Origin of the sequence: Pseudomonas sp. NPDC087814, assembly GCF_044742865.1 — a bacterium.
In the GTDB taxonomy this organism is placed as follows: Bacteria; Pseudomonadota; Gammaproteobacteria; order Pseudomonadales; family Pseudomonadaceae; genus Aquipseudomonas.
Window position 1 is genome coordinate 1 of record NZ_JBIUVK010000039.1, and the last position, 54,827, is coordinate 54,827.

Consider the following 54,827-nt stretch of genomic DNA (forward strand, 5'->3'; position numbering starts at 1 on the left):
AATGAAAAGCCCAAAAACCAGAACAACACAAACAGAAAAAATATAACCCAACTCCACACTCTACAGATCTAAAAAACCCATTACGGCACCCTTGCCGAATTGACGTTCGATCTGACCCAGGGCCGCAGCCAAGGCTTTCTTCTTGTTGTCGTCCATTAAAGTCCTCACGTAATCAATAAGGCCTGGCGGCCAACACCTGTATAAGTAGACAGTATTGTTCCACAAAGATCCGTGATCGCCTACCCCTGATTTTCTATTTCTGCTGCAGCTCGTCGCAACAAGCCCTCTAGCGCGGCCTTTACCGTTTGTCGGCGGACCTCGTCGCGGTTGCCGGGGAAGTGTTCGAGCTCGGCGGTAACCTCATCGCCCACGCCCCAGGCCAGCCATACGGTGCCCACCGGCTTGTCCGGCGAACCGCCATCGGGCCCGGCCACGCCGCTGACTGCCACGGCAAAACGCGCCAGGCTTTTCTCCTGGGCGCCCCGCACCATCGCCTCCACCACTTCGCGGCTGACGGCACCGACCTTGGGGAACAGGGCTTCCGGTACATTCAGTTGCCGGGTCTTCTGGCGATTGGAATACGTGACATAGCCCGCCTCGAACCAGGCCGAACTCCCGGGAATCCGCGTGATTGCCTCGGCGATACCGCCGCCGGTGCACGACTCGGCCGTTGTGACGTGGGCATTGAGAACCTGCAAGCGTCGGCCAAGTTCAGCGGCGAGTTGAGTAATTTCCTTCACGGTCATCTCCTGGAGTGGACGGGCATTCGCCTACCCTACAGGAGCCCATGGGCCATGCAAGTTACAAGAGACTAACGCGCGACGGCCCGGACATACGCCTGGCAGGCGCGCAAGGCGATCATTGCGTTATCGCCGTCGTCGGTGATGCCGATAATTCGTTGAGCATGCGCCGGGTCAAGTCGGGCTCGCGGGGCGCCATGAACCAGGCTGCCGGAGGGGGCGGTGGCTGGCATTGCACAGCCGCTGACTGAATCGCTGGCGTCGAGAAGGACTGACAACCGCACATCAGCAGTGGCCAGGCGATCCCGCAGGTGAGCCTGAGCGCGTTGTGCATCGGAAAGCTCCCGGGTGTGTTGTTGGTCGCTGGCGCTGAGTTGTTGCTCCAGTGCCAGCCGTTTGTCCTGTTCGGCCTGTTGTTGCTGGCTGAGTGCTGCGGCATGCAGAGCCTGCAGGTGCTCGAGTTGTGCGCCATATCGCCAAGCCTGTACCTGCCAGGCAACACCCGCCGAAACTGCGAACAACAGGCAAAACCCAAGCAGGCGATACGACGTCAGGAAGCCCATGACACCGCCTTCGCCCGCGCCCACAGTTGCATACGGTTCTCCAGACCGTTGAGGCCACCATTGATGCGCCGGGTGATCGTGGTGAACTGGTCCTGGTCAGCCAGCTCGTTCAAGCCATTGCGCTGCCAGAACCACGCGGCAGATTCGCACGCCCATTGCGGCGTCTCCAGCAACTCCGGTTGGTGCAACAAACGCTCATCGCCGAACAGTGCCTGACTGCACGCCAGGTAGTTGCGCCGGCCGGTGATCTGGATCAGGCCGCGGCCGCGATACTTCTGGCCATCGCCGTCGGCTTCTGGGGAGTTGCCCAGGCGGGCGGCCAAGGTACCGGTGTCGTATTTGCTCAGGTATTGATCGCTGCCCAATTCACGTACGTAGCGCAGTTCGCCGGATTCGTGGCCGATTTGGGCGAGGAAGGCGGCGATGCGTTTGGGTGTGGTGATTTGGCGGTTGGACATGGCTGTGTTCAGCGCAGATACGAAAACGCCCGCTTGGGCGCGGGCGTTGGGCATGATTTGCACAAGATCATTCTGGGTTATCGGCATGAAAAAACCTCCGAACTCACGAGCACCACACTATTGTACAAGGCCAACCATCCAGTCCGGTTTAACCGGCCGAAATTCGGAGGCTGGAAACTTCGAGTTCTGCGGCCAATCACGCAGCAGTTGGAAATAAGCCAGCAGTTGCGCAAATTGTCCTTCTGTCAGCGTGGTATCTCGCTTCAGGTCGGACTCATCCCGATGGCGCTCGCGAAGCCACTTGATACTGTCGATTTCCGAATCCCGCCAGAGTCGTTCGGATTCACACTCGTCCGTGTTCCTCAGTTTTTCATCGAGATGCCAGGACGAGCCATCCCAAACGTGATCTGACCCGGGGCGTTTCAGCGAGGTAAGTTCCAACGGCAACTCACCTAACTGCTGCCATTGGATCTCCTCGCCGGTATCCGTTCGATACACAAGACCGCGCAGGTCCGGAACCAGGTTCCAGATAGCTTGAGCATCTTTAACGTGAACCGCAGCAAAGCCGGGCTCGGTTACAGGCGGGGCTTCACTGAAAGCCATGGAGGGGATAAGCCAGGCCCCCTCGACAAGTGGATCGGGGTCAGCAAAAGCCGTTCCGATGTATTCGCCCGTCACCGGGTGTGCCTGATAAATAACAGGGGCAGAAGCAGTCATGATTGACCTCAGTACTTGATGCACATAAGACGGGAAGTGTTGCGCGGACGCGTTTCGTTGGCGGTGCGTGGAACACCATTGACGCCGTTGGTTACGGGGTCACCGGTGCTGCCAATGTTGAACGATGCGTTGGAACCACCGCCCACGCCGTTCCAGTTGCCTGGGCTCCCGTTCAGGGTGGTGCCAGGACGAGGGCCGTGCCAATGGCCTTGCATCGCATCCAGTTGCAACGACCCCAGCCCGCGTTGCGGGTCCACGCCGCGTCCATCGTCAAAGCCACGGATGAACTCACCACGGCTGTCCGGCAGGTTAAACGTAGTGCTTCCGTCACCAGCGCCAAACGTCGTCCCTATCACGTCAAACAGCTTTGAATAGGCTGTACGAGAAACCGCAGCACCGTTCTCTTTCAAAAACCCAGCCGGTGCCGAGGCACCGCAATACTGAATCGTCGTCCCGACCGGAACCCCCATCGACGCTGGGTCGAGATTTCCAGAGTGCCAGAGCCTTCGTGTTGGGCTCCAGACCTTAGCCTGAGAGCAGCCTCGGATGTAGACATCCGGTTCTGTGTTCCCCTGCTGAAAACCAATCTGCCCCGCGTAATTTCCGTCGCCGTAAGGGATATTCACCAATCCGACGTAGTTGGCGAAACTGGTATTCCCGGCACTGTAATAGTAAAACCCGCCGGGTAGCCCAACGGTATCAATCGCGGCAGCAGGTGCAACATTGCCACCCAGTCCGTATTGACCAATGCTCAGCGCATCTGTCACACCATAGCCCGCAAGGGTCGTAGCCTTATCCGCTTTGGTTGAAGGGTTGAAGTTGATCTCAGACCAAATTTTCTTCGAACTCCAGAGCAACTCACCGTCCGCGTTCATCGCGAGTGCTCGAGCAATTATCTTGCCCCAATGGAACATGATTCGTGGTGCATAGTTGAAATCTCGTGTGGAATCAGAAACTTCTTGCGCTTCACGAATTTCCAGTGCGCCCCCCTGCCCATTGCCGATCTCACCCAATATGCTGGAAGAAAGACTTGGGCGCTGCTGGGACGTACGGCCTACCACCAGAGCATCCGTAATCCCATACCCCGCCAACGTCGTCGGCTTATTCCTCAACTTCAACCAATCACTCAACACACTCAACGCTTGCGCCAGCTGATCGGTCTTCGTCTCATCCGGCGCAATCCCCGCCGCCGCCAGCACATTCAAAATCTCCTGCGTAACCCCATTCCCCCAAGTTGCCGGAATCAAACTCCCCGGCGTCCCGGTCACCGGGTTTTCATCCACAAACTTGCCATTCACCAGCCCAACGCTGGGCACACTCTTTGGATAATCCACGCTTCTATCCTCTAGTCATAATTGATGTGCACCTGCGTATGAGCAGGTGCGCTGCGATGAATCAGGCACTCCAGGGCATTGCCTGGGTTGACGCCAAACCGCTCTCCCCAATAACTCGCCCCAAACCGCCGCCCCAGGTGCTGGCGGCCGCCGGTGTTGAGCGTCCACATGAAGTGCGCCTGCCAGGTGCCAAAATGCGCCGCGCCAAACCGTGAGCGGCCCATGCGCGGGGCGCGATGTTCAGTGACACTGGCGTCGGGATAACCCTGGCTGCGGGCGATTTCGATGTAGTACGCGGCGCGCTGGCTGCCCACCGCCAACAGACGTCGACGCACCGCCAGGCGACGGTCGTCGTACAGCGGGCTCAAGCCCAGGCAAGGGTCCGGCAGTTGCATCACCCTTTCCCACTCCGGCACCAGTTCGCTGACGGTCACGGGGTCCATTTCGTTTTGCAGGTCGCAGGCGCGGGCGTCGATGCGCGTAAGTTCTTCGGCGATGCCTTTGAGCACCGTCTGCAACTGCGGCATGGTCTCCAGGTCCCAGGCCGGCCCGCTGGGCAACAGGGCGATCAGTTGCTCCTCGTACTGGCCAGCCGTCCTTATCCCAGCCATGTGATACCTCCAAACACCAGTAACTGGTTTGTCGCCGCCGTAACGTCCGCCAGCGGGCTTGTCAGTTTGTGATCGGTCTCACCGGTGGCGGTGCTGATGGCTTCGGCGATGTGGGTCAGCAACAAGCTGTCGCCCAGCCCCGCCTCGCGATTGTGCAAGTCTCGCAGTTGGGCCTCGACGGCCGCACGCACGGCGCTGGTGTCGGGGGTCAAGCGCAGTTGATAAGCCACTGGTTTCATCACCGGCGCCAACACATACACATCAGCGGTCACTGGCCGCAGCGGTTCGATATGGGCTTGAACCTGCACCAGCTGCGCGGCATTGGGGATCGGCTGCGGGTCGTCGTCACGCATCACGAACACCCCCACCGTCCCCGGCCCCAGGTAATTGCCGCGACACCATGCGCGGGTAATGCCGGGCACTTCGAGGGACCAGGTCTCGTAATCCTGTGCCGAACCGCCCTGGGGAATAACGCGATAGGAACGAATCACCCGCGCCCGCAGCGACTCCAGGGTTTCTCGTGCCACACCGCCGGTCAACCCCGGCGCCAGCACGGTAAAGGTCGAACCAATACCTTGCAGCGGCTGGACCGCGATCAGGCTCAGCCCGGCATCAGCGTTGCCCAGCGTGCCGGCATCAATCGCCTGCACCGTGGCGGTGTTGAGGCCTGCATGGGTGGTACCGGCAGCGGTGACTTTGAAGCTGCGACCATCACTGGCTTGCAGCACCGTGTCCACATCCAGCACCGCGCCCGCCGCTGCGGTAAAACTCACGGTGCCACTGGCGGCTACCGCCCCCTTGCGTGCCTGGTTCAAACGCAGCGCAGCGATGCGTTCCAGGGTGGATTCATCGGCGGTATCCGGCAGGATCTGCTCAGCGATCCAATCGAGATAACCGTACAGGCCGAACGCAGCGCCACTCAGTGTGCGCGCCAGGACCTGGGCATCGGACTGGCGCAGCGAATCGCTGGCCAGGTCGCTTTGGGTGCGTTTGATCAGCACCGGCAGCGAAGGGGTTTCAAACGGCATAGATCACCTGCCAACTGTTATCAGGGTTGATGTCCAGGCGCTCGCCATCGGCCAGGGTCAGCTGCGTGCGCAGGTTGAGCCGCTGGGCGTCGAGGCGCTCACTGAGGACTTCGATGGCGCTGCAATGCCCGTCGTCGATCAGCCACTGCAAGGCTTCGCGGGCATAGAATTCGGCGTCCAGTTGCGTCTGGCGGGTCAGCTTGACCCGGCGCAGCAACCACAACCTTGAGCCGATACGGTCGTCGGCCACGCAGGGAAAACTGTCGCCCCACCAGCCGAAGCGCTCGTCATCGTCAACAGGGTCATCCGGCGCGGCACGGCGCCAGGTGAACAGGCTGATCAGCACCGAGCGGGTCAGGGCCTTTTTCAGGTTGTCGGAGACAAACATCACTGGCCTCCCGCCGGCGCACCGGTCTGACCGCTGCCGGGCTGGACGCCCACATGCACGTGCCGGATCTGGCTGATGCCGCCGGCAATCTGGTCGCCCTGGGAGATGATCTTGCCGCTCTGCGTCAGGGTCGGCGTATCAATGTTCACCGCCTGGCTGGCGCGGATATTCAAGGTGCCGGTTTCAATGTCGATTACCCGCCCGCGCTTGAAATGAACTTTGTCGCCTTCGTCGGTATAGATCGCCACTTCACCCGGCGCCAGGGACTGCAAGCGATAGCGACGGTCTGCCACCACCAGCACGATGGCATGGGAGCGGTCACCGCCCAGGAAGGTGGCGATGCCTTCAGCACCCGCCAGAGGGTTGCTGGTAAAACCGTAGGGTTCGAAGTGCTCCATGTCGTCGTTCACTTCGCCTGCCGTCAGGCGCATTTGCAGCGATTGCAGCTTGGTGGCCGAGTGGGCGAGCACGACAGTGCCGCGCGCCAGCAGGCGAGTCAGTAAGCTCATGGAAATTCCTTGGTGGTTAAGCGGATGGCAACGGATTGGCATCAAAGGTGGACGGCGGCGCCACCTGTAGCGTGGTGATCGAACCTTGGTCGGAGAGCGACCAGGTGACCTTGGAGATCAGCATGTCCTGGTCAAAGCCCAGCACCGGATCGATCACCCGCACCAACAGGTTGTGGCGCCACAAATCGCCGTTGGACTGCCGCCAGCCTTGCACGGTGTAGGTGGTGGTCAGGGCTTTTCCGGTACGGGTGGCGCGTTCCCAGTCGGCGCGTTGCTGGGCCAGCTCGGGGGTCAACTGCGTCGGTTCGCTGATCAGCGTGACGCGTTTTCGCGTGGCTTTTTCATCCCGGGAAATCCCTGAAACCTCACTGACCGCCGCTGCGTTTTTTTGATCATCGCCCTTGTGCTGGCCGATGACGCGGTACTCGGAAAATACCGAGTCGAAGTCCATCGGTGCGTTAGCCGAAAGGATGTTCTGGCCCAGCTCCAGGCTGTCATTCGCACGCCCTGCACTACCGGGCGATGCCAATACCAGGCGCCCATCCGCATCGTCGGTGGAGAACACCCGATACAACGTCAGCAAGCGGTCGATGGATTGAAATACCGTCTCCCCGGGCACGATGCTGTGGGTCTGCAGGCGCGCGGTTTCGGCAATCTCGCTGTGCACCTCCACGCCATAGGTGGCCGTCAGCGCCCGGACGATGCTCAGCACACTTTGCCCGCGCCACTGGCCGGGCTGGTTTATCGCTGCGCAGTCCACCAGGTCCTGGGTCACTGAACCGCCCTGAATACTCAGGCTGATCTGTCGGCCGTCGTAACTGATGGGCGCCTTGAACACAAAGCCGGTGAGCACCAGGTCGCAACCGATGCGTACCTGGCAACGGGCGCCGGGCTTGATCGGCGCCGCCAGGGTTTGCCCGGGCCATTGCCAGGTGATGTTGAGGGTGAAGGTGCGAAATTGACGCTCCAGGTCGGCGCTGATTTCCACGCTTTTCCAGCCGCCATAATCCAGGCCGTCCACGGTCAGGGTGACGGCATTGTCCAACTCGTTCATGGGTTACTCCCTGACCACTTGCAGGTCCGCCGGTGGCAGGAAGCCCGGGTGGGCCACCCGATTGCGCTGCACCACCTCGCCCACTCGCGTCGCGTCACCGAACCGCTGATAGGCCAACAGCAAGGCGGGCATGCTGCGCATCGGCGTCAGATTGACCAGCCGGACACCGGACGAAGCCACTGCCGTCAGATGCGCGAACATCTGTTGGCGCAGGTCGTTCAGCGCAACATAGTGCCCGGCGTCGGCCTTCAATGCGGCTTGCCACATGGCTTCGTTCAGAAGGTCACGCAGCACCAGCACATCGTCGGCCACCGGCACTTCGCGGCGCTGCACCGGCTGTGCCGCCTGTTGCGCCAGGGATGGCGTGGTACTGAGGGTCACCGCTTTTGTCGCCACCGGTACGTCCGCCAGCCAATGGGCGATCTTCACCCACAACGCATCCTGTACCAGGTTGGCAGTGGCTTGCACCGCCGCCACGCTGTCCTTGCCGGTGGTCAGCTTCGGCACGTCGATAGTGCGAGCCGCTTCCACCTGCTGCGAGAGGTTGGCCAGCATGCCGCGATAGCCGTTGCGGGCAAATGCCTTCAACTCTTTCAAATCGCCGAGCAAGCCCTTGAACTCGGCGCTCAATTCCTTGGGCACTTCCTTGATGGCTTTGACCAAGGCATTCAGGTCGCCATACAACTGAATCAGTGGGGCAAATTGCTGCTCAATTACCTGGTAAACCTCTGCCAGGCCATTGCGCAACGCCTGGATGCCCACCCGCGCCTGCTTCAGCAGTGCGACGGCCTGCTCAAAGCGCAGCACCGCCGAACCCAGCAAACTGTCGGCCGACACCAGCAACAGCTGGCGGGTATTGACCGCCGTAGTGGGAAACTTCAAAGGTTCGTCGGGATAGAACTTCAGGGCAAAGGTCACCAGCCCGCCGTCCTGGCGGGTTTGGGTCATCTCGCATTCGCCGACCTTGACCTGCAACCGTCCAAGCCACGGGTGCACCAGCTCGCCGGCACCCTCCTCCAGGGCCTTGAGCAACTTGTCGCGTTGCTCCAGGCAACCCTCGCCCACTACAAATGCCGTCAGCTCATGCACCCTGGACTGTTGGCCCAGCCCTTCAAAAAAAGGCAGGTCGCGCTGAGGGTATTCGTGCAACTGGCCCTTCTTGCCGACCGGGACTTTCGCCTGGTCAACCCAAAACCCGACGCCACGAAACGACGCCGGCAACAAACGATCACGCCAGCTCATTGGAGCCTCCAAGGGACAGGGAACGGTAGCCGACACGTGGGGTGACGCTCAGGCCGGGCTGGTTGGTTCTGGGCTGGTCCACCCGCAGGCCCGCCGGTGCATTGTCGAAGCTCACCCGCAAATCGCCGTTGAGCTGCGTGCGGTTGTTGGCAGCGGTTTGTTGCAGCAGCGAACTGGAGCTGGACGCCAGCGGTGATACCAAGCCAGGCCCCTTGCGGAACCAGGACGGATCGCGCGCGCTTTCGGCATTACGTTCCTGTTGCTCGGTGGTCAACTCCAGCACACTGCCGGTCGCCTGGTTGATCACCTCACCCAGCCCACCGTTGAACAGCTTGCGAATCGGTGCGGTGATCACCGCAAGCTTCTCCGATAGCGCCGTGAACCAACTCAGCACCGGTGCCCACATGGCTTCAAGTTGCTCCATCGGATGCCAGTCGTCGAACAGGCCACTCAACACTACAAAGGCGTCCTGGGCCTGCAACTTGATATCGCCCCAGATCGAGGCGAATGCACCGCTGACGCTACCCCAGACGGCAGAAACCTTGTCCAGGGGCGACCAATCGAAGTAACTGCTGACGATGGTAAAAGCCGCCAGCGCGGTGAGTTTGAAGTCACTCCAGATCGCCGCAAACATCTCACTGATCACACCCCAGTTGGCAATGATTTGCCCTTGGGGTGACCAACTGAACAGACTTTTCATGAACTCGACCACCGGCACACTCAGTGCCTTGAGCAAGTCCCAGAGGGCCGCAAAAAAGCCGCTCAACGGCGTCCAGTTGTTGACGATCAAACCCATTGGCGACCAGGAAAACAGTGTGGTGAAAAAGCCGACCAAGGGCTGCGCCATTACCTTCAGCGACGTCCACAACCCGGCAAAAAAGCCTGTGATCGGCCCCCACAAGCGCATCACCTGTTCCAGCGGACGAAACGCAAAGACCGTCTGGAAAAACTCGCCCAAGGTTCCAATCGCCGCCATCACCCGTTCGCCGAGCCCGACAAAAAATGCCGAAATCGGCTTCCAGTTGGCAACGATCAAGCCTGCCGCCACGGCAATGCCTACAGCCACCAACACTATCGGGTTGGCGCTGAGCACCAGTTGCATCAGCCCCAGCGCCTGGGACACGCCGGTGACAGCCGCTTGAATGGCGGTAAACGCCACCGCACCCGCTGCGAGGCCCTGCACCAGCTGCGGATTCTCGGAAAGCAGTTGGGCCGCCGAGGTCAGCAACGGCTCCAGCCCGACCACCACCGCCGTGACGGCTGGCAACAGCGCCGTACCGAAAGCCACCGATACCTTGTCCAACGAGGCGTTGAAATCCTTCAGGCCCTGCGCTGCGGTTTCGGTAACGCCCTGCCCCACGGCGGCATTCACTTCGCCGACCTCAGCCTTGAACGCCAAAGCCGATTTAATGCCGCTGACAAACGGTGCTGCCAGCCCACCACCCTTCACCAAACCGGCGATATCCAGCTTGCCGAGACCGGTCTGTTCCAGGTTCTGCCTGAAGCGCCCGACCATGGCCTGCAGCGCAGCAAGCTTGGGCGACAGCTGGTCGATGCCGGTCAGGCGCACGGCGGTACTTTCTACTTTCTGAGCTTCTGCCATCACTGCACCTGCTGCATCGCATTGATCCGTTGCGCATGCTCCAGGGATTCCCGGAGCGTATCCAAAGGCCTGGCCAGCATCTGTTCGGGATCAACCTTCCAGAACCAGGCCAGGTCATAGGCCACCGCAATCAGCTCGGCGACGGAGCCTGCGCCGCACTCATGAAAAAACCAGCGACGGCCCAGCTCAGCGCGTTGAAGTCCATCAGGTCGAGCTGGTTGACCGACGACGGCGGGATACCCGCGCACACGGCGATGTACTTGGCGGCGACGTCAAGGTCCAGACTCACGTCTTCGCCCTTGTCGATTTTGTACGGCAGCGCCTTGATTGCCCGCACCTCCTGCACCGTCGGGCGGCGCAGGGTGAGTTCGGTCAATGACTCGCCGTGGGCCTCGATGGCCGCTTGCAGCTTCACCGTATCGGTCATTGCCAGGTCCCCTTGATGCCTTCGAATTTCAGCTCGATCACGGCATCGTCGCCCTTGGCCACCGGCTCTTCCACCAGGTAGGCACCGGCCAGCACGTAGACCTTGCCGTTGTTGAATTCGCAGGTGACGGTCATGTCGGTGCCGGCGATCAGTTGCTTCATTGGAAAGTCCGGCGTGTGCAGCGCGGTAACTTTGAAAGATGGGGTGATGTCGGTTTCCTTATAGAAACCCGGCACCACGGTTTCCCGCTTGACGGCCATCAACGGTGCTTCGCAGCCGCCGTTGATGGTCAGTTGAGCGCCGTCCACTTTGACGTAGCAGGTGCCCGCAATCAGTTGACCCATGATGTTTCTCCCAAAAATAAGCCCGCACTCGGCGGGCTGGAATCAGTTGCGAAAAGCGCGGGGCCTACACCGCCGCGTCGTACTGCAAACGGAACTGGTTGAGCAGCGCGAACACCCGCAGCCCGTTGACGTAATCCGGCGGGAACAGCACGTTGACCCGGCTCGGGTCCTGGCTGTCGCGCTCGACGATCAGGTGCTCGGCGAACAGCTCGGCGTTCTCCACATGACCTTCCAGTTCGAGCTTGGCGTACTGGGCAATCAGCTCACCGCGGATAGTGCTCGGGGTCACGATCGGCTGGCCGGCGCCAAAGCGCGTGCCGTCAGCAGCGAGTTTGTGGCGCCCGTACTTGCTGGTGATCACGCTCTGCAGGCGGCGCACGATAAAGGCCGACTGGTGCAGGGTTTCGCTGTCCAGATAGGAATTGTCCGCCTGGCCGAACGCGTTCTTCTGGTAAGTGGTGATCGCCCGCTGAATGCGCACGTAACCGCCTTCGTAGTAAGCGGTGGCGATGCCGTAGTTGAGCAGCGATTGGCGCTCGGTCAGAGTGAAGCGCTCGCTCGCGTCGGCCGGATCGAGGCCCGGCAAGCTACCGCTTTGGGTCGGACGACTGGCATCGGCAGAGATGAACACCGCCGTGCGTGCAGCCAATGCTGCGGCCTGGACCCAGAACGGTTGCGGCACGCCCGGCTCCATGGCCTGGATGGTCACGTGCTGGTCATTTCGCCCTTGCCCGGCCGCCACCAGGGTGCCGATAGTGCCGCGCTTGGCGGTGTAGACGTGGCCGAACAGTTGCTTGGCCCACGACCAACGACCGCTGTTGTCATCCATCACCGCTTGCCAGGCGTTGAGGCTGGTGGTGTCGGCCCAGGGCATGCAGATGAACTCGAACGGCTCGTCGCCCAGCGCAGCCAATGCCGCGAGCTGGTCCGGCACACCGGCGCCCGCCGCCATTTTGCCGAGCACGGCGGTCAGGCCGTCGGGGGTTTGTTCGCCGTTGCTCTGGCCCAGGCGGTTGAGCTGCAGGCTGATGTCGTTGCCACTCTCACCGGTCCACTTGGCGGTCAGGGTGACGGTGCCATCGGCGGCTACCGCACTGACCGGCAGGTCGGCACTGGCGTTGATTTTCAGCGCCAGGGCGGTGGCAGCCACGGCAGCCGTCGCACCATTGATCACGGTCGCTTGAACCCGGGTGCCGCCGACGTACAGGCTGAGAATGCCACCTTGGGTCGCGGCGCCGGTCAGCTTGAGCTCGGCCTTGGCCGCGCTGCCTTCGGTGCTGTGCAGCGGCAGGCACCAGATCTCGCCCACCGGGTCACTCTTGCGGAACGTCTCGTACATCGACGCCAGCATCGAACCCTGGCCACCGATACGCTTGGCCATGGCCGCGCTCGATACCAGCACCAGGCTGCCGATTTCCGGGCTGGTGACGTTGTCGTTGACCTGGGCCACGATCAGCCGGCGCAGGGCCGACGACGCACTATTGGCCGCCGAATTGTCCATCTCGGCGTAGAACAGCGGCACACGAATGTCCGCCGGAATATGACTGAATCCGATCGCCATTACTTGGCTCCCTGTGTTTTTGCCGCCTTGACGGCTTTGGTTGTGATGTCGCCATCGGCCAGACGTCGACGCCACCAGGCGTTGTCCGGGACTTCGCGGCCTTCGGCGGGCAACAGATCGCCCGCCTCCGGGTCAGGTACGGCACGGCCGGAAACCGGCAGTACGGTGATGCGTTTGCTCATGGTTTTACCTCGGCAGAAAACGTCATTTCCAGGCGCCCGTCGGGGCCTGGGCGTTGCAGGTTGGGGTCGGCTGGGTCAATGGCATCGACCCGCACCGTCACCCCGTTGAAGGACGGCAAAGCGTCCAGTTCAAGCTCGAGCCAGGTTTCCGCCGGCTGCGTGCTGAGGTTGCGTCCCAACTGGCTCTCGAGAAAAAACCGCAGCCGGTACAACCCGCGAACCTTGCTGAGCAACAGCCATTCGCCAGCGTCGTACTGGATGGGCTCGTAGAACCCCTCGGGCCTGTAGCCCACCAGCGCCCGCCAGACCTCGGCGCGCAAGGCATGCAGCTGGTCCATCGCCTGGGCTTGCTGGCCCTCCGGCAAATCCAGCACCAGCACCACGCCAAAATGTTCGCGCAGGGGTTGGCGACTGCTGTTTTGCGCAGCGTTAGGGCTGGCCTTGTCATTGATCGGCGTCACGACCGCCTGGGGTGAGTCGAGCACTGGCAGGTTTTGCAGCGCGTCGAGGTCGAGGCCGGCGCGGATGTGTTGGTTGAACGATGGACAGTGATCCCGAAGATGACTGACCAGAGGGGTTATCTTCATGGCATCTCACCAGGCAATAAAAAACCCGCCGAAGCGGGTGGGTAGAAGGAACCGATCGAGCACGTCATTGCGGTGACGACAATCCGTTCGCCTTGATCGTGCATCGGTAGCTTTCCTTGCGTTTGCCGACGGCCGTCAGCGTGTCGATGGACCAGCGCCCCTGCATGAAGCCGGGCCAGGTTTCATCCAGCACCAGCAGCCCTTCGGCCTGGAACGCCGGGTTGCCGGGGCATATCACATTGATCTGCAGGCCTTCACGGCTAACCCGGCGCATCTCGCCTTCGGCCGCCGTCCTGGCTTCGTCTTCGCTCTGGTAGCGCTGGGCAAGGACTTTGAACGGCGCACCGCCCACCTCCACCTCACGTTTCTTGCAGGTAGCGACATCCCACCAGGACGCCTTGGCCCCTTCGAACTTGGCCCGGCTGGTCTCGGTAAAACTGGCGCTGATAAACGCGCGGTCGCCCGGACGGTTATCACGGGTGACCGACAGCCGCACTTCTTGCAGCGGCTTGCCCGACAGCGAGGTGATCTGGCCTTTACGGCCCAGCACATACAGCTCGTCGACAGGCTTGGCCACCGCATCAAAACGCTTGGCAAGCCGGGTCAGGAAGCTCATGTCGCTTTCGTTGGTCTGGTCGATGTGAGCGATCTTTTCAGCGTCCAGATCCGGCGCGACCCTGGGTGAGAATCCATAACGTATGGTCAGTTGGCGGAACAGTGCGCCCAGGGTGGTCGGCCCATGGCTGGCTGTGCGGCGCTGTTTGAATTCGTCCTGGTCGAACGGCGCCGCCGTGGCCACCAGCACCAGGCGCAGGGGGAACAGGTACGGGGTGCGCTGGGTAATCTTGAAGAGCCCCTTGTCCTCCAGGCCGGTCTCCAGGTAACCGACCCGCAGGCCGATCCTCCCACCCAGGCTGGGCAATCCCTCAAGCCCTTCGATGTCGAGGGTCAGCTTGAGCTGGTCGGAGACGAAGCCTGCGGCATCGGTGTGTTCCCACTCCAGTAATCGCTCGTTGAGCAGCGCGGCATTGGTCCCGTAAATTTCCACCGCCGGTGTGAATCCAAGTGCCATGGTTCCTCCTTAATCCCAAACCGAAACCGGTTTTTTTGCGGCGGGCCGCGCGTCCAGCTCCGGTACGATTACACCGATGCCGGCCGGCAATACCGCCCCGTGTTCCGCGAGGTCCGGGTTGAGATGCCACAGTGCTTCCTCGGCAGCGTCGTCGCTGCGACCCAGTTCGCGGTAGAGCAGCAGGTTGACGGAGTCACCGGCAATACTTCGGACTCTACGCATTGACGAATTCCTCCAGTATCAACGTCCAATTGATCAGCATGGCGGTGCCGTCGTCGATCACGTTGGCTTGTTTCTCGTCCACCGATTTGATCGTCCACAGCCCCCAGTTACGGCCAATCCCGTCCACCAACGGCAGCGGTGTACGCAAGGCCTGCAAGTCGCGCAGTTCGTCGAGCCTGGCCATGCCAATGCCACGCGCCGCCTTGCCGGCAAAGGTCAATGTTTCGAGGGCCTGGCCGGTCTGGCTGGACTTGGGTTTGCCGGCAATGATGTCCAGCGCGACCCAGCCACCGCTACTGTTACGGTCGAGGGTCGCGTAGGCAAACCCGCGCGACAGCCCGAAAATAAAGCTGCCCAACACCATTTGTTGTCGCATTAAACCGCTCCATCGGTGAGTGCCGCGTCGCGTCGCGTCGCCAGCAGGTTGTCCATCGACAGCGGCGTGAACTGCGCCTCGATCTGTTGCACGACGAGCGCCGCCAGCGCCTGGTAACTGGTCTGCTCGGGTGCGGTAATGTTGATCTGCGGGGCGAAGTTGATTTGCCGGTTGTCTGTTTGAGCGTTGGGAAGGCTTTGGCTGACCTGTTCGGGTGGCGGGAGACGGTCGTCGCTGCTCATGACTTTCTCGCCCAGGCTCGCCCCGACGTCGCTGCCGACGAACGTGCCGACGACGCCGCCCACCACCTTACCGATTGCACCGCCGGCAAAGCCGCCGATCACACCGCCCAACACTGTGCCGGCGCCCGGAATAATCGAACCCAGCGCCGCCCCGGCGAGCGTGCCAACGGCTCGCCCAATGGCCAGCCCTGCAACCTCGCCGGCCACACCACCCGCGACGCCACCGCCTATCGACCCCACACTGGCGCCAACGGACTCTTTCAGGGTGCCATTGCTCGCGCCCTTGATGAGATTGATACCCGCGTCTGCCACCACCAACGCCAACGAACCGCGCTTCGCGATTCGGCTGGCTCTGTTGGTTTTCGTGGGCGCATCAGGGCCTGAGTTTTTGCCTGGCGTGCGCTCGCCCTGGCGTGTGTCGCTACCTTGTGACTTCCCTTTGCTGCCGGACGGGTCGGACTTGTTGCCACCGGCATCGCGGGGCGCGTCACCCTCGCCCAGGACTTTCCCGGCGACCTTGTCGAAGACTTTGTCCACGACAGTGCCGCCGAGCTTCTTCGCCAGCGGCACCATCACCACCGCGGCCAATGTGAGGGCGGCCGTGGCTTTGGGCAGCGATTCAGCCAGCCAGCCCAAGCCATTGACCACTGAGGTCAGCACAGTCAGTGCGCCGATTTTCAGGGGTGCAATCGCCGTATCGGAAGCTGTCTCCAGGCGGGTCGTACTGGCCTGGAAGGCTTGTTCATGAGCTTGCGTGGAGTCTGCCCGCCCGGTCGCCGAACGCATGACCGAGCCCTGGTCTCCCAGGACCGAAGTCGCGTAAGTCGACTTGTCGGCCACCGCCGTAAAGGCCTGCTTCAGCGTGTCGATCACCGGCACCAGGCTCAGAATCGAGCGGTTACCGTCGAACAACTGCGTGGCCAGTGCCGCCTGCCTTTCCTGGGGCTGCGCCTTGAGCGCCTCGAGGACCGTCAGCACTGTTTGCGGTGCGTCCTGCTTCATGCCTGCCGCAAGCACCTTCGGGTCAAGCTTGAGCTCTGCCCAGGCAGCACGCTGCCCCTCGGACGCACCGTCACCCTTGGCCAGCGCGGCGCCGACTTTTTCCACCGCAAGCCCGGCAGACGCCCGGTTGTTACCAACCGTCAGCAACGCCGCCGAAAACGCCGCTACCTGCTCGGGGCTCATGCCCGACGTTCTCGCCGCAGTGCTCTGGCGCACAATCGAACCAATATCCACCGCATCGGCCTTGAGCGAAGCGTGGGAACCCAGCACGTTGGTGGCGTCAGCCAGATCCAGCGCCTGCGGGCGATCCAGCTTCATCGACCCACGCCAGCCGCCCATCATCTCGCCGGCCGTCTTGATATCGGTCTGAAAGGCCGCGGCGATGAGCGCGCTATCGCGGGCGAACTGCAGCAAATCAGCCTGGCGAGTTTCAAGGTCCTTGCCTACGCCGGACCGGGCCCCCACCTGCTCCACCCTTGCCAGGTCGACAGCATCTGCGCCACTTGCGGCAACCATCGGGTCGGACGCCATGGCCAGGTTGGCTTCGCGCAGTTGTGTGCGCTCATGCCCGGCAAACCCCACCACTTCATGCAGGTCGGTCATCGCCGTTTCCAGCGCCTGCGAGGGTTTGACGGTATCGGATGAGGCACCGCCCGTGCTATTACCCTTGCCGGTTTTCAGAGCACCCATCACATCGAGCAATGAGCCGTTGAACCTCTCCAGCGTGTCGATGAGCCGGGTCTGCCCCGTGACCAGTTGCGTCAGTTGCGCACCGACATTCGCCAGTTCCTGGCCCGGCACGGCCTTGGGTACGGTATCAAGCAAGGACGGGCCGGCAAGCATCGGCGCAATCGGCTGGATGCTGGCGCCTGCCCCGGCCGTTTCAAGCGAGCCGTAAATCGCCTCGCCGTCCCTGGCGATGAGCGACCTCAATCCAAATTTACTGTCTGCCATCCGCTCTACTCCTGTTTGACGCCAAGGCGAGTGATCGCGATGTCGTAGCGGCGCAATGCTTTTCCGGCGTCCCAGTCCAGGATTTCCGCTTCATTTACCGAGTAAATGAGCGGCACGATGTCGAGAATTACTTCGATGTCGCGCTCCGAAAGAAGTCCGCCGGTTTGTTTAAAAAATCGTCGATGCGCCCCTGCAGTTCGGTCCAGTCGGGCACGCTGAGGTCGGCGAGATCCGGGATCATCAGGCCGGTGCAGTGGGCAGTGATGAACTCGGCGCGCTCTTTGTTGGTGGCGAGTTTTTTCATCGCCTTGGTGGCACGCAGGGCGGGCATTTCCAGGATCAGGCTGGTGAGACGGCGGCCGCCGGTGTCAAGCGGCAACAGCAGCGAGACGTGCTCACTGGTCGCTGATTCGCGGGGCTGCTCGTCGGCGTCGAGGAAGTACGAGGCAGGCCGGGTCGACATGTCGTGCACGTACTGGGCGATGCTCACATAGTCCGGACGCTTGAGTTGGTCGAGTTCTTTTTCCGACAGGCCGGTGGCGAGTTTGGCCAGTTCGAAGAACTGATCGTCCTCGTCATCACCGGCCCGGGCCAGCGCGTCTTTTTGCGCGGCGTAGAACAACGGCTTGAGTTGAATCTGCTCGATCAGCGCGCCGGTATCAGCGGTGATCGGCGACAGCAGGATGTGCAGCGGAGGCATCCAGGCCATGAATCAATTCCTTGGTGAAGTATGGGAGCGGGAAAACCCGCTCCCGGGGGCTTAAGGCATCAGTACCGCGCGGCGGGCATCGCCGAGGATGTCGACGCCGTTAAGCACGAATTTCTGGGTACGCACGTCGATGTCGATCACCGGGATGCCGTTTTCCAGGCGGTTGTAGGTGCGGCAGGAGAACTCCAGGGTGATGGCGGGTTTATCGCCCATCTTCAGGGTTGTCTCGGTCAGGGTTTTCAGCTTGCCGCCGATGGTGTGGTAGGTGAAGTAAGTCTTGCCGTCCTGGTCCTGGCCGGCTTCACGCACGTTCAGCAAAATGTCATCGCCCAGGCGCACCCCCAGGGCAAGCATGATTTCCGGACCCGCGCCTTGCAGCTCCAATGTGGCGTTGAGCACTTTGGCGCTCTTGGCCATTTCTTCGGCGATGAAACGTCCGCCGGTCATCTGTTCCATGTCGAAGTCGATCTTCGGCGGTGCGAACGAGGTGACCGTCGCCGACAACGGCAGGCCTTGAAGGGTGGCCGCCATGGCCTGTCTGATTCGGTTGGTAAACATTAGAGAACGTCCTCCAGGAACTGCTCGATGATTTCATCGCGGGCGTTGAGTTGATAAATCATGTGTTCGTTCGGCGCGTAGCGGCCGTAGTCGATGACGATGAACCAGGTGCCGTTCTTGTACTTCTCGACACTGTTCAATTCCGGGTGCAGGTACACGCTGCCGCCGGGAATGGTCTCGTCGGCCACCAGGGTTTGCAGCCAGTCGTTGATGCGCTTGACCTCCTGGTCCATGAACGACTTGGTGAGGTTCTTGGCCATGGCTTTCTGCCCGGCCTTGACCAGCTTGCGGCTGATCGCATCTTCCAGGCCTACGTAGCTGATGAACTTGCCGGTGATGGAGCGGTTACCCAGCAGCGAGAAACCGCCGAGGATGGTGCGGGCGTAGTAGCTCACGCCGTAGCGGTTGAGCAGGTCGCCTTCGGTGGAGGTGTCGAGGATGTTGTACTCAACCACGCGGGACACGTCTTCGGCGAAAGTCACCTGGTTGCCCGGGCTTTCCCACTGCTTGACCTTGGCCAGCGCGGCGATGGCCAGGGACGACGGCGCCAGGAACACGTTTTTCTTCGCGGCCTTGGAGTACACCGACGGCATGTTGTGCACCAGCAGGCAACGGTCGAAACCGAGATCGGCACCGCCCAGTTCGCCGCTGTAGGTCACCTGGTCGGCGACGGTTGCGTCCTTGCCGTCCAGCACCACACGGGCCTTGATGCGCTTGCCGAAGGAGGCGAATTCGCCGGCCACGGCCTTGGTGCCGGTGAAGCCCGGGGCGCCGATGATGGTCAGGTCTTCGGGGACGCTGGCCAGGGCGGCGAGGCCCAGTTTGCGGCCGGTGACCGGCTCTTCACCGCCGATTACGTTATTGATGGTGTCGGCCGGGGTGGTGCCCTCGTCGACGATCACTACGTAGACCGGCACCTTGACCACTTTGAGGATCTGGTACACGGCGTGGAACAGCGTGCCGGTTTCAGCGCCGGTGGGGTCCAGCAGCGCCTGGGTGGTGAAGCTGTTGATGCGGAACGGGGCGTTTTTCGGAATCGACGCATGGGCGTTGGGGGCGGTGCCCACCAGGCCGATGACGTTATCGCCCAGGCCACCCATGGCCTCGGGGGATTCAGTGGCATTCACGGTGATGCCGTTATGTTCGAAGTTCAAAACCTCAGCCATGATCAGTCAGCCTTCTTCGGGGTGGAGTTGAGGACGCTGGTGAGTTCCAGGCGGCCAGCGGTGCGCAGGGCGGATGCTTCGACGTCCAGCAGTTCCAGTTCCTCGCCGGCGGTAGACCAGTGGCCGTTGCCGGTGGGGAATGGAATGAGGACGGTGTAGGTTTGGCGATTGGCCATAGGTGGATCTCCGGGCGAAAAAAAACCGCGAAGGCGGTTTTGTGTGACTGTCACGAGAATGGAACATGGGACCGTTAGGCGATCTGCTAACGCTCTTTTTAAGGAAGTGCTAGTTGTGGTAATTCAGAAACGAGATCTTGCGGACTGAACACCTCGCGCGTCTCCTGCTCGACGGCATCAAACTGCTCATAGCAGTAAGCCCAGCACAGCGACCGCCAGGAACGGAAGGCCTGGCCCTGAGCCTGAAAGCGCGGTACTGCCGGCTCATCGGCATAGCTAATCGCATTCTTGATATCGTCATATCCTGCGGACCTGGCCGTCTGATCCAGAAACGCCTGAACTACCGCAACACACTCAAGCTTGCGCTGTTCCCACGTCAATTCGGGCGGTTCCAAAATAATGGGGCGATTACCATCGGCCCCGATCACTTTGCCAGAGGCTTGAGCTGCGAAAAGTGCTTGGTACTCTTCAAGACTGACTTCCCGCAGCTCTCCTGCGAGCGGCAGGCAGCAGTCCGGATTTGCCACTTCAATCAAGGGTGGTTCTGCCGTGACATCTGCAATGCCAACGGTAGGCCGTTGCGCTTCAGGGGCGCTGGGATCAACTTCCCAAGCGGGATCCGGAATGTTGACCATAGGCCTTTCCCACGTCGGATCGGGGATCCGAAGTGTCCGCTCGCCATGGGCTCGGGTATCGTAAAAACCTAATGTTTGGGCATGAAAGAAAATCGTCATAGTCAGTAGCCTGTGGCCTCCCAGTAAATATCATCAGGTGAGTTGAACGGGCCGGAAATAACCGAAAACTGCGTATTGCTGACGATCAAGGTATTAGTGCCCGTTGCGGCATCGGAGTAAAAGAGACTCGTCCGGCTTGCAACAAGCGATGCACACCGATTGGGGAACGCGATAGGAAAACTGCGATGGGTGACGGTATCCGAAGCGCCCAAGGTAATACCCCACTGCTTGATCATTCCCGTCTGGGCACACTTCCACCAACCATTGGGCCCAAGTGAGGCCGTATTTTTAAGCACGGCTCCCGGCACGTCGGCTGTTGCCGGCGGCAGGTTTGTCAGGCCGGCGGCGTTGCCGCTGTAGATGCCTGAGATCGACAAATGCCCCCCTTCGGTAAGGGTCATGGCGTTATTCGTTCCGCCCACATGAGTGACGACCTGTGCCGGCGAGGTGCTGGTTCCGCCGGAATAGGCCTCCATTGCCGCGAGGTGTCGCTCATTCCAGCACGTTGCCCGCCACACCATGTATGCCAAGTAGTTTGCCGGCGCATTGATCTGCACAGCTGGCGAGCGGCCTCGCCATGCTACAAATCCGCCGCCCATGTCAGGTAGTTCAAAGCTGGCGGTGCCTGACATCAAGCCACCCGTGGTGGGTAACTTGGAGTTGTCGGAAATCGCGATGTTGGCCGTGCCATCGAATGGCACACCATTGATTTGGCGTGGTGTTGCCAGCCGGGAGGTTGTTCCGGAGTTTCCGGACACATCAATATTGTAGGAACCTTGCAGTCGTGCAGCGGGTACCGCCCCCTTCGTCAGGGCGCTCGCGTTAAGGTTAATGAGTTGGCCACCCTCGCCGATGTAGGCGCCCTTGATGGTCAAGTTACCTTGGCCTTCAAATAGGAAAGCGCTCGGCACAGCTCCCATATGAAGTGCTACTACCGGGAGCGAGGTCGACGTTCCACCAGAGTAGACATCCATGGACGCCAGATGACGTTCCCCCCACATCGTCCCCTTCCAAATAGAGTAACCATACGAGTTGATCGGACAATTGATCTGGATGGCGGGGATACGCTTTTGCCAATCGACAAAGGCCCCTCCCATGCCAGAAAACTCTGCGCTGATTGCGCCAGTCATAGTTCCGCCTTTTACGGGCAACTTCGACTCATCCGTCAGTTTCCCGAACATCGACGCAACTTCATCTTTCGTATAGGCATCCCTGATGCCCATCTCAGCCAACGTTCCAGGGTTCGTGCCGCCTATGGTTCGACCATATTTGTCGACAGTCAGAACTTTGTAGGTGCCCGCCTGAACACCACTTCTTCCCGCCAGCATCTCGAATACCAGCGGGGTGGAGCCCAACGCGATAACCCCTTTGCTGACCAACTGCCACAAAGAGCCTCCATAGGCAGTGCCCTCTTCGACAATTACGCTAAGTCCAGGAGTGACTCTTTGACTGGAGCTGGCATCCATCGAGCGCGACCAGGCACTATTGGCAGCAATATAAATACCGTTGTCCTTCGCCAACGTCTGACCTGCGACCAGTACGCGTTGGCCAGCAATCACTGCAACCCCATCGATTTGCTGCGCGCCACTCAGGACGATATTTGCCGTAGCCGCCACACGAACCGACTGCTTGCTATCAAGCTTGGCCAGCTCGTCGCCGAGATAATCAACAACCCATGCCCGAGTTGCCTTGACGACAGTGTCATCAATCAGCAATGTCACCAGAGACGCATTACTCGTTTCGAAAATCGAGCGGATGTAAAACTCTTTGCCCGACCCAGATGTCGCCAGTACGGGTTTGAACGACTCCGGATACTTGACGATGGCGTACAACACGCCGCTATCGGTCCAGATACCCGCCTCGCGCACATACCACCCACCGACATCTGACGGAATCGTCACCTCTGCCAGGAGCCAGCTGGGATTTTTCTCGTCTTGGAAAAGGGCATTCAATGGCCCCCGCCATACCTCACGCTTCAATGCTTTGGCGGTCGCATCCGGGTTATAGACAGCGCCGTTGCCATCACCAACCGAAATTTGTGCAAGCTTGATCGGAAGCCCAGCAGCCTTGCAGGCAGTTTCGTAGGCAATTCCATCATTGGTAAGAAGAGTATAAAAGTCGGCCATTTAGGACCTCTGTGGATAAATAGTGAGCGTCTCGACGCTATAAAGCCCCGCGGCAGAGAATGCATTGCCGGCGGCTTTCAGACCGTCGATAACAATCGGATGGATAATGGTAAGTTCGCCGCATACCGTCGCGGCAGCGATGGAATGGGTACCAGATGCGCTCAATCCCACAGAGACCGACAGGATGTCGCGTTCGCTTTTTGCAGCGACTAATCGCTGGTCCAGTCGAGCGTCCATTTCTTCGCTGTAGGCCAGGCTTGTGAACGCTCTCACCGAAAAACTGTAAGGCGCACCGATTGGCGTTTGCTCGTACCACGAGCGAACCTGCGGGACCAACTGCAGCCCTGTAGCGGCGTTTTCCAGCGCTTTACGTGTACCGGACTGGCGAGCGGTCGGCCAAGCGAGCTTCACCGTGCCCCTCTTTTCAGCCTCAGGAGCACTGGAACTCCATTCAGTAACACCACGATCTGCAGCCAAGTACGGTAAGAATTCCACTGGCGTCTGCAGCGGATTCATCAAGGCGGGAAAGGGTGGCGTCACCCGATCGAGCAATTGCCCGAAACCCAGGTCCAGCGCCTTCTCCAACGGCGAACTGTTGGCGGGCAGCAAACTGCCTTTGGGCTCACTCATAGCGTGCGCACCTCCACCTCGACACCCGTGCAATACGGAGCCTGGAACGCGGTGGTGACGATCGGCTCCAGCGGTTCAAGGATTTGCAGTTGTGCAGCTCCCGCCGAGTGGATGGCGTAGTCGATCCAGCTCGGGTCCACCCGCCCTTCCAGGCGATGACAGGACTCTGCGTAGTCTTGCAGCAGTTTCCGCGCGGCGACTTGAGTGAGCCCGGAATCCGGGCCCGCGTTGATCTTGGCCACCACGCGGATTTTGTAGCGCAGGATCTGAGCCGCCTGCACCGTGACGAGATCCGTTTCCGGTCGCACGTCAGGCCGGGCGAAATGCCGACGTACACCGTCAAGCAGATCAGCAGAAGGTGTGCCATCCCCGTCTCGGGACAGGACCGTGACCATCACTTCGCCGGGCGCGGTTCGACGGCCATTACCATCCTTGACCCGTGCCGCGTAGCCGTCCGGGTCGAAGGTATAAGTGACCGTCACCACACCCGGCGTAGCACTTTGCACTTTCACCGATGGACGCTCACCGAGGGTGAAAACCTCCCGGCGATACTGCATCCGCGAGCCCGCCGCCGGAGCGTGAGGCGCGAGGTAATAACGCAACCGGGCGTCATCGTCGCTCTCCAATGTTGGCGGTACCGGCGGGAAAGCCGCCGGGTCACCAGGGTCGAGCACCTGGCGCTCCAGGCCCATGTCCGCCAGGCGCGCATCGAGGTTGCTGCCGGTGGCCCACCACGCCAGCATCTGCTTGATGCGGGCGTTGTATTTGCGCTCGTGGGTTTGCAGGCGAACGCAAAAAGCTTCCAGCGCCAACGTCAGCAACTCGCTCTCGTTCTCCAGGCTGACCTTCAGCTTGGCGGCATTTTCTGGTGCACGAGTGGCGACGTAATCGACGACAAACGCCTTGAACTCCGCCAGCAACGGTTCGAACTCATCGACGGCAATGATCGCTGGCTCAGCCAGCTGGTTCTGGCCGGGTATCAGCATGCTCATGTCACCACCTCGAAGGATTGCTTGCGGTTTTTCCAGGTGCCGGCGAAGCGCAGCAACAGGCCGGCGCCCTGGCGGTTGGCGACGATGACTTGCGGCTCGAAGTCGGCGATGCCGTTCTGCGGGTTGTAGAACGCCTGGGCGGCATGGCTCTGGGCGAGAATCAGCAGGTCATCGCCGAGGTTTTGCCCGAGCAGCTGCGGGATCATCGAGCCGTACAGCGGGCGCTTCTGGCGAGTGCCCAAGGGCGTGGTCAGCGCTCGGGTAGCGCGCTGCACAAATTGCAGCCAGTCATCGACCGCCGCCCCGGTGTTTCTATCGATTCCGATCATGGGATGTCCTTGTCAGGGGCTGATGACTCGACCCTGGTGGTCCACCACCGGGCCGCTGAAGTGCGCGCCGCCTGCATCCAGCAACAGGCTGGTGCCGCCGACTTGCAGCGTGATGCCCTGGGCGCTCATCGTGAGGCTGGCGGCGCCGACCTTGATGTCGACCTGTTCGCGGGAACCTTTGAACGTGGTGGGGCCATTAACCCAGTTGAAGGTATGGCTGGCGTCGTCGTAGTCGCTCTGGGTACCGTCCTGATGGCGGCGCCGGGTCAGTGTCGAAGCGCTGGAGACCGGTGGAAAGCGGTCGCTGTTCAAGCCGAACAAGGCCACCGATTGCGCCCCGCCCTCCCCGGCGCCGTAGTTGAGCAGCAAACATTGCTCGCCTACTGACGGGATGCGGGTTTCCGTCTGTGCCCCGGCGCTGGGGTTGAAAAAGCGGATCGCCGGGGTGAGCAGTTCGCCGTGGCTGACCTTGCAGGTATTGCTGGCGGCGTCGACCTCCTGGCACACGCCGATTCGGCAGAAACTTTCGGCGCGTCGATACAGGTCTTCGAGCTGGCTTTCCATTTCCGCCAGGCGCTCCACGATCGGCCCCAGTTGCATGCGTAACAGCGCGTCGAACATGGGCTACTCCGCCAGCGGCTTGTATTGGTCGGGGTCGTCGATGTTCGAAACTTCCCAGGTGCAGGCAAAAAGCGGCTTGCCTGTGGGATCGTTGAGCAACGGCGGCCCGATATAGAGGGTTTGGGTGAAGGTGACGGTCCAGGTGTCGTAGTCCGTCTCCGCGCTGGTGCGTATTGAAGGCGCAGCGACAATGCTGGTCGGCAGGTCGCACTGCGCCTGCGGCAGGTTCCAGCGGTTATCCAGCACCAGGTCCATCAGTTGGCTGGCCAGGTCGCAGGCATCAAAGGGCAAGGCACCCGGGGCCACCATGGCCTTGAGTGAAATCCCCAGAGCATGGGCCTTGCGCCCCTCGCGGGAGCGAAGGCCCGGCCCATTGCCTTCGACCGTGATCAACACGCCGGTGTTGTTCGCGCCGCCCTGAAAGTCCTGATGAGTGCCGACCTTAAGTTCCGGAAACGCCCTGCGCAGTGCCTCGCTGATGGCCTGGGGCAATTGGGAGGGTTTTTCGATAAGTGTCATTTAAGTAGCGTCCTTGCAACGGTTACTGCGGGTCCCGGCCAGGGCCTTCGTTGACGCCGATGCGCTTGGCCGCCCAGCGTTCATAAAGGCCGATGGCCACGTCGGCGCCGGCCATGGCGGTCAGGCACCCAATGGCGCCGGCCGTCCAGATCGACATGCCGGCGGCGTAGCACAGCATCAGGGCTGATACCCCGCACACCATGCAGGCCCCCGAACGCAGGGCCAGGCGCCGCATAAGCGACCAACCACGGGCGCCTTCCTTGTCGGCGCGCCACATTTCTCCGGAAACCCCGCCAATCACCGCCAATACGATGACCAGCCAGATAGGCATTTCCGCCAACGCTTGCTGCTCGTTTGTCATGTCACGCCTCCTGGAATGAGTGATACCGGCAGGTCGCCGGTTGTAGGTGTTTGTTTCAATTTGAATGGGTTCTCTAGGTAGGCATTCCAAAAAGCCCGGTTGCCCGGGCTTTTCAGTAATGATGTCCTCGAACTTTCGGCGCTACTGGCGCGGTACGGTTCTTTCCTCAATGTTTTTCCGACCACGATCCCTGTCTGCCGGATAACTGCTTCTGGTGCTTTACGCTGCACACCCGGGCCAGTTGCCAACCCTCTGAACCGTTAAGGCCGGTTCATCGCTGCCTGTTCTTGAAGCGGTTTGAAACTAAAGAGCGTCGGCATCCTTGCCGGTATTGCCTGGCATCCTTGCCATCGCTTCGATGGCGTCCTTGCCGGTGTTGCGTAACGTCCTTGTCTTCCTTGGCAGCATCCTTGCCGCCTCCACCAGGCCTTCTTGGCTGGCTTGAGATGAAGAATATGCATGTATGCATATACAGTCAATGCACAAATGCATTTATTTTTGCGCAAAAAATGCACAGATGCATTTGTAGCCCCGCAGGCAAAGGGTTTGGTGGTTTTACGCAGACGAAAAAAAACCCGCTCACTGGCGGGCTTTGTCTTACACAGAAGGGTTAGCGGGCGTACATGCCCCACCAGAAAACGTGACCAAGGATGCTGATCTGTTCATCCTGGATTTCCTGGAAGCTGTAGTCCTCGTCCGGATGTTCATCGCGGTTGAAGCTACGCAGGCGAATCCCGGAAGGCAGGCGATAGAGCTGTTTCACCCGTAGCTGGCCGTTGTGATTGATGGCGTAAAGATCGCCATCGACGATGTCACCAATCCCGCATTTGCCCGCATTGACACCTACGGTGGCGCCGTCGCGCAGCACCGGCAACATACTGTTGCCGCGCACCGTCACGCACTTGGCCTGGTCGAACTGCACACCGTTATGCCGCAGGCTGCGCTTGCCGAATCGCAGGCTGGCCTTCTCGCTTTCCTCGATGACGAATCTTCCTGATCCAGCAGCCAATTCAACCTCGCGCAGAAAGGGGATCGACACCTCGTCATCATTAACGGGTGTTTCGTCGTCCCACAGGCTTATGTCCTTGAGTTCCGAATGCATCGGGTCACGCTCGTCCGACCGCACCGGCACCAGCCCTGCGCGCCCGCGCAGCTGATCGGTGCTGACCTGAAAGTAATCGGCGATGCGCGAGATGTGCTTGTCCGACGGATCCACGATCTTGCCGCTGAGGATCCGGGACAGTGTGGATTGAGGCACGCCGGTACGCCGGTGAAGCTCCGTGGGGGAGATCCGGTCGCGGTCCAGCAGCTCTCTTAAGACGATAGAAACGTTGCGTTTTTGCATAACGCGGATAGTGCAGGCAGTTTTGATGCTTGGCAAATGCTTATTTGCATATTTAATGCATGGAGCAACGAATTTGACCTGACCGCTTGTGCACTGCGAAGCCCCGACCGCGCGTGTTAACCTTGCGCCCATTGCAAAAAATGCTGGGCCAAGCGCCCCCTTTGCCCCATCACTTTCAACGAATTTGCCAACTATCCAATGAGTAAAAACACTTCCGATCTGTCCTCCCACACCCCGATGATGCAGCAGTACTGGCGCCTGAAAAACCAGCACCCTGATCAGTTGATGTTCTACCGCATGGGCGATTTCTACGAGATCTTCTATGAAGACGCGAAGAAGGCGGCCAAGTTGCTGGACATCACCCTGACCGCGCGCGGGCAGTCGGCCGGGCAGTCAATTCCGATGTGCGGGATTCCATATCATTCGTTGGAAGGTTACCTGGTCAAGCTGGTGAAGCTGGGCGAGTCGGTGGTGATCTGTGAGCAGATCGGCGACCCGGCCACCAGCAAGGGCCCGGTGGAACGCCAGGTGGTGCGCATCATCACGCCGGGTACGGTGAGTGATGAGGCGCTGCTGGATGAGCGTCGCGACAACCTGATCGCGGCAGTACTGGGGGACGAACGCCTGTTCGGCCTGGCAGTCCTGGATATCACCAGTGGCAACTTCACGGTGCTGGAGATCAAGGGCTGGGAGAATCTGCTGGCGGAGCTTGAGCGCGTCAATCCGGTGGAGTTGATGATCCCGGACGACTGGCCAAAGGACCTGCCGGCGGAACGTCGCCGTGGGACCAAGCGTCGTGCGCCGTGGGATTTCGAGCGTGATTCGGCGCTGAAAAGCCTGTGCCAGCAATTCTCCGTGCAAGACCTCAAGGGCTTCGGTTGCGAAACCCTGACCCTGGCCATCGGCGCCGCCGGTTGCCTGCTCAGCTATGCCAAGGAAACCCAGCGCACTGCCCTGCCGCATTTGCGCAGCCTGCGTCATGAACGCCTGGACGACACCGTGGTGCTGGATGGCGCCAGCCGTCGCAACCTGGAACTGGACACCAACCTGGCCGGCGGGCGCGACAACACCCTGCAATCGGTGGTCGACCGTTGCCAGACCGCCATGGGCAGCCGCTTGCTCACCCGCTGGTTGAACCGCCCGCTGCGGGATTTGACCGTGCTGCAAGCCCGCCAGACCTCTATTACCTGCCTGCTCGACCGCTACCGCTTTGAAAAGCTGCAACCGCAGCTCAAGGAAATCGGCGATATCGAGCGGATTCTGGCGCGGATCGGCCTGCGTAATGCGCGGCCCCGCGACCTGGCACGCCTGCGCGATGCCCTCGGCGCCCTGCCGCAACTGCAAGCGGCGATGACCGAACTGGAAGCACCGCACCTGCAGCAGCTGGCAGTCACCACCGGCACCTACCCGGAGCTGGCGGCGCTGCTGGAAAAAGCCATCATCGACAACCCGCCCGCGATCATCCGTGACGGTGGCGTGTTGAAGACCGGTTACGACACCGAGCTGGATGAGCTGCAATCCCTGAGCGAGAACGCCGGGCAGTTCCTGATTGACCTGGAAGCCCGTGAAAAAGCCCGCACCGGCCTGGCCAACCTGAAAGTCGGCTACAACCGCGTGCACGGCTACTTTATCGAGTTGCCAAGCAAGCAGGCCGAGCAGGCGCCGATCGATTACCAGCGCCGCCAGACCCTCAAGGGTGCCGAGCGCTTTATCACTCCGGAGCTTAAAGAATTCGAAGACAAGGCGCTGTCGGCCAAAAGCCGCGCCCTGGCCCGGGAGAAAATGCTCTACGAAGCCTTGCTCGAAAGCCTGATCGACAAGCTTGCGCCGTTGCAGGACACCGCCGCCGCCCTGGCCGAGCTGGATGTACTGAGCAACCTGGCCGAGCGTGCCCTGAACCTTGACCTGAACTGCCCGCGCTTTGTCAGCGAGCCGTGCATGCGCATCGTGCAAGGTCGCCACCCGGTGGTTGAGCAGGTGTTGACCACGCCGTTCGTCGCCAACGACCTGTCGCTGGACGACGACACCCGCATGCTGGTGATCACCGGTCCGAACATGGGCGGTAAATCCACCTACATGCGTCAGACCGCGTTGATCGTGCTGCTGGCGCATATCGGCAGCTTCGTGCCGGCGGCAAGCTGCGAATTGTCACTGGTGGACCGCATCTTCACCCGGATCGGTTCCAGCGATGACCTGGCCGGCGGCCGTTCGACCTTTATGGTGGAAATGAGCGAAACCGCCAACATCCTGCACAACGCCACCGAACGCAGCCTGGTGCTGATGGACGAAGTGGGCCGCGGCACCAGCACCTTCGACGGGCTGTCCCTGGCGTGGGCGGCGGCCGAGCGTTTGGCGCACCTGCGGGCATATACGCTGTTCGCGACGCACTACTTCGAACTGACCGTGCTGCCGGAAAACGAGCCGTTGGTAGCCAACGTGCACCTCAATGCCACCGAGCACAACGAGCGCATCGTGTTCCTGCACCACGTGCTGCCCGGCCCGGCAAGCCAGAGTTACGGCCTGGCCGTGGCGCAACTGGCGGGGGTGCCGGCCGAGGTGATTACCCGTGCTCGCGAGCACCTGAGCCGCCTGGAAGAAACAGCGCTGCCCCATGAGATTCCCGTGGCCAGCCCGGCCAAGGCCAGCAACAAACCCAGCGCGCCGCACCAGAGCGACATGTTCGCCAGCCTGCCTCATCCGGTACTGGATGAGTTGGCTAAGCTTGACCTGGATGACGTGACGCCGCGAAAAGCGCTCGAAATGTTATATGCACTGAAGACTCGGATATAACGCAGACGCTTGCAAGCTGGTAGACTCTCGCGCGGTTTGGGATGCTGCGGGCTTTTAGCCTGGCCTGCAGACTATCGCTCCCGAACCTCGCGAGCCCTGCCACAAAGGGTTTCGCTGCCGCCGCCTGAGGAGAAAATTAGAAATGACCTTCGTCGTCACCGACAACTGCATCAAGTGCAAGTACACCGACTGCGTAGAAGTGTGTCCGGTGGACTGCTTCTACGAAGGCCCGAATTTCCTGGTCATCCACCCGGACGAGTGCATTGACTGCGCCCTGTGTGAACCAGAATGCCCGGCCGTCGCTATTTTCTCCGAGGACGAAGTCCCGGCAGAGATGCAGGAATTTATTCAGTTGAACGTTGAGCTGGCGGAAATCTGGCCGAATATCACTGAGCGCAAAGACCCGATGCCGGATGCGGCAGAGTGGGATGGCAAAAAAGGCAAGATTGCCGACCTCGAACGCTGATAGCGTCGATGCCCTCCAAAAGGCCCCTTGCGGGCCTTTTTGCATTTCTGCGGGGCGGGTTTCACTTTTCTACAGGCAAAAAAAAGGGGCGGTATGACCCGCCCACATTTTTTCCCTAGTCCCTGTGTTCCTTTTCATCGTCCTGATGAATCGCATCCTGCGAGGTTCCCTGAATCATCGTTCCTTGATGACTGTGTCAATCCGTGGACACAGGGCTGATCTTAGAGAGTTCACGGGGAAGTTCAACGGGATCCAACCCGCCGGGTTTTCGATTCACGCGCTCAAACGCGAATAAATAATCGTTATATTTCAATAAGATAGAAATATAGGCAATCAATTCAAGACGCCCCCGCCGATGAAAAAACCCAAACGCTTACGAAAAAGTAAGTGAATGCTTACACCAGCAATTACGTAAAAGAGTAAAAAACGCCTCGTTGGTGTTCATCAGGCAAGAAAAAGCCCCGACAAGGTCGAGGCTTTTTTCCCATCCGGTGGATCAGTCGTCGCTGACAGTAATCGTCGGCATTGCCTGGGCCTCGGCTTCCTGCAGGACGATTCGCGCGCCTACGTGGCGCGCCAGCTCCTGGTAGACCATGGCAATCTGGCCATCGGGCTCGGCAACCACCGTCGGCTTGCCGCCATCAGCCTGCTCTCGAATCCCCATGGACAGCGGCAACGACGCCAGCAGTTCAACGCCGTACTGGGTCGCGAGCTTCTCGCCGCCGCCTTCACCGAACAGATGCTCGGCGTGGCCGCAGTTGGAGCAGATGTGCACCGCCATGTTTTCCACGACGCCCAGCACCGGGATGTTGACCTTGCGGAACATCTCCACACCCTTGCGGGCATCCAGCAGCGCGAGGTCCTGCGGTGTGGTGACGATCACCGCGCCGGCCACCGGCACTTTCTGCGCCAGGGTCAGCTGGATATCGCCGGTGCCGGGCGGCATATCGATCACCAGGTAGTCCAGGTTGCCCCAGTCGGTCTGGGTGACCAGTTGCAGCAACGCACCGGATACCATCGGGCCGCGCCAGACCATCGGTGTGTTGTCGTCGGTCAGGAACGCCATGGACATGACTTCCACGCCATGGGACTCGATCGGCACGAACCATTTCTGGTCCTTGATCTTCGGCCGGGTGCCTTCCGGGATGCCAAACATCACGCCCTGGCTCGGGCCATAGATGTCGGCGTCGAGAATCCCGACCCGCGCGCCTTCCCGGGCCAGGGCCAGGGCCAGGTTGGCGGCGGTGGTGGATTTGCCCACGCCGCCCTTGCCGGAAGCCACGGCCACCACGTTCTTGACGTTGGCCAGGCCCGGAACCTGCGCCTGGGCCTTGTGCGGGGCGATCACGCACTGGATGTCGACCCTGGCCGAGCTGACGCCGTCCAGGCCTTCGATGGCCATTTGCAGCATCTGCGCCCAGCCGCTCTTGAACAGGCCTGCAGCGTAGCCCAGCTCAAGCTGGACCGAAACCTTGTCACCCTGCACGTCGATGGCGCGTACGCACCCGGCGCTGACCGGGTCCTGGTTCAGGTAGGGGTCGGTGTACTGGCGAAGAACGGCTTCCACCGCTGCGCGATTGACGGCGCTCATGGGCTACTCCCGAAAAAAGACTGACTAAAACAGGCGGCTATCCTAACCGTTCCAGCGCCCCAGCGGCACGCTTTCGGCCTGCGGGAAAATCCGGAAACAGCCGCACGGGGTGAAATAAATTTCCCGGCGCTTTATAGTGGCCGACCTCCGTTTCATCAAGTAGCCGAGCCCCATGTCCGAGCCACGCAAGATCCTCGTCACCAGCGCCCTGCCCTATGCCAATGGTTCTATCCACCTTGGCCATATGCTTGAGTACATCCAGACCGATATGTGGGTGCGCTTCCAGAAGCATCGCGGCAATCAATGCATTTATGTCTGCGCGGACGACGCCCACGGTTCGGCCATCATGTTGCGCGCCGAGAAGGAAGGGATCACCCCGGAACAACTGATCGCCAATGTCCAGGCTGAACACAGCGCCGACTTTGCCGAGTTCCTGGTGGATTTCGATAACTTCCACTCGACCCACTCCGACGAAAACCGCGAGCTGTCGAGCCAGATCTACCTGCGCCTCAAGGACGCCGGGCACATTGCCACGCGTTCGATCACCCAGTATTTCGACCCGGAAAAGAAAATGTTCCTGGCCGACCGCTTCATCAAGGGCACCTGCCCGAAATGCGGCACTGAGGACCAGTACGGCGACAACTGCGAGAAATGCGGCGCCACTTACGCGCCCACCGACCTGAAGGATCCGAAGTCGGCCATCTCCGGCGCCACCCCGGTACTCAAGGATTCCCAGCACTTCTTCTTCAAGCTCCCGGATTTCCAGCAGATGCTGCAAACCTGGACCCGCAGCGGCACCCTGCAGGACGCCGTGGCGAACAAGATAGCCGAATGGCTGGACGCCGGCCTGCAACAGTGGGACATCTCCCGCGATGCGCCGTACTTCGGCTTTGAGATACCGGGCGAGCCAGGCAAGTACTTCTACGTGTGGCTGGACGCGCCGATCGGCTACATGGCCAGCTTCAAGAACCTGTGCGACCGCACGCCGGAGCTGGACTTCGACGCGTTCTGGAACAAGGACTCCACGGCCGAGCTGTACCACTTCATCGGCAAGGACATCGTCAACTTCCACGCGCTGTTCTGGCCTGCAATGCTTGAAGGTTCGGGCTATCGCAAGCCAACCGGCATTGCCGTGCACGGTTACCTGACGGTCAACGGCCAGAAGATGTCCAAGTCCCGTGGCACCTTTATCAAGGCGCGCACCTACCTGGACCACCTGTCGCCGGAATACCTGCGCTACTACTACGCCTCCAAGCTGGGCCGTGGTGTCGACGACCTGGACCTGAACCTGGAAGACTTCGTACAGAAGGTCAACTCGGACCTGGTGGGTAAGGTTGTCAACATCGCCAGCCGTTGCGCCGGGTTTATCCACAAGGGCAACGCCGGGGTGCTGGTGGCTGAAAATGCCGCACCTGAGTTGACCGATGCATTCCTGGCCGCCGCGCCGAGCATCGCCGATGCCTATGAAGCTCGCGACTTTGCCCGGGCCATGCGCGAAATCATGGGCCTGGCCGACCGCGCCAACGCCTGGATCGCCGACAAGGCGCCGTGGTCGCTGAACAAGCAGGAAGGCAAGCAGGCTGAAGTCCAGGCGATCTGCGCCACGGGCGTCAACCTGTTCCGTCAGTTGGTGATCTTCCTCAAGCCGGTGTTGCCATTGCTGGCAGCCGACGCCGAGGCGTTCCTCAATGTGCCGCCGCTGACCTGGAATGACCACGCGACACTGCTCGGCAACCATCAGTTGAATGAATTCAAGCCGCTGATGACCCGTATCGACCCGGTAAAAGTGCAGGCCATGACCGACGCATCGAAAGAAGACCTCGAGGCCAGCAAGACCGATACCGGCGACGCTGCACCTGCGGGCAATGGCGAACTGGCGAAAGATCCGTTGTCGCCGGAAATCGACTTCGACGCCTTCGCTGCGGTGGACTTGCGGGTGGCCCTGATCCTCAAGGCCGAAGCCGTGGAAGGCGCCGACAAGCTGCTGCGCCTGACCCTGGACATCGGTGATGAACAACGCAACGTGTTCTCGGGGATCAAGAGCGCCTATCCGGACCCATCCAAGCTCGATGGTCGCCTGACCATGATGATCGCCAACCTCAAGCCGCGGAAAATGAAGTTCGGTATCTCCGAAGGCATGGTGATGGCGGCCGGCCCTGGCGGTGAAGAGATCTACCTGTTGAGCCCGGACAGCGGCGCCAAGCCGGGTCAGCGCATCAAGTAACAATGGCTAACTGCCTCATGGTCTCGGCCATGGGGCGGTTTCAGCTAGTACCCCCTCCTCGCTTGCCGGATAATCGGATTCTGTTTGCTGTCGGCCCGTTGTTGGCTGTGGCTTTTCCGGGTTCCAACGCAATGATCAAACCATGAGCCTGATTCAACGTATCGACGCCCTGCTGCCGCAAACCCAGTGTGGCAAATGTGGGCATCCTGGCTGCAAGCCCTACGCAGAAGGCATTGCCCAAGGCGAGGCGATCAACAAGTGCCCTCCGGGCGGCCAGGAAACCATTGCAGCCCTGGCGCAGCTGTTGAAGCTCCCGGTGCTGGAGTTGGACACATCTCGAGGGGAAGCGCCCGCACAGATCGCGTTTATCCGTGAAGCGGAGTGCATCGGCTGTACCAAATGCATCCAGGCCTGCCCGGTGGACGCTATCGTCGGTGCTGCCAAATTGATGCACACGGTGATTGTCGACGAGTGCACGGGTTGCGACCTGTGTGTAGCACCCTGCCCGGTTGATTGCATCGAAATGCGTCCGGTGAGCACCGTGGTACCGATTGTCGGCGGGCTGGCCTCCAATGATCATGAACGCGAGGCACGCAGCCTCAAGCGCGACCGGGCCCGGCGACGGTTTGAACAGCGCAACGCGCGGCTGCAACGCGAAGAGGAACAGAAACTTGCCGAACGCCAGGCACGCTCCAAGCGCGCCGCCCCGGTAGCTGCGGCCACGGTCAACCCGGTCCAGGCGGCCATTGAGCGGGTTCGTGCACAAAAAGCCGCGGCCATGGACGCCGCCTTGAAGAAGGCCAAGATCAACCTGGCCATGAGCCGCGCCCAATTGCACAAATCCCTGAAAGCTTTCGGCCACCCGCCGACCTTTGAACAGCAGTCGCAGTTGATCATTCTGCAACAGCACTTCGAAACGGCAGAGCAGGCGCTTGCGGCACTGGTGGTGGCTGATGCCCGCACCTGAACCCCTTGAGCACCGGCCCCACGTGATAAAGCGTGTACTGCCGGTGCACGCCGCGTTTATCCTGCTCGGGTTATTGGGCCCGTTTTTCGTAACCACACTGACTGTTTGCAAGGAACCGCTCGCCCCATGAACGCCGCAAAACGCCTGGAAATTTTCCGCCGGCTTCACGAAGACAACCCGGAACCGAAAACCGAACTGGCCTACTCCTCGCCGTTCGAGTTGCTGATCGCCGTGATTCTCTCGGCCCAGTCCACAGACGTCGGCGTCAACAAGGCCACCGCCAAGTTGTATCCGGTGGCGAACACCCCGGAGGCGATCTACGCGCTGGGGGTTGAGGGGTTGTCCGAATACATCAAGACCATCGGCCTGTACAACAGCAAGGCGAAGAATGTCATCGAGACATGCCGGCTGCTGGTGGAACTGCACGGCAGCGAAGTGCCGCAAACGCGCGAAGCCCTGGAAGCCCTTCCGGGTGTTGGCCGAAAAACCGCCAATGTGGTGCTCAATACAGCATTTCGCCAGTTGACCATGGCGGTGGACACGCACATCTTTCGGGTCAGCAACCGAACCGGTATTGCCCGCGGAAAAAATGTGGTGGAGGTGGAAAAACAGCTGATGAAGTTCGTGCCCAAGCCGTATCTGCTGGACTCGCATCACTGGTTGATCCTTCACGGACGCTATGTCTGCCAGGCCCGCAAGCCGCGCTGTGGCAGCTGCCGCATCGAAGACCTGTGCGAATACAAGGAAAAGACTTCCGACGATTGAGCCATCATTGCTTTTATCGATGAGTCGATTGAAAAAATCTTTTTTACCAGGCCCGAGATTATCGTTATAAGGAGCGCCAACGGCAGTCTTAGCCTGGAGTTAACCTTATGAGCACTGGCAAAGAACAACTGGATGTAGAAGACGACGTTGTTGGCGCTGAATCCGACGATGATGCAGCAGAAGCACCGGTAGAGGTGGCCAAGACCAATTTGAGCAAACGCCGCACCATCGACAACCTGCTGGAAGAGCGGCGCTTGCAAAAACAGTTGGCCGATTACGACTTCGATCTCTAATCGATCCAACGATAAACAGAAGCCTCCCTTGCGGAGGCTTTTTTCTGACTGGATGTAAATGTGAGGCCGGCCTACACCAGGCCGTTTCGCTGGGCCAGCTCGATCAAGTCCACCAGCGAGCGGGCGTTGAGCTTGAGCAGCAAGCGGGTCTTGTAGGTGCTTACAGTCTTGTTGCTCAGGAACATGCCATCGGCGATCTCCTTGTTGGTCTTGCCGCGGGCCAACTGCTGCAACACCATCATCTCCCGGCCGGACAGGCGCTCGACCATGTCCGCTTCGCTGGCGTTGCCCATCGTGGAGCGCACCGAGTTCAACGCCTGGTTGGGGAAGTAGCTGTACCCGCACAGCACCGCCTTGACCGCGCTCAACAGCTCGGTGAGATCCTGTTGCTTGCACACGTAGCCGGCAGCACCCGCCTGCATGCACCGCATCGAGAAATGCCCGGGCGCCTGGGACGTCAGCACCAGCACCTTGAAGGGATGTGCCTGTTTGGTTGATGACAGCCGGCATATAACTTCCAGGCCATCGAGTTTGGGAATTCCAATGTCCAGTATGACAATGTCCGGCATATGCTCGCGCGCAAGTTGCAAGGCATCGACACCGTTATCGGTCTCGGCAACGACCTCATAACTATGACGCTCCATTAGCATACGCACAGCAAGACGAATGACGGGATGATCATCCACGATCAGCACTTTATTCATGGGCAAGTCCAATTTCGCTGTTCGAATTATTAAGAGTAAGCACAATAGCCTAGTCGTTTCTCGCTTGGCATAGCGCTCCCCCCCAAGCAACAGCAAGCAGAGACCTAACCCACAAAGACATAGGATTTAACCTACAAAAAAACGCCAGATCGGAGCTATCCAGTTTTGTTGGGGCTTTCAGAACTTTCCGAGCACAAACATATTTTGAGTGAAAATTCCCAGGATTACGCGGGCCCGGGTAAACGCGCCGTACACAAGTTTCAGGAAATGCCCCTTGTGCGCTGTCAGAAGACCTGTGAACCCGGAGGGAAATCGGGTTTTTAAAAGTTCCATTCGACATAATTACTAACGCTCCATAAATCCTACAGGCATGTCAGCATCTGACATATTCGCGGTACATTTCTGAGTGAATTTTCTGTAGTACATAGTTCCTGCCTACAAGAAAAAATCTCACTTTCAACAATGCATCACTTATCGAGCGAAATTAATAAACATTGCCCCCGTAAAAATATAAACACTCCAGATCATCTCCTGGAGTACCTGAACTTTTTCGAAGCGAACAATAAACACAGGCGCGCGCCCGATGATTCCGGATGTATTTTCAACCAAAAAAAATGGCCCCTTGAGGGGCCATTTTTCATTGCAACTTACAACACTCAGAACAACTTGCGACCTTTGTTGGCCGCAATGCGCATGCGCAACGCGTTCAGCTTGATGAAGCCTGCCGCGTCTGCCTGGTTGTAGGCGCCGCCATCTTCTTCAAAAGTGGCGATGTTGGCGTCGAACAACGACTCATCGGACTTGCGACCGGTCACGATCACGTTGCCCTTGTACAGCTTCAGGCGCACAACGCCGTTCACGTGGACCTGGGAAGCGTCGATCATCTGTTGCAGCATCAGACGCTCAGGGCTCCACCAGTAGCCGGTGTAGATCAGGCTGGCGTACTTGGGCATCAACTCGTCTTTGAGGTGAGCCACTTCACGGTCCAGGGTGATGGACTCAATGGCGCGGTGAGCGCGCAGCATGATGGTGCCGCCCGGGGTTTCGTAGCAACCACGGGACTTCATGCCCACGTAACGGTTCTCGACGATGTCGAGGCGGCCGATACCGTGTTCGCCACCGATACGGTTCAAGGTCGCCAGTACGGTGGCCGGGGTCATTTCGACGCCGTCCAGCGCGACGATGTCGCCGTTGCGGTAGGTCAGTTCCAGGTACTGGGCCTTGTCAGGAGCGTTCTCCGGGGAGACGGTCCATTTCCACATGTCTTCTTCGTGCTCGGTCCAGGTGTCTTCCAGCACGCCGCCTTCATAGGAGATGTGCAGCAAGTTGGCGTCCATCGAGTACGGGGACTTCTTCTTGCCGTGACGCTCGATCGGGATCGCGTGCTTTTCAGCGTAGTCCATCAGCTTTTCACGTGACAACAGGTCCCATTCACGCCACGGAGCAATCACTTTTACGCCTGGCTTCAAGGCGTAGGCGCCCAGTTCGAAACGCACCTGGTCGTTGCCCTTGCCGGTGGCGCCATGGGAAATGGCGTCGGCGCCGGTTTCGTTGGCGATTTCGATCAGGCGCTTGGCGATCAGCGGACGTGCGATGGAAGTACCCAGCAGGTACTCGCCTTCGTAGACAGTGTTGGCGCGAAACATCGGGAAAACGAAATCGCGGACGAACTCTTCGCGCAGGTCGTCAATGTAGATCTCTTTCACGCCCATGGCTTGCGCCTTGGCACGTGCAGGTTCGACCTCTTCGCCCTGACCCAGGTCAGCGGTGAAGGTCACCACTTCACAGTTATAAGTATCCTGCAGCCACTTGAGGATCACCGAAGTGTCCAGGCCGCCGGAATACGCGAGAACGACCTTGTTTACGTCGGCCATGCCATCACTCCACGGGGTTGTACGGAAAGGCGTCGATTCTACCGACCAAAACCGTGAAATTACAGAGGCGCGACAGCAAATGAAGATAAAGCGACAGATTATGTCGAGCGGGCGACGAAACGCCGCACCTTATGAGGTGGCGGCGGCGTTGCCTGGCGCCTTGGCCTGGGGCGCCGGTTTCTCGGGGGCTGCCACCCGTTCGAGCTGAATATTCACCCGGCGGTTTTTCGCCCGGTTGGCCGCGTTGGTGTTCGGCGCCAGCGGATAGCTTTCGCCATGAAAGCGCAGGGTAATCTGAGATTCCTGGATGCCATTGGCCTTGAAGTAGTCCATTACCGCCAATGCACGACGCCGCGAAACGTCGCGATTGGTCAGGCGATTGCCGCTGTTGTCGGAGTGGCCATTCAACTCGACGTGGTTAACCGTCGGGTCGGCTTTCATGAATTCGAGAATCACCGAGAGCTTTTTCCTGGCCGCCGCGTCCAGTTCGATGCCGCCACCCGGGAAGCCCACCTCGGTCTGTTTGACCTGCTCGAAATTCATCGGCAGCAGCTTGGTGGTGCAGAGTTGATAGTCGTTGTAGGCCTTGCTGAATTTCGCCGGCAGCAGGCGGATCTCGGAGTAACCGCCGTCGCGGCTATAGTGGCGCACCGTCGGGCTGCGCCCTTCGAGCAGGCCGGTAAACAAACGCCCGGCCTGGGCCTGGGAGCTGTTGAACAGCACATCGCCACTGCCGACACGCACCGCCCCCAGGTTGATATCGCCACGCCCTGGCTGCCACGGCGCAGCCGCCGCCAACAGGGTTGCGGAACCGGCACCCAACGAGCCGTTAAAGGCTTTCAGGCGAAACGTCGCCTGCTCGCCGGCCCGGCGCACGAACTCGCCCGAGCCGAAATCGGTGATCGGCTGGGTCAAGCGGCACTCGAATTTATCGCCCTCCACTTTCCACTCAATATTCTCCAGACGAGTCTGGAACGTGAGGGCCATCGCGGGCAGGCTGGCGAACACACTGAGCAGGGCTAAATAATGCTGGCGCACGGGAGGCTCCACTGGTTTCTACAACACATCAAGGCGTCATACATCGTTAAGGCATACCCAGGGATATCGGTCGCATCCTGCAAAACTTGATAGCGAGTGCCTGCAAGAGTCTTTTCCGGTAGCATTCCCACCAGATTGACCCGCCTGGAATCCCCAATGTCCGACCGCCTGACCCTGCTGCGTCCCGACGACTGGCATATTCATCTTCGCGATGGTGCTGCGTTGCCCCAAACCGTGGCCGATGTAGCGCGCACGTTTGGCCGCGCCATCATCATGCCTAACCTGGTACCTCCGGTGCGTAACGCCGCGGAAGCCGACGCCTATCGCCAGCGCATTCTCGCTGCACGACCGGCCGGCAGCCGCTTCGAACCGTTGATGGTGCTGTACCTGACCGACCGCACCCAGCCCGAAGAAATCCGCCAGGCCAAGGCCAGTGGTTTCGTGCACGCCGCCAAGCTGTACCCGGCCGGCGCGACCACCAACTCCGATTCCGGCGTCACCAGTATCGACAAGATCCTGCCGGCCATCGAAGCCATGGCCGAAGTGGGCATGCCGTTGCTGATCCACGGTGAAGTCACCCGTGGCGATGTCGATGTGTTCGATCGTGAAAAGATCTTCATCGACGAGCACATGCGCCGAGTTGTCGAGCTGTTCCCGACCCTCAAGGTGGTGTTCGAGCACATCACCACCGCCGATGCCGTGCAGTTCGTCACCGAGGCTTCGGCCAACGTCGGCGCGACCATCACCGCGCATCACCTGCTGTACAACCGCAACCACATGCTGGTGGGCGGGATTCGGCCGCACTTCTATTGCCTGCCGATTCTCAAGCGCAACACGCACCAGGTAGCGCTGCTCGATGCCGCCACCAGTGGCAGCGAGAAATTTTTCCTCGGTACCGACTCTGCACCTCACGCCCAACACGCCAAGGAAGCCGCGTGTGGTTGTGCCGGTTGCTATACCGCCTATGCGGCAATCGAGTTGTATGCCGAAGCGTTCGAACAACGCAACGCGCTGGACAAGCTTGAAGGGTTCGCCAGCCTCAACGGCCCACGTTTCTATGGCCTGCCGGCGAATACCGACCGCATTACCCTGGTCCGTGAAGACTGGACCGCCCCCACCAGCCTGCCGTTTGGCGAGCTGACCGTTATCCCGCTGCGCGCCGGTGAAACACTGCGCTGGCGCCTGCTGGAGGAACACCCGTGAGTGAAGACCATTACGACGACGACCAGGAACACGGTGGCGGTGGTGGCGGTTCCCGTCACCCGATGGCCGAGCGTTTCCGTGGCTACCTGCCCGTTGTCATCGACGTAGAAACCGGCGGCTTCAATTGCGCCACTGACGCGTTGCTGGAAATCGCCGCCACGACCATCGGCATGGATGAACAGGGTTTCGTGTTCCCGGAACACACCCACTTCTTCCGCGTCGAGCCGTTCGAAGGCGCCAACATCGAAGCGGCGGCCCTGGAATTCACCGGGATCAAGCTTGATCACCCACTGCGCATGGCCGTCAGTGAAGAAGCGGCGCTGACCGACATCTTCCGTGGCGTACGCAAGGCCCTGAAGGCCAATGGCTGCAAACGCGCGATCCTGGTGGGCCACAACAGCAGCTTCGACCTGGGCTTCCTCAATGCCGCCGTGGCGCGCCTGGACATGAAGCGCAACCCGTTTCACCCGTTCTCCAGCTTCGACACTGCGACCCTGGCCGGTTTGGCCTATGGCCAGACCGTGCTGGCGAAGGCCTGCCAGGCTGCCGGTATCGACTTCGACGGTCGTGAGGCCCACTCGGCCCGCTACGACACCGAGAAGACCGCCGAGCTGTTCTGCGGCATCGTCAACCGTTGGAAACAGATGGGCGGCTGGGAAGACTTCGGCGACTGAAGCCAAATCCCGCGCATAAAAAAACCGGCCCTCTCAGGCCGGTTTTTTTTGCTTCGAACGTGGCTTACAGCTTGCCAGCGTTCTCGGTCAGGTAAGCCGCAACGCCTTCTGGCGAAGCGTTCATGCCTTTGTCGCCTTTTTTCCAGTTGGCAGGGCAAACTTCACCGTGCTCTTCGTGGAATTGCAGAGCGTCGACCAGGCGGATCAGCTCTTCCATGTTACGGCCCAGCGGCAGGTCGTTGATGATCTGCGAGCGCACAACGCCCTTGTCGTCGATCAGGAACGCGCCACGGAAAGCCACGCCGCCTTCGGACTCAACGTCGTAGGCCTTGGCGATGTCGTGCTTCATGTCGGCAGCCATGGTGTATTTGACTTTGCCGATGCCGCCATCATTGATGGCGGTGTTGCGCCAGGCGTTGTGGGTGAAATGGGAGTCGATGGAAACGGCAACCACTTCAACATTACGCGCCTTGAAATCGTCCATGCGGTGATCCAGGGCGATCAGCTCCGATGGGCAGACGAAGGTGAAGTCCAGCGGGTAGAAGAACACCAGGCCGTATTTGCCTTTGATGGCTTCAGACAGTTTGAAGCTGTCTACGATTTCGCCATTGCCGAGGACGGCGGGTACGTCGAAATCCGGGGCTTGTTTGCCGACGAGTACGCTCATTGGGTATCTCCTGATGGTGGTGACTGAAGTAAAAGGATCCGTCCCAGTGTGCCGCAGCTAAACGACAGGCCTGTGACGTGATCACGCTTCGTGAAGACCGACCATCATACCGGAAAAAAGCCGTTCGTCAGTGAAGCCGCGTGCAAACACCAAGGCTTGAGAAACTACTTTGACAATCATTCTCGTTAACATTAAGATCCGTCGCACTTAAGCCTTAAACCGCGATGGTTCTCCCTTATGTATGTCTGCCTCTGCACTGGCGTCACCGACGGACAAATCCGCGAAGCAATCTACGAAGGTTGCTGCAGCTACAAGGAAGTACGTGAAACCACCGGCGTTGCCAGCCAATGCGGCAAATGCGCCTGCCTCGCCAAGCAAGTGGTACGGGAAACCCTGACGCAGCTGCAAACTGCCCAGGCTGCGATCCCCTACTCAGCAGAATTTACACACGCTTAATCAGCGTGTTTTAAAGAACCGGACTTAGTGTCCGGTTTTTTTATGCCCGTAATTCAAACAGTTAGCGCCAAGACGCGGAACACAAACATTCTTATTCCGATTAATTTTCATTTATTATTCAATAACTTAGGTTTGACAGTAGTAAATGCGCAGCTCAAACTCCGCCTTATATACAGCTAATACAGGGCAGGACCCCAATCATGAAAGGCGACATCACAGTCATCCAGCAACTCAACAAAATCCTTGCCAATGAACTGGTCGCGATCAATCAGTACTTCCTGCATGCGCGCATGTATGACGATTGGGGCCTGGAAAAGCTGGGCAAGCGTGAATACAAAGAATCCATCAAGGCCATGAAGGACGCTGACGCGCTGATCAAACGCATCCTGTTCCTTGAAGGCCTGCCGAACGTGCAGGACCTGGGCAAGCTGAACATCGGCGAGCACACCCAGGAAATGATCAACTGCGACCTGAACTTCGAGCGCAAGAGCCACACCGACCTGAAGGCCGCCATTGCCCATTGCGAATCCAAGGGCGACTTCGGCAGCCGTGAACTGCTGGAAGATATCCTTGAAGACCAGGAAGAACACATCGACTGGCTGGAAACCCAAATCGGCTTGATCGACAAAGTGACTATCGAGAATTACCTGCAATCGCAGATGGGTGAATAACCCTTCAATTCCCGGCCACTAAAAAGCCCCGCTCTCTTTCGAGAAGCGGGGCTTTTTATTGCCGCGGCCTAAAACAAATCAGGCTTCGGTCTTCGCAGCTGCTTTGGCCGCTGCGTCTTTGATCAGTGCCTGCAACGAACCATCAGCCGCCATTTCGGTGATGATGTCGCTACCGCCGACCAGCTCACCGGCAACCCACAGCTGCGGGAAGGTTGGCCAGTTGGCGTACTTCGGCAGGTTGGCGCGGATTTCCGGGTTCTGCAGGATATCCACGTAGGCGAACTTCTCGCCACATTGCATGATTGCCTGGGAAGCCTTTGCGGAGAAGCCACACTGGGGAGCGTTAGGGGCGCCCTTCATGTAAAGCAGAATAGTGTTGTTGGCAATCTGCTCTTTGATCGTTTCGATGATATCCATGGAACACCTCGGCTGGAACTTTCCGACTCATGGGTCGGCACGGTGGCGCATTGTAACGCAAACCCCAGCGTGACGCTCGGACTCCCCGACAGACAATCCTTACGCCGCCGCCACCTGCACCGGCACGCCGTTCAACGCTGCGTTGCCCGACAGCTCATCCAGTTGCCGCTCATCCGTCAGGTCATTCGCGCTCGCCCCCGGCTGCCCGCTGGCGATGGTCATCTGCACGCCAGGGCGGCCGTGGCCCCAACCGTGAGGCAGGCTGACCACGCCGGGCATCATGTCGAGACTGGCCAACACTTCCACCTCGATCATGCCGATCCGCGAGCTGACCCGTACCCGCTGCCCGTCAGTCAACTGGCGATGGGCAAGGTCATCCGGATGCATCAGCAGTTGATGGCGAGGCTTGCCCTTCACCAGCCGGTGGTAGTTATGCATCCAGGAGTTGTTGCTGCGCACATGCCGGCGGCCGATCAGCAGCAACTCATTCACCTCGGGCACCGGCTGCGCGGCAAAGCGCGCCAGGTCGGCAAGGATTACCGATGGTGCGGCCTGCAGATGGCCATTGGCGGTTTTCAGGCGGCCTGCGAGGTTGGGTTTCAGCGGCCCGAGGTCCAGGCCATGAGGGTGATCGGCCAGAGCGGCAATGGACAACCTGTCACCATAAGGCCCGGCCCGCAGCCCGAAGTCGATCATCTGCGCAGGCGGCATCGTCGGTTTGAGTGTATTACCCGTCTTCTCGGCAAACGCCCGGGCCAGGCCGACGAAGATTTCCCAGTCATGCAACGCACCCTCGGGTTTCGGCAGGATGGCGCGATTGAAACGGGTGACGTTACGCACCGCGAACATATTGAAGGTGGTGTCGTAGTGATCGTTTTCCAGGGCCGAGGTGGACGGCAGGATCAGGTCGGCGTAACGCGTGGTCTCGTTGATATACAGGTCGATGCTGACCATGAACTCCAGGCCATCCAGCGCCTGTTCCAACTGCCGGCCGTTAGGCGTGGAGAGCACCGGATTGCCCGCCACCGTCACCAGGGCGCGGATTTGCCCTTCACCCTCAGTGAGCATTTCTTCAGCCAGTGCCGATACCGGCAGCTCGCCCCCGTACTCGGGTCGCCCGGAAACCCGGCTTTGCCAGCGATTGAAATGCCCGCCGGAAGTCGAGGCCACCAGGTCGACGGCCGGCGTAGTGCACAAGGCCCCGCCGACTCGATCCAGATTACCGGTCACCAGGTTGATCAACTGCACCAGCCAATGGCACAGCGTGCCAAACGCCTGGGTCGATACGCCCATGCGGCCATAACACACTGCTGTGTCGGCCGCAGCGAAGTCCCGGGCCAACTGGCGGATCTGCTCGGCGGGCACCGCACATTGACGGCTCATGGCCTCGGCGGTGAATCCGGCCACGGCGTGGCGCACGTCATCCAGGCCGTCCACCGGCAGGTGACTGTCACGGGTCAGGTTCTCGGCAAACAGTGTATTGAGCAATCCGAACAACAACGCCGCATCACCGCCCGGGCGCACGAACAGATGCTGGTCGGCCATCGCCGCCGTCTCGCTGCGGCGCGGATCAACCACCACGACTTTGCCGCCGCGAGCCTGGATGGCCTTCAGGCGTTTCTCCACATCCGGCACGGTCATGATGCTGCCGTTGGACGCCAACGGGTTGCCGCCGAGGATCAGCATGAAATCGGTATGGTCGATGTCCGGGATCGGCAGCAACAGGCCGTGGCCGTACATCAGGTGGCTGGTGAGGTGGTGGGGTAACTGGTCCACCGAGGTGGCGGAAAAACGATTGCGGGTCTTCAGCTGGCCAAGGAAGTAGTTGCTGTGGGTCATCAGGCCATAGTTGTGCACGCTCGGATTGCCCTGGTACACCGCCACAGCATTCTGCCCGTGACGCGTCTGAATCGCGGCCAGGCGCTCGGCTACAAGTACAAAGGCGTCTTCCCACGGGATCGGCTGCCATTCGCTGCCCACTCGCAACATGGGCTGGTGCAGGCGGTCCGGGTCATTCTGGATGTCTTGCAGGGCCACGGCCTTGGGGCAGATATGGCCACGGCTGAACGTATCCAGGGGGTCGCCCTTGATCGAGGTGATCGCCAGGCTTGCGTCTTCGCCCTGGGTGGTCTCCAGTGTGAGGCCGCAGATGGCTTCGCACAGATGGCAGGCACGGTGGTGGAGAGTCTTGGTCATGGCCAGTATCTTTTATTGTGGGCTAGGCGCTTCGGACGAAAACTATGGCCCGCCCGGGGCAGCAGCGCCAGCAACGTTCGTCGTGTGAATCCAGGGGCATCAGGCCAGGCCATGAGGAAACATCAGGAAATGTTTCAGAAGCCTTCGGCAGCCCGCTGAAACCGACGCAGCCCGGCCTCAGCCCGCCCTCACGCATTGCAATGTGGCGCAGCGCCAGTGTACAAATGACCCGCTGCTGTCAGGAAACAGGCTTCAAAAGCGCCCTCCCCGCGTCCTTGAACTCCCCTAAAAACTGTAGCCCTATTGGTAAGACGCGACATTTAATTATAAGATCGCGCCTTCCCCTATTTCGTCGCCCCGTGCGGCTTTCGCCGCAGGTCTCGCCCGTTTTCAAAATAAACCAGGCTTTGAGTATCTGCGGTCTGTTGCAAAAAGGTAGTTAATGATGAGCGCAAGGCACTTTCTCTCCCTGATGGATTGCACGCCCGAAGAGCTGGTCAGCGTGCTCCGTCGAGGCATTGAGCTTAAAGACCTGCGTAACCGCGGCGTACTGTTCGAGCCTTTGAAAAACCGCGTGCTCGGGATGATTTTCGAGAAGTCGTCCACCCGCACCCGCGTGTCTTTCGAAGCCGGCATGATTCAGCTCGGCGGCCAGGCTATCTTCCTGTCACCTCGCGATACCCAACTGGGCCGTGGCGAGCCGATCAGCGATTGCGCGATCGTGATGTCGAGCATGCTGGATGCGGTGATGATCCGTACCTTCGCCCACAGCACCCTGACCGAATTTTCCGCCAACTCCCGAGTGCCCGTGATCAACGGCCTGTCCGATGACCTGCACCCCTGCCAGTTGCTGGCCGACATGCAAACCTTCCTCGAACAGCGCGGCTCGATCCAGGGCAAGACCGTGGCCTGGATCGGCGACGGCAACAACATGTGCAACAGCTATATAGAAGCGGCGATCCAGTTCGACTTCAAATTGCGCGTTGCCTGCCCTGAAGGCTACGAGCCGGATGCACGTTTCCTGGCCCAGGCCGGCGACCGCGTGACCATCGTCCGCGACCCGCGTGAGGCGGTCATCGGCGCACACCTGGTGAGCACCGACGTGTGGACCTCCATGGGCCAGGAAGAGGAAACCGCCAAGCGCCTCAAGCTCTTCGCCCCGTTCCAGGTCACCCGCGCCCTGCTCGACCTGGCCGCGCCGGACGTGCTGTTCATGCACTGCCTGCCCGCCCACCGTGGCGAAGAAATCAGTCTCGACCTGCTGGACGATCAACGTTCAGTAGCCTGGGCCCAGGCGGAAAACCGCCTGCACGCACAAAAAGCCCTGCTCGAGTTTCTGGTTGCGCCGGCGTACCGTCCTGCATGAGCCAGCCACTACTGCTGAACCTGCGCAATCTGGCATGCGGCTATCAAGACCAACGGGTGGTGCAGAACCTCAATCTGCACCTCAACGCCGGCGACATCGGTTGCCTGCTGGGCTCCTCGGGCTGCGGCAAGACCACCACCCTGCGAGCGATTGCCGGGTTTGAGCCGGTGCATGAAGGCGAGATCAGCCTGGCAGGCGAAGTCATTTCCAGCGCCGGTTTCACACTGGCCCCGGAGAAACGTCGGATCGGCATGGTGTTCCAGGACTACGCGCTGTTTCCACACCTCAGCGTGGCTGACAACATCGCCTTCGGCATTCGCAAGCACCCGCAAAAAGAGCGTGTGGTCGCTGAATTGCTGGAACTGGTGAACCTGAAAAACCTCGGCAAGCGCTTCCCCCACGAACTCTCGGGCGGCCAGCAGCAACGCGTCGCCCTGGCTCGCGCCCTGGCGCCGGAACCGCAATTGTTGCTGCTGGACGAACCCTTCTCCAACCTCGACGGCGAACTGCGGCGCAAACTCAGCCACGAAGTACGCGATATCCTCAAGGCGCGGGGCACCAGTGCGATTCTGGTGACCCACGACCAGGAAGAAGCCTTCGCAGTGAGTGACCATGTCGGCGTGTTCAAGGAGGGTCGCCTGGAGCAGTGGGATACGCCCTACAACCTCTATCACGAACCGCTGACACCCTTTGTCGCCAGCTTCATTGGCCAGGGTTACTTCATTCGCGGGCAGTTGAACACGCCGGAATCGGTTACCACCGAACTGGGGGAGTTGCGCGGCAATCGTGCCTACACCTGGCCAACCGGCGGCGCGGTGGATGTGTTGCTGCGCCCGGACGACATCGTTTATGCACCGGACAGCGCCTTGAAGGCGCGGATTGTCGGCAAGACGTTCCTCGGCGCGTCGACCCTGTATCGCTTGCAGCTGCCGACAGGCGCTCAGCTGGAGTCGATCTTCCCCAGCCACGCCGATCACCAGGTCGGTGCCGACGTGGGCATTCGCGTGGCAGCCGAGCACCTGGTGTTGTTCCAGGCCTCAGGCAGCACCGCAGCACAAATCCCTCAGGTTGAGTCAGGCGTTCGACGCTACAACACCGCCTCCTGACGTCAACGCATCACGCCCGGCCAATTTCCGCGAACTTGGCCTGGGTGTGTTCGGCCAGCACTGTCGCTGCCAACTCCACCTCAAGCCCCCTTCTCCCCGCACTGATAAAAATTGTCGGAAACGACTGCGCCGTCACATCGATGAAGGTGCGCAGGCGTTTCTTCTGCCCCAGCGGGCTGATGCCGCCTAGTAAGTAACCGGTGGCCCGTTGCGCCGCTGCCGGGTCTGCCATCTCGACCTTTTTTACCCCCGCCGCCTGCGCCAACGCCTTTAAATCCAAACTTCCGACGACCGGCACAACCGCCACCAGCAGCTCGGCTTTTTCACTGCTGGCCAGCAGGGTCTTGAACACCTGCGCCGGGTCCAGGCCCAATTTTTCCGCGGCCTCCAGACCATAGGACGCTGCCTTGGGGTCATGTTCGTAACTGTGAATTCGATGTTCGGCGCGAACTTTTTTCAACAGGTCCAATGCGGGCGTCATGTGGGCTCCAGGCTTGGCAAAAAGGTGAAAAAACAGACAGCCAATTCTAGGCCAACAACAAGCAAAAGGCTCTAGTCCGAAGCCCTCTGCCACGCGCTCACGCGCACCTTCCCTGCCGCTTCCCGCGCCCACGGCACGATCATTCACCACACCAATAATTACAAAATGACCGATCGTTCACTTTCGACCTTTGACAGCCGTCATTCTTGTCTATATTTTTTCGTTTACGAATACTGTAGGAATGCACCTACGGATTCACAGCAGTAAGCCGCGAACAGGATGGGGATCCTCGCCACGGTGAAAATCGCCGATTGCCCGTTGCGGCAAAACGCCAGACAACAACAAAAACAGAGGTTTTCCATGACAACTGCTCTTCAACAGCCTTCACTTTCAAGTCAATGCATGGCCGAATTCCTGGGCACTGCGTTGCTGATCTTCTTCGGTACCGGATGTGTTGCTGCGCTCAAGGTCGCGGGTGCCAGCTTTGGGTTGTGGGAAATCAGTATCATCTGGGGGATCGGCGTCAGCATGGCGATCTACCTGAGCGCCGGTATTTCCGGGGCTCACCTCAATCCGGCGGTCAGTATCGCGCTGTGCATCTTTGCCGATTTCGACAAGCGCAAACTGCCGTTCTACATCATCGCCCAAGTCGCCGGGGCCTTCTGTTCGGCCGCGTTGGTTTACACGCTCTACAGCAACCTGTTTTTCGATTACGAACAAACCCACCACATGATTCGCGGCACCCAGGCCAGCCTGGAATTGGCGTCGGTGTTTTCCACCTACCCGCATCCGCTGCTGGGCACGGCCCAGGCGTTCCTGGTGGAAATGGTCATCACCGCGATCCTGATGGGCGTGATCATGGCCCTGACCGACGACAACAATGGACTGCCCCGCGGCCCGTTGGCGCCGCTGCTGATTGGTTTGCTGATCGCCGTGATTGGCAGTGCCATGGGCCCGCTGACCGGCTTTGCGATGAACCCGGCCCGTGACTTCGGCCCCAAGCTGATGACCTTTTTCGCCGGTTGGGGTGAAATGGCTTTCACTGGCGGGCGCGACATTCCTTACTTCCTGATTCCGATCTTTGCGCCGATTGTCGGCGCCTGCCTCGGTGCTGCCGCCTATCGCGGGCTGATTGCCCGTCACCTGCCCAGCGCCGCACCTGCTACAACTGATGCAACCGAAGCGGCTGGCACCGCCAAAACCCGTACTTCCTGATGCGATAGCCTGGACCGTACTGCCCTTTTGCGGCCCAGGCTGTTTACTGACTTCCCTATTCTCCGTCCAAGGCAATCGACATGACCGACATTCAGAATAAGAACTACATCATTGCCCTCGATCAGGGCACCACCAGTTCCCGGGCGATCATCTTCGATCGTGACGCCAACGTGGTCTGCACCGCCCAGCGTGAATTCACCCAGCATTACCCGCAAGCCGGCTGGGTCGAACATGACCCGATGGAGATTTTCGCCACCCAGAGCGCGGTGATGGTCGAGGCCCTGGCACAAGCCGGCCTGCACCATGACCAGGTCGCGGCCATCGGTATCACCAACCAGCGTGAAACCACCGTGGTCTGGGACAAAATCACCGGCCGCCCGATCTACAACGCGATCGTCTGGCAATGCCGGCGCAGCACCGAGATCTGCCAGCAGCTCAAGCGCGACGGCCACGAACAATACATCAACGACACCACCGGCCTGGTCACCGACCCGTACTTCTCCGGCACCAAGCTCAAGTGGATCCTCGACAACGTCGAAGGCAGTCGCGAACGTGCGCGTAACGGCGAGCTGCTGTTCGGCACCATCGACAGCTGGCTGATCTGGAAATTTACCGGCGGCAAGACCCACGTCACCGACTACACCAACGCCTCGCGCACCATGCTCTTCAACATCCACACGCTGGAGTGGGATGCGAAGATGCTGGAGATTCTCGACGTGCCGCGCGAAATGCTGCCGGAAGTGAAGTCTTCCTCGGAAATCTATGGTCGCACCAAAAGCGGTATCGCCATCGGCGGTATCGCCGGTGACCAGCAGGCGGCGCTGTTTGGCCAAATGTGCGTAGAACCGGGCCAGGCGAAAAACACCTACGGCACCGGCTGCTTCCTGCTGATGAACACCGGCGACAAGGCGGTGAAATCCAAGCACGGCATGCTCACCACCATCGCCTGCGGCCCGCGTGGCGAAGTGGCCTACGCCCTGGAAGGCGCCGTGTTCAACGGCGGTTCCACCGTGCAATGGCTGCGTGACGAGTTGAAGATCATCGCCGATGCCACCGACACCGAATACTTCGCCGGCAAGGTCAAGGACAGCAACGGCGTGTACCTGGTGCCAGCCTTCACCGGCCTGGGCGCTCCGTACTGGGACCCGTATGCCCGTGGCGCGCTGTTCGGACTGACCCGTGGCGTACGCGTGGATCACATCATTCGTGCAGCCCTGGAGTCGATTGCCTACCAGACCCGCGACGTACTCGATGCCATGCAGCAGGATTCCGGCGAACGCCTCAAATCCCTGCGGGTAGACGGTGGCGCGGTCGCCAACAACTTCCTGATGCAGTTCCAGGCCGACATCCTCGGTACCCAGGTTGAACGCCCACAAATGCGCGAAACCACCGCGTTGGGCGCCGCTTACCTGGCCGGCCTGGCGTGCGGTTTCTGGGGCAGCCTGGACGAACTGCGTGGCAAGGCGGTAATCGAGCGTCAATTCGAACCGCAGCTGGAAGAAGCAGCGAAGGAAAAACTCTACGCCGGCTGGCAGAAAGCAGTCAGCCGCACCCGCGACTGGGAACCCCACGAAGGCGCTGAATAAGCCAAGCGCCGGACGCGCATAGGGTTGTAACTGGCAGGGAGCAGATTCCTGCGTCATCATGGGCCACTTTTTACGGCAGCCCAAAGGACGCACCATGAATCTGCCTCCCCGCCAGCAACAAATCCTCGAACTGGTTCGCGAACGCGGCTATGTGAGTATCGAGGAAATGGCGCAGCTCTTCGTTGTCACCCCGCAAACCATCCGCCGCGATATCAATCAACTGGCGGAAGCCAATCTGTTGCGCCGCTACCATGGCGGCGCAGCCTATGATTCCAGCGTTGAAAACACCGCGTACGCCATGCGTGCCGACCAGATGCGCGACGAAAAACAGCGCATCGGCGAAGCCATCGCCGCGCAAATCCCCGATCACGCCTCGCTGTTTATCAACATCGGTACCACCACCGAATCGATCGCGCGTGCGCTGCTTAACCACAGCCACCTGAAAATCATCACCAATAACCTCAACGTCGCCATGATGCTGAGTGCCAAAGACGACTTCGACGTACTCCTGACCGGCGGCAACGTGCGCCGTGACGGCGGCGTGGTAGGCCAGGCCAGCGTCGACTTTATCAACCAGTTCAAGGTCGATTTTGCCCTGGTGGGCATCAGCGGCATCGATGAAGACGGCAGCCTGTTGGACTTCGATTACCAGGAAGTACGGGTTTCCCAGGCGATCATTGCCAATGCGCGCAAGGTGATCCTGGCGGCGGACTCCAGCAAATTCGGGCGCAACGCCATGATTCGCCTGGGACCCATCAGTTTGATTGATTGTTTAGTCACCGATCAGCAGCCGGTCCCGGCACTGGTGCAGTTGCTGAATCAGCACAAGATTCGGCTGGAAGTGGTGTAAGCCTATACAGGGGGTGTCCTGCCCCCTGATGTTCACAAATTTTCCTTTCTTCGCCCTTCGATCAGTATTTTCAATCGAAGCGGGCTGGCTGTGCCTGCGTTTATAAGCTACCATTTTCGCAAATGAACATTTATGTTCGAATTCCAATACGAAAAAGATTGCGAGGCCAGCCGATGAACCCTTCTACCTTGCCTGCCCCACCGCTTGCCGAAGTCTATGACGTCGCCGTTATCGGTGGCGGGATCAATGGCGTCGGGATTGCAGCAGACGCAGCCGGTCGCGGTTTGTCGGTATTCCTTTGCGAAAAGGACGACCTGGCCAGCCACACTTCCTCCGCGAGCAGCAAGCTGATCCACGGTGGCCTGCGCTACCTGGAGCATTACGAATTCCGCCTGGTGCGCGAAGCCCTGGCTGAACGTGAGGTGCTGCTGGCCAAGGCCCCGCACATCGTCAAGCAGATGCGCTTTGTATTGCCCCACCGCCCGCACCTGCGTCCGGCATGGATGATTCGCGCCGGCCTGTTCCTGTATGACCATCTGGGCAAGCGGGAAAAACTCGAAGGCTCCAAGAGCCTCAAGTTCGGCCCAGACAGCCCGCTGAAAAGCGAAATCACCAAAGGCTTCGAATACTCCGATTGCTGGGTCGACGACGCCCGCCTTGTAGTACTCAACGCCATGGCTGCGCGGGAAAAGGGTGCGCACATCCACACCCAGACCCGTTGCGTCAGCGCACACCGCAGCAAAGGCCTGTGGGAAATGAACATGGAACGTGCCGACGGCAGCCTGTTCTCGATCCGCGCCCGAGCGCTGGTGAACGCCGCCGGCCCGTGGGTGGCCAAGTTCATCAAGGATGACTTGAAGCTGGATTCGCCCTACGGCATCCGTCTGATCCAGGGCAGCCACCTGATCGTACCGAAGCTGTATGAAGGCGCCCACGCGCACATCCTGCAGAACGAAGACCAGCGTATCGTCTTCACCATTCCGTACCTGAATCACCTGACCATCATCGGCACCACCGACCGCGAATACACCGGCGACCCGGCGAAAGTGGCGATTACCGAAGGTGAAACCGACTACATGCTCAACGTGGTCAACGCGCACTTCAAGAAACAACTGAGCCGCGATGACATCGTGCACACCTATTCCGGCGTGCGCCCGCTGTGCAACGACGAGTCCGACAACCCGTCGGCCGTGACCCGCGACTACACCCTGGCGCTGTCCGGCACCTCGGGCGAGGCGCCGTTGCTGTCGGTGTTCGGCGGCAAGCTGACCACCTACCGCAAGCTGGCCGAATCGGCGATGGCACAACTGGCGCCTTACTTCACGCAGATGCGCCCAAGCTGGACGGCTACAGCCACCCTGCCCGGCGGCGAAAACATGAGCACGCCAGAAGCCCTGGCCGATGCAATCCGTAGCAAATACGACTGGGTGCCGAGCGAGATTGCCCGTCGCTGGTCCACCACTTACGGCAGCCGCACCTGGCGCCTGCTGGAGGGCGTGCAATCGCTGGCGGACATGGGTGACCACCTCGGTGGCGGCCTGTACACCCGCGAAGTCGATTACCTGTGCGCTGAAGAATGGGCCACTCAGCCCCAGGACATCCTGTGGCGCCGCAGCAAGCTGGGCCTGTTCACCACGCCGCAGGAGCAGGAGAACGTGCAGCGTTACCTGTCCAAGGTTGAACACAACCGCGGCAAGATCGAAGCGGCCTGATCAGCCCGACGTAAAAAAGCCCCTGCACCGAAA

General features: G+C 60.1%; 58 protein-coding genes and 2 pseudogenes. 16 read left to right on the plus strand and 44 right to left on the minus strand.

Annotation, left to right across the window (positions count from 1 at the left end):
* Nucleotides 1–78: 78 nt before the first annotated feature.
* The 36 genes and pseudogenes from ACIOMR_RS22950 to ACIOMR_RS23125 form a co-directional block, all read right to left on the minus strand.
* Nucleotides 79–156 (minus strand): annotated as a pseudogene (locus ACIOMR_RS22950) (hypothetical protein); the annotation flags it as partial.
* Between the two features lie 83 nt (nt 157–239).
* Nucleotides 240–740 carry a CinA family protein gene (locus ACIOMR_RS22955; RefSeq protein ID WP_003208648.1) on the minus strand — a complete coding sequence of 167 codons (501 nt, stop codon included), beginning with the start codon at nt 738–740 and terminating at the stop codon, nt 240–242.
* Between the two features lie 71 nt (nt 741–811).
* A complete protein-coding gene (locus ACIOMR_RS22960; RefSeq protein ID WP_177028953.1) occupies nt 812–1,303 on the minus strand; it encodes a lysis system i-spanin subunit Rz in 492 nt (163 codons plus the stop codon).
* Nucleotides 1,291–1,848, minus strand: a complete 558-nt coding sequence (locus ACIOMR_RS22965) for a glycoside hydrolase family 19 protein (protein ID WP_087695309.1) — start codon at nt 1,846–1,848, stop codon at nt 1,291–1,293. Before ACIOMR_RS22965 ends, ACIOMR_RS22960 begins: the two co-directional genes overlap by 13 nt.
* A gap of 30 nt (nt 1,849–1,878) precedes the next feature.
* Nucleotides 1,879–2,478 (minus strand): phage tail assembly chaperone, encoded by a 600-nt coding sequence (locus tag ACIOMR_RS22970; RefSeq protein WP_177041827.1) that lies wholly within the window; start codon nt 2,476–2,478, stop codon nt 1,879–1,881.
* Nucleotides 2,479–2,486: 8 nt separating this feature from the next.
* Nucleotides 2,487–3,812 carry a phage tail protein gene (locus tag ACIOMR_RS22975; RefSeq protein WP_401196540.1) on the minus strand — a complete coding sequence of 442 codons (1,326 nt, stop codon included), beginning with the start codon at nt 3,810–3,812 and terminating at the stop codon, nt 2,487–2,489.
* Nucleotides 3,813–3,823: 11 nt separating this feature from the next.
* Nucleotides 3,824–4,423, minus strand: coding sequence for a YmfQ family protein (locus ACIOMR_RS22980; protein WP_087695306.1), 600 nt, complete (start codon nt 4,421–4,423; stop codon nt 3,824–3,826).
* Nucleotides 4,411–5,451, minus strand: coding sequence for a baseplate J/gp47 family protein (locus ACIOMR_RS22985; RefSeq protein ID WP_401196543.1), 1,041 nt, complete (start codon nt 5,449–5,451; stop codon nt 4,411–4,413). Before ACIOMR_RS22985 ends, ACIOMR_RS22980 begins: the two co-directional genes overlap by 13 nt.
* The gene (locus ACIOMR_RS22990; protein ID WP_177041831.1) at nt 5,441–5,839 is read right to left on the minus strand and encodes a phage GP46 family protein; all 399 of its coding nucleotides are present in this window, start codon (nt 5,837–5,839) and stop codon (nt 5,441–5,443) included. The genes ACIOMR_RS22985 and ACIOMR_RS22990 overlap by 11 nt, the downstream gene beginning before the upstream one ends.
* On the minus strand, nt 5,839–6,348 hold the full coding sequence (locus tag ACIOMR_RS22995; protein ID WP_017480159.1) for a phage baseplate assembly protein V: 510 nt from the start codon (nt 6,346–6,348) through the stop codon (nt 5,839–5,841). Before ACIOMR_RS22995 ends, ACIOMR_RS22990 begins: the two co-directional genes overlap by 1 nt.
* A 16-nt stretch (nt 6,349–6,364) precedes the next feature.
* Complete coding sequence (locus ACIOMR_RS23000; protein WP_401196547.1) at nt 6,365–7,402, minus strand: phage baseplate assembly protein; 1,038 nt, start codon at nt 7,400–7,402, stop codon at nt 6,365–6,367.
* 3 nt (nt 7,403–7,405) lie between these two features.
* On the minus strand, nt 7,406–8,644 hold the full coding sequence (locus ACIOMR_RS23005) for a DNA circularization protein (RefSeq protein ID WP_401196550.1): 1,239 nt from the start codon (nt 8,642–8,644) through the stop codon (nt 7,406–7,408).
* Nucleotides 8,631–10,247, minus strand: a complete 1,617-nt coding sequence (locus ACIOMR_RS23010) for a hypothetical protein (RefSeq protein ID WP_401196553.1) — start codon at nt 10,245–10,247, stop codon at nt 8,631–8,633. Before ACIOMR_RS23010 ends, ACIOMR_RS23005 begins: the two co-directional genes overlap by 14 nt.
* Entirely contained in the window at nt 10,247–10,372 is a 126-nt protein-coding gene (locus ACIOMR_RS23015) for a hypothetical protein (protein ID WP_010170085.1), read from the minus strand. The genes ACIOMR_RS23010 and ACIOMR_RS23015 overlap by 1 nt, the downstream gene beginning before the upstream one ends.
* A gap of 5 nt (nt 10,373–10,377) precedes the next feature.
* A complete protein-coding gene (locus ACIOMR_RS23020) occupies nt 10,378–10,674 on the minus strand; it encodes a phage tail assembly protein (RefSeq protein WP_102369827.1) in 297 nt (98 codons plus the stop codon).
* Nucleotides 10,671–11,018: a phage tail tube protein gene (locus ACIOMR_RS23025; RefSeq protein ID WP_177022720.1), complete on the minus strand. Its 348-nt coding sequence runs from the start codon at nt 11,016–11,018 to the stop codon at nt 10,671–10,673. Before ACIOMR_RS23025 ends, ACIOMR_RS23020 begins: the two co-directional genes overlap by 4 nt.
* A 64-nt stretch (nt 11,019–11,082) precedes the next feature.
* Nucleotides 11,083–12,579: a phage tail sheath subtilisin-like domain-containing protein gene (locus tag ACIOMR_RS23030; protein ID WP_102369828.1), complete on the minus strand. Its 1,497-nt coding sequence runs from the start codon at nt 12,577–12,579 to the stop codon at nt 11,083–11,085.
* Nucleotides 12,579–12,761: a DUF2635 domain-containing protein gene (locus ACIOMR_RS23035; RefSeq protein WP_087695298.1), complete on the minus strand. Its 183-nt coding sequence runs from the start codon at nt 12,759–12,761 to the stop codon at nt 12,579–12,581. Before ACIOMR_RS23035 ends, ACIOMR_RS23030 begins: the two co-directional genes overlap by 1 nt.
* Nucleotides 12,758–13,348, minus strand: coding sequence for a hypothetical protein (locus ACIOMR_RS23040; RefSeq protein ID WP_177041837.1), 591 nt, complete (start codon nt 13,346–13,348; stop codon nt 12,758–12,760). The genes ACIOMR_RS23035 and ACIOMR_RS23040 overlap by 4 nt, the downstream gene beginning before the upstream one ends.
* A 64-nt stretch (nt 13,349–13,412) precedes the next feature.
* Nucleotides 13,413–14,420: a phage late control D family protein gene (locus tag ACIOMR_RS23045; RefSeq protein ID WP_177009847.1), complete on the minus strand. Its 1,008-nt coding sequence runs from the start codon at nt 14,418–14,420 to the stop codon at nt 13,413–13,415.
* A 9-nt stretch (nt 14,421–14,429) separates the two neighbouring features.
* Nucleotides 14,430–14,642: a tail protein X gene (locus ACIOMR_RS23050; RefSeq protein ID WP_003208655.1), complete on the minus strand. Its 213-nt coding sequence runs from the start codon at nt 14,640–14,642 to the stop codon at nt 14,430–14,432.
* Entirely contained in the window at nt 14,635–15,018 is a 384-nt protein-coding gene (locus tag ACIOMR_RS23055) for a phage tail protein (RefSeq protein WP_003208656.1), read from the minus strand. The genes ACIOMR_RS23050 and ACIOMR_RS23055 overlap by 8 nt, the downstream gene beginning before the upstream one ends.
* On the minus strand, nt 15,018–17,216 hold the full coding sequence (locus ACIOMR_RS23060) for a phage tail tape measure protein (RefSeq protein WP_401196560.1): 2,199 nt from the start codon (nt 17,214–17,216) through the stop codon (nt 15,018–15,020). The genes ACIOMR_RS23055 and ACIOMR_RS23060 overlap by 1 nt, the downstream gene beginning before the upstream one ends.
* Before the next feature lie 127 nt (nt 17,217–17,343).
* A complete protein-coding gene (locus ACIOMR_RS23065) occupies nt 17,344–17,925 on the minus strand; it encodes a phage tail assembly protein (protein ID WP_003208660.1) in 582 nt (193 codons plus the stop codon).
* A 51-nt stretch (nt 17,926–17,976) separates the two neighbouring features.
* Complete coding sequence (locus ACIOMR_RS23070) at nt 17,977–18,483, minus strand: phage major tail tube protein (protein WP_003208662.1); 507 nt, start codon at nt 18,481–18,483, stop codon at nt 17,977–17,979.
* Nucleotides 18,483–19,649, minus strand: a complete 1,167-nt coding sequence (locus ACIOMR_RS23075; protein WP_003208663.1) for a tail protein — start codon at nt 19,647–19,649, stop codon at nt 18,483–18,485. The genes ACIOMR_RS23070 and ACIOMR_RS23075 overlap by 1 nt, the downstream gene beginning before the upstream one ends.
* 2 nt (nt 19,650–19,651) lie before the next feature.
* Nucleotides 19,652–19,825 carry a hypothetical protein gene (locus ACIOMR_RS23080; protein ID WP_008433539.1) on the minus strand — a complete coding sequence of 58 codons (174 nt, stop codon included), beginning with the start codon at nt 19,823–19,825 and terminating at the stop codon, nt 19,652–19,654.
* Nucleotides 19,826–19,923: 98 nt separating this feature from the next.
* Nucleotides 19,924–20,559, minus strand: a complete 636-nt coding sequence (locus tag ACIOMR_RS23085; RefSeq protein WP_401196565.1) for a hypothetical protein — start codon at nt 20,557–20,559, stop codon at nt 19,924–19,926.
* Nucleotides 20,560–20,561: 2 nt separating this feature from the next.
* The gene (locus ACIOMR_RS23090; protein ID WP_401196567.1) at nt 20,562–22,685 is read right to left on the minus strand and encodes a phage tail protein; all 2,124 of its coding nucleotides are present in this window, start codon (nt 22,683–22,685) and stop codon (nt 20,562–20,564) included.
* Complete coding sequence (locus tag ACIOMR_RS23095; protein ID WP_008433535.1) at nt 22,686–23,315, minus strand: phage tail protein I; 630 nt, start codon at nt 23,313–23,315, stop codon at nt 22,686–22,688.
* Complete coding sequence (locus ACIOMR_RS23100; RefSeq protein WP_177067274.1) at nt 23,312–24,307, minus strand: baseplate J/gp47 family protein; 996 nt, start codon at nt 24,305–24,307, stop codon at nt 23,312–23,314. Before ACIOMR_RS23100 ends, ACIOMR_RS23095 begins: the two co-directional genes overlap by 4 nt.
* Nucleotides 24,304–24,636, minus strand: a complete 333-nt coding sequence (locus ACIOMR_RS23105) for a phage baseplate protein (protein ID WP_003208675.1) — start codon at nt 24,634–24,636, stop codon at nt 24,304–24,306. The genes ACIOMR_RS23100 and ACIOMR_RS23105 overlap by 4 nt, the downstream gene beginning before the upstream one ends.
* Nucleotides 24,637–24,648: 12 nt before the next feature.
* Nucleotides 24,649–25,257 carry a phage baseplate assembly protein V gene (locus ACIOMR_RS23110; RefSeq protein WP_401196572.1) on the minus strand — a complete coding sequence of 203 codons (609 nt, stop codon included), beginning with the start codon at nt 25,255–25,257 and terminating at the stop codon, nt 24,649–24,651.
* Between the two features lie 3 nt (nt 25,258–25,260).
* Nucleotides 25,261–25,776 (minus strand): hypothetical protein, encoded by a 516-nt coding sequence (locus ACIOMR_RS23115; RefSeq protein WP_177009853.1) that lies wholly within the window; start codon nt 25,774–25,776, stop codon nt 25,261–25,263.
* Between the two features lie 22 nt (nt 25,777–25,798).
* Nucleotides 25,799–26,137, minus strand: a complete 339-nt coding sequence (locus tag ACIOMR_RS23120; RefSeq protein WP_003208680.1) for a phage holin family protein — start codon at nt 26,135–26,137, stop codon at nt 25,799–25,801.
* A gap of 610 nt (nt 26,138–26,747) precedes the next feature.
* A complete protein-coding gene (locus tag ACIOMR_RS23125; RefSeq protein ID WP_032899152.1) occupies nt 26,748–27,482 on the minus strand; it encodes an XRE family transcriptional regulator in 735 nt (244 codons plus the stop codon).
* 198 nt (nt 27,483–27,680) lie between these two features.
* Between ACIOMR_RS23125 and mutS the strand changes: the two genes are divergently transcribed.
* Both mutS and fdxA read left to right on the plus strand, forming a co-directional pair.
* A complete protein-coding gene (mutS, locus tag ACIOMR_RS23130) occupies nt 27,681–30,272 on the plus strand; it encodes a DNA mismatch repair protein MutS (protein WP_008433521.1) in 2,592 nt (863 codons plus the stop codon).
* Between the two features lie 142 nt (nt 30,273–30,414).
* A complete protein-coding gene (gene fdxA / locus ACIOMR_RS23135; RefSeq protein WP_003208688.1) occupies nt 30,415–30,738 on the plus strand; it encodes a ferredoxin FdxA in 324 nt (107 codons plus the stop codon).
* Between the two features lie 496 nt (nt 30,739–31,234).
* Here the strand turns inward: fdxA and apbC are convergent, their stop codons facing one another.
* Nucleotides 31,235–32,329 (minus strand): iron-sulfur cluster carrier protein ApbC, encoded by a 1,095-nt coding sequence (gene apbC, locus ACIOMR_RS23140; protein ID WP_177055192.1) that lies wholly within the window; start codon nt 32,327–32,329, stop codon nt 31,235–31,237.
* A 172-nt stretch (nt 32,330–32,501) separates the two neighbouring features.
* Between apbC and metG the strand changes: the two genes are divergently transcribed.
* From metG to ACIOMR_RS23160, 4 genes and pseudogenes are all read left to right on the plus strand, one after another.
* Nucleotides 32,502–34,553, plus strand: coding sequence for a methionine--tRNA ligase (metG, locus tag ACIOMR_RS23145; RefSeq protein WP_003208690.1), 2,052 nt, complete (start codon nt 32,502–32,504; stop codon nt 34,551–34,553).
* Between the two features lie 121 nt (nt 34,554–34,674).
* A pseudogene (gene rsxB, locus ACIOMR_RS23150) lies at nt 34,675–35,088 on the plus strand (electron transport complex subunit RsxB); the annotation flags it as partial.
* Between the two features lie 558 nt (nt 35,089–35,646).
* The gene (gene nth, locus ACIOMR_RS23155; protein WP_010170146.1) at nt 35,647–36,285 is read left to right on the plus strand and encodes an endonuclease III; all 639 of its coding nucleotides are present in this window, start codon (nt 35,647–35,649) and stop codon (nt 36,283–36,285) included.
* 107 nt (nt 36,286–36,392) lie between these two features.
* Nucleotides 36,393–36,578 (plus strand): PA3496 family putative envelope integrity protein, encoded by a 186-nt coding sequence (locus ACIOMR_RS23160; RefSeq protein WP_003208696.1) that lies wholly within the window; start codon nt 36,393–36,395, stop codon nt 36,576–36,578.
* Between the two features lie 71 nt (nt 36,579–36,649).
* On the opposite strand, the gene ACIOMR_RS23165 is transcribed toward ACIOMR_RS23160, so the two are convergent.
* The 3 genes from ACIOMR_RS23165 to ACIOMR_RS23175 all read right to left on the minus strand — a co-directional run bounded on the left by ACIOMR_RS23165 (nt 36,650) and on the right by ACIOMR_RS23175 (nt 40,194).
* Nucleotides 36,650–37,282: a response regulator transcription factor gene (locus tag ACIOMR_RS23165; RefSeq protein WP_003208698.1), complete on the minus strand. Its 633-nt coding sequence runs from the start codon at nt 37,280–37,282 to the stop codon at nt 36,650–36,652.
* Nucleotides 37,283–37,938: 656 nt separating this feature from the next.
* On the minus strand, nt 37,939–39,156 hold the full coding sequence (locus ACIOMR_RS23170; RefSeq protein ID WP_003208700.1) for an argininosuccinate synthase: 1,218 nt from the start codon (nt 39,154–39,156) through the stop codon (nt 37,939–37,941).
* 129 nt (nt 39,157–39,285) lie between these two features.
* A complete protein-coding gene (locus ACIOMR_RS23175; protein ID WP_087695280.1) occupies nt 39,286–40,194 on the minus strand; it encodes an OmpA family protein in 909 nt (302 codons plus the stop codon).
* Nucleotides 40,195–40,350: 156 nt separating this feature from the next.
* Here ACIOMR_RS23175 and pyrC point away from each other — a divergent pair, with 156 nt between their 5' ends.
* Together pyrC and rnt are read left to right on the plus strand one after the other, a co-directional pair.
* Nucleotides 40,351–41,397 (plus strand): dihydroorotase, encoded by a 1,047-nt coding sequence (gene pyrC / locus ACIOMR_RS23180; protein ID WP_003208703.1) that lies wholly within the window; start codon nt 40,351–40,353, stop codon nt 41,395–41,397.
* Entirely contained in the window at nt 41,394–42,071 is a 678-nt protein-coding gene (rnt, locus tag ACIOMR_RS23185; protein WP_003208704.1) for a ribonuclease T, read from the plus strand. Before pyrC ends, rnt begins: the two co-directional genes overlap by 4 nt.
* Before the next feature lie 64 nt (nt 42,072–42,135).
* Here the strand turns inward: rnt and ACIOMR_RS23190 are convergent, their stop codons facing one another.
* The gene (locus tag ACIOMR_RS23190; protein WP_003172097.1) at nt 42,136–42,738 is read right to left on the minus strand and encodes a peroxiredoxin; all 603 of its coding nucleotides are present in this window, start codon (nt 42,736–42,738) and stop codon (nt 42,136–42,138) included.
* 237 nt (nt 42,739–42,975) lie between these two features.
* On the opposite strand from ACIOMR_RS23190, the gene ACIOMR_RS23195 reads away from it, so the two are divergent.
* A complete protein-coding gene (locus ACIOMR_RS23195; protein WP_003208706.1) occupies nt 42,976–43,194 on the plus strand; it encodes a bacterioferritin-associated ferredoxin in 219 nt (72 codons plus the stop codon).
* Nucleotides 43,195–43,394: 200 nt separating this feature from the next.
* Nucleotides 43,395–43,865: a bacterioferritin gene (bfr, locus tag ACIOMR_RS23200; RefSeq protein ID WP_008433502.1), complete on the plus strand. Its 471-nt coding sequence runs from the start codon at nt 43,395–43,397 to the stop codon at nt 43,863–43,865.
* Between the two features lie 78 nt (nt 43,866–43,943).
* On the opposite strand, the gene grxD is transcribed toward bfr, so the two are convergent.
* A complete protein-coding gene (grxD, locus tag ACIOMR_RS23205) occupies nt 43,944–44,282 on the minus strand; it encodes a Grx4 family monothiol glutaredoxin (RefSeq protein ID WP_003208710.1) in 339 nt (112 codons plus the stop codon).
* 99 nt (nt 44,283–44,381) lie between these two features.
* A complete protein-coding gene (locus ACIOMR_RS23210; protein ID WP_177036168.1) occupies nt 44,382–46,478 on the minus strand; it encodes a molybdopterin oxidoreductase family protein in 2,097 nt (698 codons plus the stop codon).
* Nucleotides 46,479–46,923: 445 nt separating this feature from the next.
* Between ACIOMR_RS23210 and argF the strand changes: the two genes are divergently transcribed.
* Both argF and ACIOMR_RS23220 read left to right on the plus strand, forming a co-directional pair.
* A complete protein-coding gene (argF, locus tag ACIOMR_RS23215) occupies nt 46,924–47,844 on the plus strand; it encodes an ornithine carbamoyltransferase (protein ID WP_177067270.1) in 921 nt (306 codons plus the stop codon).
* Nucleotides 47,841–48,950 carry an ABC transporter ATP-binding protein gene (locus ACIOMR_RS23220; RefSeq protein WP_003208716.1) on the plus strand — a complete coding sequence of 370 codons (1,110 nt, stop codon included), beginning with the start codon at nt 47,841–47,843 and terminating at the stop codon, nt 48,948–48,950. The genes argF and ACIOMR_RS23220 overlap by 4 nt, the downstream gene beginning before the upstream one ends.
* A gap of 10 nt (nt 48,951–48,960) precedes the next feature.
* Here the strand turns inward: ACIOMR_RS23220 and ybaK are convergent, their stop codons facing one another.
* Nucleotides 48,961–49,431 (minus strand): Cys-tRNA(Pro) deacylase, encoded by a 471-nt coding sequence (ybaK, locus tag ACIOMR_RS23225; RefSeq protein ID WP_003208718.1) that lies wholly within the window; start codon nt 49,429–49,431, stop codon nt 48,961–48,963.
* A 360-nt stretch (nt 49,432–49,791) separates the two neighbouring features.
* Between ybaK and ACIOMR_RS23230 the strand changes: the two genes are divergently transcribed.
* The 4 genes from ACIOMR_RS23230 to glpD all read left to right on the plus strand — a co-directional run bounded on the left by ACIOMR_RS23230 (nt 49,792) and on the right by glpD (nt 54,794).
* Nucleotides 49,792–50,646 carry an MIP/aquaporin family protein gene (locus ACIOMR_RS23230; protein ID WP_401196586.1) on the plus strand — a complete coding sequence of 285 codons (855 nt, stop codon included), beginning with the start codon at nt 49,792–49,794 and terminating at the stop codon, nt 50,644–50,646.
* 80 nt (nt 50,647–50,726) lie between these two features.
* A complete protein-coding gene (gene glpK, locus ACIOMR_RS23235) occupies nt 50,727–52,232 on the plus strand; it encodes a glycerol kinase GlpK (protein WP_003208721.1) in 1,506 nt (501 codons plus the stop codon).
* Between the two features lie 94 nt (nt 52,233–52,326).
* Nucleotides 52,327–53,082 carry a DeoR/GlpR family transcriptional regulator gene (locus ACIOMR_RS23240; protein WP_003208723.1) on the plus strand — a complete coding sequence of 252 codons (756 nt, stop codon included), beginning with the start codon at nt 52,327–52,329 and terminating at the stop codon, nt 53,080–53,082.
* Nucleotides 53,083–53,255: 173 nt separating this feature from the next.
* Nucleotides 53,256–54,794: a glycerol-3-phosphate dehydrogenase gene (glpD, locus tag ACIOMR_RS23245; protein ID WP_008433488.1), complete on the plus strand. Its 1,539-nt coding sequence runs from the start codon at nt 53,256–53,258 to the stop codon at nt 54,792–54,794.
* Nucleotides 54,795–54,827 lie beyond the last annotated feature (33 nt).

What these genes read in the sequence shown, in the direction of transcription:
- ACIOMR_RS23170 (WP_003208700.1), bottom strand. Translation starts at nt 39,156, where the DNA reads ATGGCCGACGTAAACAAGGTCGTTCTCGCGTATTCCGGCGGCCTGGAC.
- pyrC (WP_003208703.1), top strand. Translation starts at nt 40,351, where the DNA reads ATGTCCGACCGCCTGACCCTGCTGCGTCCCGACGACTGGCATATTCAT.
- ACIOMR_RS23020 (WP_102369827.1), bottom strand. Translation starts at nt 10,674, where the DNA reads ATGACCGATACGGTGAAGCTGCAAGCGGCCATCGAGGCCCACGGCGAG.
- ACIOMR_RS23100 (WP_177067274.1), bottom strand. Translation starts at nt 24,307, where the DNA reads ATGAGCATGCTGATACCCGGCCAGAACCAGCTGGCTGAGCCAGCGATC.
- ACIOMR_RS22960 (WP_177028953.1), bottom strand. Translation starts at nt 1,303, where the DNA reads ATGGGCTTCCTGACGTCGTATCGCCTGCTTGGGTTTTGCCTGTTGTTC.
- ACIOMR_RS23060 (WP_401196560.1), bottom strand. Translation starts at nt 17,216, where the DNA reads ATGGCAGACAGTAAATTTGGATTGAGGTCGCTCATCGCCAGGGACGGC.
- ACIOMR_RS23240 (WP_003208723.1), top strand. Translation starts at nt 52,327, where the DNA reads ATGAATCTGCCTCCCCGCCAGCAACAAATCCTCGAACTGGTTCGCGAA.
- ybaK (WP_003208718.1), bottom strand. Translation starts at nt 49,431, where the DNA reads ATGACGCCCGCATTGGACCTGTTGAAAAAAGTTCGCGCCGAACATCGA.
- ACIOMR_RS23220 (WP_003208716.1), top strand. Translation starts at nt 47,841, where the DNA reads ATGAGCCAGCCACTACTGCTGAACCTGCGCAATCTGGCATGCGGCTAT.
- metG (WP_003208690.1), top strand. Translation starts at nt 32,502, where the DNA reads ATGTCCGAGCCACGCAAGATCCTCGTCACCAGCGCCCTGCCCTATGCC.
- apbC (WP_177055192.1), bottom strand. Translation starts at nt 32,329, where the DNA reads ATGAGCGCCGTCAATCGCGCAGCGGTGGAAGCCGTTCTTCGCCAGTAC.
- ACIOMR_RS23195 (WP_003208706.1), top strand. Translation starts at nt 42,976, where the DNA reads ATGTATGTCTGCCTCTGCACTGGCGTCACCGACGGACAAATCCGCGAA.
- ACIOMR_RS23055 (WP_003208656.1), bottom strand. Translation starts at nt 15,018, where the DNA reads ATGCGACAACAAATGGTGTTGGGCAGCTTTATTTTCGGGCTGTCGCGC.
- mutS (WP_008433521.1), top strand. Translation starts at nt 27,681, where the DNA reads ATGAGTAAAAACACTTCCGATCTGTCCTCCCACACCCCGATGATGCAG.
- ACIOMR_RS23005 (WP_401196550.1), bottom strand. Translation starts at nt 8,644, where the DNA reads ATGAGCTGGCGTGATCGTTTGTTGCCGGCGTCGTTTCGTGGCGTCGGG.
- ACIOMR_RS22965 (WP_087695309.1), bottom strand. Translation starts at nt 1,848, where the DNA reads ATGCCGATAACCCAGAATGATCTTGTGCAAATCATGCCCAACGCCCGC.
- nth (WP_010170146.1), top strand. Translation starts at nt 35,647, where the DNA reads ATGAACGCCGCAAAACGCCTGGAAATTTTCCGCCGGCTTCACGAAGAC.
- glpK (WP_003208721.1), top strand. Translation starts at nt 50,727, where the DNA reads ATGACCGACATTCAGAATAAGAACTACATCATTGCCCTCGATCAGGGC.
- argF (WP_177067270.1), top strand. Translation starts at nt 46,924, where the DNA reads ATGAGCGCAAGGCACTTTCTCTCCCTGATGGATTGCACGCCCGAAGAG.
- ACIOMR_RS23085 (WP_401196565.1), bottom strand. Translation starts at nt 20,559, where the DNA reads ATGACGATTTTCTTTCATGCCCAAACATTAGGTTTTTACGATACCCGA.
- ACIOMR_RS23230 (WP_401196586.1), top strand. Translation starts at nt 49,792, where the DNA reads ATGACAACTGCTCTTCAACAGCCTTCACTTTCAAGTCAATGCATGGCC.
- ACIOMR_RS22990 (WP_177041831.1), bottom strand. Translation starts at nt 5,839, where the DNA reads ATGTTTGTCTCCGACAACCTGAAAAAGGCCCTGACCCGCTCGGTGCTG.
- bfr (WP_008433502.1), top strand. Translation starts at nt 43,395, where the DNA reads ATGAAAGGCGACATCACAGTCATCCAGCAACTCAACAAAATCCTTGCC.
- ACIOMR_RS22985 (WP_401196543.1), bottom strand. Translation starts at nt 5,451, where the DNA reads ATGCCGTTTGAAACCCCTTCGCTGCCGGTGCTGATCAAACGCACCCAA.
- ACIOMR_RS23000 (WP_401196547.1), bottom strand. Translation starts at nt 7,402, where the DNA reads ATGAACGAGTTGGACAATGCCGTCACCCTGACCGTGGACGGCCTGGAT.
- ACIOMR_RS23110 (WP_401196572.1), bottom strand. Translation starts at nt 25,257, where the DNA reads ATGTTCGACGCGCTGTTACGCATGCAACTGGGGCCGATCGTGGAGCGC.
- ACIOMR_RS23105 (WP_003208675.1), bottom strand. Translation starts at nt 24,636, where the DNA reads ATGATCGGAATCGATAGAAACACCGGGGCGGCGGTCGATGACTGGCTG.
- ACIOMR_RS23210 (WP_177036168.1), bottom strand. Translation starts at nt 46,478, where the DNA reads ATGACCAAGACTCTCCACCACCGTGCCTGCCATCTGTGCGAAGCCATC.
- ACIOMR_RS23115 (WP_177009853.1), bottom strand. Translation starts at nt 25,776, where the DNA reads ATGACACTTATCGAAAAACCCTCCCAATTGCCCCAGGCCATCAGCGAG.
- ACIOMR_RS23050 (WP_003208655.1), bottom strand. Translation starts at nt 14,642, where the DNA reads ATGCGTAGAGTCCGAAGTATTGCCGGTGACTCCGTCAACCTGCTGCTC.
- ACIOMR_RS22970 (WP_177041827.1), bottom strand. Translation starts at nt 2,478, where the DNA reads ATGACTGCTTCTGCCCCTGTTATTTATCAGGCACACCCGGTGACGGGC.
- ACIOMR_RS23120 (WP_003208680.1), bottom strand. Translation starts at nt 26,137, where the DNA reads ATGACAAACGAGCAGCAAGCGTTGGCGGAAATGCCTATCTGGCTGGTC.
- ACIOMR_RS23165 (WP_003208698.1), bottom strand. Translation starts at nt 37,282, where the DNA reads ATGAATAAAGTGCTGATCGTGGATGATCATCCCGTCATTCGTCTTGCT.
- ACIOMR_RS22980 (WP_087695306.1), bottom strand. Translation starts at nt 4,423, where the DNA reads ATGGCTGGGATAAGGACGGCTGGCCAGTACGAGGAGCAACTGATCGCC.
- ACIOMR_RS23035 (WP_087695298.1), bottom strand. Translation starts at nt 12,761, where the DNA reads ATGAGCAAACGCATCACCGTACTGCCGGTTTCCGGCCGTGCCGTACCT.
- grxD (WP_003208710.1), bottom strand. Translation starts at nt 44,282, where the DNA reads ATGGATATCATCGAAACGATCAAAGAGCAGATTGCCAACAACACTATT.
- ACIOMR_RS23080 (WP_008433539.1), bottom strand. Translation starts at nt 19,825, where the DNA reads ATGGCCAATCGCCAAACCTACACCGTCCTCATTCCATTCCCCACCGGC.
- ACIOMR_RS23010 (WP_401196553.1), bottom strand. Translation starts at nt 10,247, where the DNA reads ATGGCAGAAGCTCAGAAAGTAGAAAGTACCGCCGTGCGCCTGACCGGC.
- ACIOMR_RS23065 (WP_003208660.1), bottom strand. Translation starts at nt 17,925, where the DNA reads ATGGCCTGGATGCCTCCGCTGCACATCCTGCTGTCGCCGATCACCGCT.
- ACIOMR_RS23040 (WP_177041837.1), bottom strand. Translation starts at nt 13,348, where the DNA reads ATGAAGATAACCCCTCTGGTCAGTCATCTTCGGGATCACTGTCCATCG.
- ACIOMR_RS23075 (WP_003208663.1), bottom strand. Translation starts at nt 19,649, where the DNA reads ATGGCTGAGGTTTTGAACTTCGAACATAACGGCATCACCGTGAATGCC.
- ACIOMR_RS23025 (WP_177022720.1), bottom strand. Translation starts at nt 11,018, where the DNA reads ATGGGTCAACTGATTGCGGGCACCTGCTACGTCAAAGTGGACGGCGCT.
- ACIOMR_RS23090 (WP_401196567.1), bottom strand. Translation starts at nt 22,685, where the DNA reads ATGGCCGACTTTTATACTCTTCTTACCAATGATGGAATTGCCTACGAA.
- ACIOMR_RS23160 (WP_003208696.1), top strand. Translation starts at nt 36,393, where the DNA reads ATGAGCACTGGCAAAGAACAACTGGATGTAGAAGACGACGTTGTTGGC.
- ACIOMR_RS22995 (WP_017480159.1), bottom strand. Translation starts at nt 6,348, where the DNA reads ATGAGCTTACTGACTCGCCTGCTGGCGCGCGGCACTGTCGTGCTCGCC.
- ACIOMR_RS23125 (WP_032899152.1), bottom strand. Translation starts at nt 27,482, where the DNA reads ATGCAAAAACGCAACGTTTCTATCGTCTTAAGAGAGCTGCTGGACCGC.
- fdxA (WP_003208688.1), top strand. Translation starts at nt 30,415, where the DNA reads ATGACCTTCGTCGTCACCGACAACTGCATCAAGTGCAAGTACACCGAC.
- glpD (WP_008433488.1), top strand. Translation starts at nt 53,256, where the DNA reads ATGAACCCTTCTACCTTGCCTGCCCCACCGCTTGCCGAAGTCTATGAC.
- ACIOMR_RS23095 (WP_008433535.1), bottom strand. Translation starts at nt 23,315, where the DNA reads ATGAGTGAGCCCAAAGGCAGTTTGCTGCCCGCCAACAGTTCGCCGTTG.
- ACIOMR_RS23045 (WP_177009847.1), bottom strand. Translation starts at nt 14,420, where the DNA reads ATGGCACTTGGATTCACACCGGCGGTGGAAATTTACGGGACCAATGCC.
- ACIOMR_RS23030 (WP_102369828.1), bottom strand. Translation starts at nt 12,579, where the DNA reads ATGGCGATCGGATTCAGTCATATTCCGGCGGACATTCGTGTGCCGCTG.
- ACIOMR_RS23070 (WP_003208662.1), bottom strand. Translation starts at nt 18,483, where the DNA reads ATGTTTACCAACCGAATCAGACAGGCCATGGCGGCCACCCTTCAAGGC.
- ACIOMR_RS23190 (WP_003172097.1), bottom strand. Translation starts at nt 42,738, where the DNA reads ATGAGCGTACTCGTCGGCAAACAAGCCCCGGATTTCGACGTACCCGCC.